Below are 57,166 nucleotides of genomic sequence, written 5' to 3' on the forward strand. Positions count from 1 at the left end.
TCAGGCTAAACAGAGTGACAAGAACGGCAAGCGTTCGAAAGACGTTTTTCATGTAGAGGTTGCCCGTAAGTTCAAATCTGTTTCTATCATCGCAGGAGAAGACACAAAAGCAAGAGTTTGCCGCTTTCCTGCAACGGGAATTATTTAGCGTTATACTGCCGCCATCACGAAAAACAGGAATAAAACCATGAACGACAGTGAATTTCATCGCCTTGCCGATACCCTGTGGATGACCATCGAAGAGCGTATCGACGAGTGGGACGGCGACAGCGATATCGATTGTGAAATCAACGGCGGGATCCTGACCTTAAGCTTCGAAAACGGCAGCAAGATTATTATTAACCGTCAGGAGCCGCTTCACCAGGTGTGGCTGGCGGCGAAACAGGGCGGTTATCACTTTGATCTAAAAGGTGACGAGTGGATCTGCGACCGCAGCGGTGAAACGTTCTGGGATCTGCTGGAGCAGGCGGCGACCGCGCAGGCGGGCGAGGCAGTGAGTTTCAGGTAGTTTTGTTGCCCGGTGGCGGCTACGCCTTACCGGGCCTACAACGGCTCGAACCATAGTCCGGGTAAGCGTGAGCGCCAACCGCAACAGCAGCTCGGACCGTAGGCCGGGTAAACGTTAGCGCCAACCGCAACAGCAGCTCGGACCGTAGGCCGGGTAAGCGTTAGCGCCACCCGGCAACAGCAGCTCGGACCGTAGGCCGGGTAAGCGTTAGCGCCACCCGGCAACAGCGGCTCAGACCGTAGGCCGGGTAAGCGTTAGCGCCACCCGGCGAAAAGGGTCAGGAGAAATACTGCTGCAACAGCGGCGCAGTTTCCTGGTTAGCGGGCACCGCAGGGGTAATCGCCTGCGTACGGAACGGGATCACCTGCGCTCGTCCATCCACATTCACAATCTGGTAGAACTGCGGCAGGTTGAAGTTGATAAAACTTGAGCCGTAGGTAAAGCGATCGTGCGAGGATGAATAGAACCGGCTGACGTCGCGCACCAGCTCCTCTTTGCTGCCTTCACAGTGGTGATACACCTCGGCACGGTTGGTTTCATCCAGAATGTAGATATTAAACCCGGCGTTATCGCCCGACTCCTCGAAGAAGAACTGAATAATCCCTTCACTCGCAAAGCCATCCACCACCTGCGGCAGCTTAACGTGGTTGGTTTCCACCTGAACCGACAGGCCATGCAGTTTGTTGTGTGAAATCGCGCCGTAGAATTCAATGGCGTTCTCCAGCTTCTGCACCGACACGTTCAGGCGCTCAAAGAACAGCCCCCAGGTCTGGCCGGAGACGCGCAGCGCTTTAAAGCGTCCGGTTTCATTCCGGGTGCTGGAAAGACGCAATTCGATGCACTCAGACACCAGCTGCTGCACGCGGGTACGAATCAGGCCGCGAAGGTGCTGGCTGTAGCAGAACACCTCCACGCTGTCCGGCGGCGCGGCGTCCTGGTGCATCTTGCCGAGGATCGTTTTCAGCGCCTCGATCATCGCCTGCTCGCCGTTAAAGTGCAGGGTACGCACTTCGTTCCACGAGTTGCGGTACAGCAGATCCACGCTGCCCACCAGGCAGTTTTGCTGCTCACCGAAGCTAAAGACGTCCAGCTTACGGAAGTCAAAGTGAACCACCTGATTGCGGAAGGCCGCCGTCGGGTCGTATTCCAGGTTGACGATGATCGCCAGATGGCGAATCTCACACGGGCTGTAGAGCGCTTTTGGCGTCGGCGCAGGCAGACGCAGTGGGAAGTGGTGCGAGACATCAGCCACCATCTCCTGCAACTTGGCTAAATCGACCACCTCGTTGCCCTTGATAAACAACCGGGTGCGTGAGGTGAGAAGGCCGTTAAACCAGGCCCAGGCCACCAGCTTGTTAAGGTAGCGGTTATACTCCAGCGGCTGATGGCTGATGATCGAATCCATGCTTGGCGCACGGTTGTACAGATACCACCCGGTGCGGTTTGCGCGGCCCGGCGGCACGTAGATAAAGGTCAGATTCGGTTCAGACAGGTCAGGCGAAATCTGTGGGTTCACCAGCGTTACCTTGCCCGGCAACGCTTCAAACGCGGCGTACAGTTTACGGGTCAGCACCCCGATATCCTGTGGGCTGGCAGAAACGCTAAGGTTGTTACGGCGGGCAAAGCGGATCAGGTTGCGGTAGCTCTGCATCATCGCATCAAGCAGCTCGTTGTGCGCCTCGCGCACCTGATCGATTTTCCAGTTGGCGCGGTTGTCAAGCATGGCGAGACGCGCTTCGTCCCATCCCCACTCTTTGACTAACTGGCTGACCACTTCACGGCGCCAGCCAACGCAGGCGCGCTCGCGGCTCAGTTTTTCACAGACTTTGAGATAGAAACATCGACGCACCAGGTCAAGACGCGTAGCGTCATCAATGGCCGTCAGGTATTCGGTGACGCGTTCCAGCATCATGCAGTAGGCATCAAGCCCGTAGGAGACGATCTCCCCGTCGTGCAGACGCTGCTTAATATCTTTCGCCAGCAGACGCGGGGTGGGGTATTCCCAGGAGTAGGCTTCCAGCAGCAGGGTTTTCAGCACCGCTTTGTACGGTGAATCAATGCTCTTATAGAGCTGCCAGAGGCTTGCACCAAAGTACTCTTCGGCGGACAGGGAGCTCAGACCGCCCAGATCCAGCCACTCGTTTGGCGTCAGTACGCCCTGCGAGTAAAGCGACATGACGTAGTCGTCATAATTCTCTTCTTCATCGCACGGCACCATATTCCACAGAATACGTTTTCCGGCCAGGCGAACCGCTGTACGGTAAAACTCATCCAGCAACAGAATATGCTGAGTCGAGCCGCAGTCTTCACCACCCAGACTGCCGCTTTCGTTATGGCGGAAACGGTTTTCATCAATCAGGAAGAAGCTCACTTCCACGCCGAGCGACGCCGCCCAGCTCTCCAGCAGACTGCATTTACGCTGCAACAGCTGGCGCTCTTCATTGTCGAGCCAGGACTGATGGCAGACCCAGATATCCAGGTCAGAAGAACAACTTTGCCCAACCGATGACGTGCTGCCCATGGAGTAAACCCCGGTAATCGGCAGCTCGCCTTTCGGCGAAACCTGCGGCGGCATACCACGGTAAAGTTCAAGTTCAGTCAGGTAATGCTGTTGGGTTTCATCAGGCGTGAAGAGGCAAATGCCCTGGGGAACGTTACCATCAAGGTAACCCGGCATTAGCGGATGGTGATAGTGCAACAATGTCGGCAGAAGACTGTATACCTGCTGGAAAGCAGGGCCCATGGCAGCAAGCGCGCGATCCACGCGCAATTGATTGATGGCATCCAGTCTCTGTTTCAGAGTCTCAATATAGAGGTACAAGACGTATCGCCTGATGTTTCCGGGTGTCGCATGCCAGTCAGAACAGAAAAAGCAGCGGACCCGCAGTATTTCAAAAAATAACCGTTACCCTTTTTTCGCCTTTTGCTTTTCTGGTGGTACAGCCGAAAAAATGGTCTAAAACGTGATCAATTTAACACCTTGCCGGTTGACCGTAAAGAAAGATGCGCTACATACAAGTGTAGCACCGTTCTGTACGTGTAAATTCCTGAATACGGCGGTGGCTGACGCGAACGCCGCCCTGTCCCTCTCACTCTTCATCAACCGTAAAACTGCCATCCGAGTGTCAACAATGTTAGGATGGTTAGCGATTGATAATGACGGTAACAAGCATGTTAGACAATGTTTTGAGAATTGCCACACGCCAAAGTCCTCTTGCGCTCTGGCAGGCACATTATGTTAAGCAGCGCCTGGAAGCCTGCCACACCGGATTACGCGTTGAGCTGGTGCCAATGGTCACGCGTGGCGATGTCATTCTTGATACGCCGCTGGCCAAAGTGGGCGGAAAGGGTCTGTTTGTCAAAGAGCTGGAGCTGGCATTGCTTGAGAACCGCGCCGATATCGCCGTGCATTCGATGAAGGATGTGCCCGTTGAGTTCCCGGAAGGGCTGGGGCTGGTGACCATCTGCGAGCGCGAGGATCCGCGCGATGCGTTTGTCTCTAATCGCTATGACTCGCTTGATGCGTTGCCGGCAGGCAGCGTGGTCGGCACGTCAAGTTTACGCCGCCAGTGTCAGCTGGCTGAACGTCGCCCGGATCTGGTGATTCGCTCGCTGCGTGGGAACGTCGGCACACGCCTTGGCAAGCTGGATAACGGCGACTACGATGCCATTATTCTTGCGGTTGCGGGCCTGAAACGCCTGGGGCTGGAAGAACGTATTCGCGTGGCGTTGCCGCCGGAGCTGTCGCTCCCCGCCGTCGGCCAGGGTGCCGTCGGCATTGAGTGTCGTCTGGATGATGCGCGTACTCAGGCACTGCTCGCGCCGCTGAATCATGACGATACCGCCGTTCGCGTAAAAGCCGAGCGCGCGATGAATACTCGCCTCGAAGGAGGCTGTCAGGTGCCAATTGGCAGCTATGCTGAATTAACTGACGGTGAGCTGTGGCTGCGTGCGCTGGTTGGCGCGCCGGACGGCTCGCAGATGGTTCGCGGTGAACGTCGCGGCAAGCCGCGGGATGCCGAGGCGCTTGGCGTATCGCTGGCGGAAGAGCTGCTGAGTAACGGCGCGCGTGAAATTCTGGCTGAGGTCTATAACGGAGAGCCCCCTGCATGAGCATACTTGTCACCCGCCCTTCTCCCGCAGGAGAGCAGTTAGTGAGCCGTCTGTGCGCACTGGGGCAGGTGGCCTGGAGTTTTCCGTTGATTGAATTCTCCCCCGGTCGCGAGCTGCCTACGCTCGCTGACCAGATGCGTGCCTTGCAGGAAGGTGATCTGCTCTTTGCGCTATCGCAGCATGCCGTGGAATTTGCCCATGCGCAGCTACAACAGCAGGGCGTTAACTGGCCCCACGCACCCCGCTATTTCGCCATCGGGCGCACCACGGCGCTGGCCTTACATACCGCGAGCGGAATCGATGTTCGTTACCCGTTAGATCGGGAAATCAGCGAAGTCTTGCTACAATTACCTGAATTACAAACTATTGCCGGAAAGCGTGCGCTCATTTTGCGCGGCAACGGTGGTCGCGAACTGCTGGGCGAAACGCTGCGCGAACGCGGCGCAGACGTGACGTTTGTGGAGTGCTATCAGCGCTGTGCGAAACACTATGATGGCGCGGAAGAAGCCATGCGCTGGCACGCGCGCGGCATTAATACGCTGGTGGTTACCAGCGGTGAAATGTTACAACAGCTTTGGTCGCTGATTCCGCTTTGGTATCGCGAAAACTGGTTACTCCGCTGTCGGCTTCTGGTCGTCAGCGAGCGTCTGGCGAACCACGCCCGGGAACTGGGCTGGCAGGATATTCGGATCGCTGATAACGCCGACAACGATGCGCTGCTGCGCGCATTACAATAACTCTCAAATGGGAAGCCATAATGACGGAACACGAAAAATCCTCCGCCGTGGTTGAAGAGACCAGGGAGACTGTGGACACCACGTCACAGCCAGAGACGACAGACAAAACCGTTGAGAAGAAAAACGGCAGCAACAAAACCAGCCTCACGCTGAGCGTGATTGCCATCGCGATTGCGCTGGCCGCAGGCGTGGGTCTCTACGGACTGGTGAAGAAACAAGGCACCAACCAGACGGCCACCAGCGACGCGCTGGTTAACCAAATCACCGCCCTACAGAAAGCGCAGGAGACGCAAAAAGCTGAGCTGGAAGGCGTGATCAAACAGCAGGCTGCCGCCCTCGCCGACGCGAACAGCAAACGTGAAGAGTTGACCAAACAGCTGAGCGAAGTGCAGGAGAAAGTCGCCACGATTTCGGGAACCGATGCCAAAACCTGGCTGCTCTCACAGGCCGATTTTCTGGTGAAGCTGGCCGGGCGCAAGCTCTGGAGCGATCAGGATGTCACCACCGCCGCCGCGCTGCTGAAAAGCGCCGACGCAAGCCTGGCCGATATGAACGATCCGAGCCTCATCAACGCACGCCGCGCTATTACGGAAGATATCGCCAGCCTGTCTGCGGTTTCTCAGGTCGACTACGACGGTATCATCCTTAAGGTAAATCAGCTCTCAAACCAGATTGATAACCTTCAGCTGGCCGATAACAACGATGATGACCCCCCGATGGATTCTGACGGCACCGAGCTGTCCAGCTCCCTGAGCGAATGGCGTATCAACCTGCAAAAGAGCTGGCAGAACTTTATGGACAGCTTTATTACCATTCGCCGCCGCGATGAAACCGCCGTGCCGCTGCTGGCACCGAACCAGGATGTCTATCTGCGCGAAAACATTCGCTCCCGCCTGCTGGTGGCTGCCCAGGCCGTACCACGTCACCAGGAAGAGACCTACAAACAGGCGCTGGATAACGTTTCAACGTGGGTACGTGCTTACTACGATACCAATGACGCAACCACGACCGCGTTCCTGGAGGATATCGACAAGCTGAGCCAGCAAAACATCACCATGAACGTGCCGGACAAGCTGGAAAGCCAGCCGATTCTGGAGAAGATCATGCAGACGCGCGTGCGTAACCTGCTGGCCCAGCCGGGCGTTCCGGCAGAGCGCCCGGCTGAAGCACCTGCCGCCGCGCCAGCGCCTGAAAGCGCGCCGCAAGGAGAGTGATGATGCTAAAAGTCTTCTTACTCTTCATCCTGCTGATCGCCGGGATTGTACTGGGACCGATGCTCGCGGGTCACCAGGGTTACGTATTGATCCAGACCGATAACTACAACGTCGAAACCAGCGTGACAGGGCTGGTGATCATCCTGATCCTGGGTGTGGTCGTCCTGCTGGCAGTGGAATGGATCCTGCGTCGGATTTTCCGTACCGGGGTTCACACGCGCGGCTGGTTCGTTGGCCGTAAGCGCCGTCGCGCCCGTAAGCAGACCGAGCAAGCGTTGCTGAAGCTGGCCGAAGGCGACTATCAGCAGGTTGAAAAGCTGATGTCGAAAAATGCCGACCATGCAGAACAGCCGGTTGTTAACTATCTGCTGGCCGCTGAGGCGGCGCAACAGCGAGGCGATGAGGCCCGCGCCAATCAGCATCTCGAACGCGCGTCTGAGCTCTCAACTAAGGATCCGATTCCGGTTGAGATCACCCGCGTTCGTCTGCAACTGGCGCGCAATGAAAACCATGCCGCACGTCACGGCGTTGACCGTCTGCTGGAAATCACCCCTCGTCATCCGGAAGTGCTGCGTCTTGCTGAGCAGGCATATATTCGGACCGGTGCATGGGGCTCGCTGCTGGACATTATCCCTTCCATGGCGAAAGCCGACGTGGGCGATGATGAACATCGTGATGAACTTCAGCGTCTGGCCTGGATTGGCCTGATGGATCAGGCGCGCGCCGATCTCGGCAGCGACGGCCTGAAAACCTGGTGGAAAAACCAGAGCCGCAAAACGCGCCAGCAGGTTCCCCTTCAGGTGGCGATGGCAGAACATCTGATTGAGTGTGACGACCATGACACCGCGCAGGAGATACTTCTCGACGGTCTCAAGCGACAGTATGATGACCGCCTGGTGATGGTCATCCCGCGTCTGAAAACCAACAATCCGGAACAAATAGAAAAAGCATTGCGCCAGCAGATCAAAACCGTGGGCGATCGCCCGCTGCTGTGGAGTACGCTGGGCCAGTCTTTGATGAAACACGGCGAGTGGCAGGAGGCGAGTCTCGCCTTCCGCGCAGCGCTGAAGCAACGCCCGGACGCATTTGATTACGCCTGGCTTGCTGATTCGCTGGACAAGCAGCACAAGCCGGAAGAGGCCGCAGCCATGCGGCGTGATGGGCTTCTGCTTACGCTACACAATAACGGAACGCAGCAGTAATTATCCAGGAGGCCAGATGGCCTCCTTTTTTGTACCCATAAAAAAACGCCTGCTATAAAAGCAGGCGTTAAAACAGGTCTGTAAGACAACATATTTGGTGCTTCACTCAACGTTATGTCCATGGTGTTTGATGAGGCCGAAGCGACATCTGTCAGTGGACGATAAGCACCGTAAACGGCTCTGCGTCATTCCTGAGTTTATGAGGCCTTAGGGCGAACATAAGAGATGGAATGAGCATCTACACGCATATTATTGCATGTAATGTGCCAGGTTTACACGCATAACTTTTACATCGCGCAACATTTTAAGATAAAAGGAAATTATGTTGTTAAGAGACGCCTTACGCCATACAAAATCGCGCTAAGGGCGGAAATCTGTCGTCACCAGGAGACAGGTTAAGAGAGAAAATAATAAATTCTTTATTATTAACAGCTTATATGTCGCTGAATCGCGACAAGGATATAGAGTGTTGTCGGGGAATGGCTACAGGATGAAAAAGCGCAGAAAACAAAAAACCCCGCCGAAGCGGGGTTCAAAATTGGTCGGCGAGAGAGGATTCGAACCTCCGACCCACTGGTCCCAAACCAGTTGCGCTACCAAGCTGCGCTACTCGCCGATGTACTGCTTTTTTGAATTTTTAGTTCAACTCATTAAAAGTCGTGGTGCGAGGGGGGGGACTTGAACCCCCACGTCCGTAAGAACACTAACACCTGAAGCTAGCGCGTCTACCAATTCCGCCACCTTCGCAATTCACAACTCTTTCAATAATGGGGTGGCTAATGGGATTCGAACCCACGACAACTGGAATCACAATCCAGGGCTCTACCAACTGAGCTATAGCCACCACTGTATTCTTTCACGCGGTTCTGACTACTTCTCAGACCACCGCAGCTCTAGCGCCGGGACTAAAATGGCGCGCCCGACAGGATTCGAACCTGAGACCTCTGCCTCCGGAGGGCAGCGCTCTATCCAGCTGAGCTACGGGCGCTTAGCGCCGTTGCGGGGCTGGATATTACGTACCTCCGACCCCGCTGTCTAGTGCTTTTTTGAAAAAAATGCGCGTTTGGTTATGGTTTGCACATTTTGCCGCTTATTCCTCCACTTTATGGGCGGAGCCACGGCGACCCAGGCCAAAAAGTTTATATGCAGCTGTGACGGCAGCCAGGAAGATCATCCCGACAAACAGCGACATGCGGGTATCTTCATTAAAGTACATTCCAATTAATACGCAAATCAGGAACGCCATCGTCAAATAGTTCGCATACGGGAACAGAATGGAACGGAATGGATGGCTGGCGATCGCTTCTTTGTGCGCCTGTCGGAAACGCAGCTGGCTAATCAAAATGACAAACCACGGTACCATCCCCGGCAGCACGCTGGCGCTATAAACATAAACAAACACGCGCTGCGGATTCGGGATGATGTAGTTCAGGCAAGAGCCAATCAGCAGAATCACAATCGACACCGCTACGCCCGCCACCGGTACACCCACGCAGGAGACTTTACCCATCACCGCCGGCAGCTGTTTGTTTTGCGAGAGCGCGTAAAGCATACGCCCACAGCTGTACATTCCGCTGTTACAGCCGGAGAGCGCCGCCGTCAGCACCACAAAGTTGATAATGGCGGCTGCCGCCGTGATGCCAATCTTAGCGAAGGTTAAGACAAACGGGCTGCCGGTGGTGCCGATCTCGTTCCATGGGAAAATGGTCACGATAACGAAGATCGCGCCCACATAGAAAATCAGGATACGCCACAGCACCTTGCCTACCGCGCTACGCAGCGTGACCTGTGGGTTTTTCGCCTCACCAGCGGTAATGCCGATCAGCTCAACGCCCTGATAGGAGGCGACAACGATACAGAGTGCCGTCAGAAAGCCCTTCCAGCCGCCCGCAAAGAAGCCGCCGTGCCCGGTCAGGTTACCAAAACCGATAGCGTGCCCGCCGTTACCGAAGCCAAAGAAGATGACCCCAAGGCCAACGACAATCATCACGATGATGGTGGTGACTTTGATCATCGCAAACCAGAACTCGATTTCGCCGTAAAGACGAACGGCGGCAAGGTTCGCCAGCGCCACCAGCCCTACGGCAATAAGCGCGGGTATCCACTGGGCCATCTCCGGGAACCAGAACTGCACGTAGACCCCGATGGCGGTGATCTCCGAAATCCCCACGGCCATCCACATAAACCAGTACGACCAGGCCGTGAGATAACCAAAGAACGGGCTCATATACCGGTGGGCGTAAACGGCGAAAGAGCCCGTCACCGGCTCCAGAAACAGCATTTCGCCCATTGAGCGCATGATGAAGAAGACGAACAGTCCGGCAATAATATACGCCAGCAGGACGGAAGGCCCCGCCCACTTCAGCGTGCTTGCCGAGCCCATAAACAGGCCAACGCCGATAGTCCCGCCCAGCGCGATCAGTTCAATATGTCGAGCTTCCAGCCCACGCTGAAGCTCCGGTTTTTTCTCTGCCATAATTCCTCGGTTGTGTTTGCTGTTTCCCGACTTGTTGCCGGGTATTGTTTTGAGGGGTACTGAAATACGGAGCGAATGGTTTCTTAAATTCTGGCAAATGGCAAACAATGCATTAAAAAAATGAATGCATTGCACATAAACTCAGCAGTTTTGCGGGGGGCGTTGCAGCGCGAACAGCAGATCGCGCTGCATATTGATTACATTTTCCCGGTGTAGTGCCAGGCGAGGTAGCGCAGAAGGCGAATCTGTCGTTTTATACGCGTCGGTTGGGAGAGCAGGCGGTAGAGCCACTCCAGCCCCAGATTTTGCCAGACTTTGGGCGCACGCTTAACGTGGCCGGTAAAGACGTCGTAGGTGCCGCCAACGCCCATATAAAGCGCATCCGGGCTGACCAGACGGCAATCGCGCATCAGTATTTCCTGGCGCGGCGACCCCATAGCGACAGTGACAATTTTCGCCCCGCTGTCGCGCACGCGCTCATATAACGCCTGGCGATCTTCCGGCCTGAAATAGCCATCCTGACTGCCCACTATGTTAACATTCCACTGGCTACGCAGCTTTTGTTCGGTCTGCGCCAGCACCTCTGGCTTGCCGCCGATCAAAAATACCGGCGTGCCTTCAGCGCCTGCGCGCTCCATAAGCCGCTCCCAAAGGTCAGCACCCGCCACGCGAGACACATTAGCGTCTGGAAACTTTTTACGAATTGAACGCACCACGCTAATACCGTCTGCGTATTTAAACTCCGCGGCTTCAATCAGGCTTTTCACTTCCGCATTATCTTCAACCGCCAGCATTTTTTCTGCGTTGATGGCCACCAGCGTGCCCGACTTCATCTGCCCGTCCGCGAACAGAAAATCCAGCGCGTGCTGCATGTCACGCCAGCCAATCAGCTGTAGCCCGCGCAGTGCATAACGCGGGGCTGAAGTTGTATCCGTCATGATAATCCCTACTCAGACTTGCGACAGCGTTGTGCTGCCCTGTGGCTCACGTCTGTGCACAAGCCCTGCACTGTCAAACAACCAGTACAGCAGTTTTGCCAGCAGCAGACAGAGTCCGAAAACGACCATAAAGAACACCACGCGTGAGACGAATGAATCCAGCCCCTCGCGCGCCAGAACGATCATATTGAAAATGGCACCGAAACAGAAACTGTGCAAAACAGCGGCTTTGTAGCGGTTGGTCTCTTCGTTACCCAGCGTATATAGCCAGTCGAACCATTTTATTATCAGCCCTACCGCGATCGCGCCAGGCAGGATAAACCACGTTCCGCCCATCACTACCAGCGAGCCAATCAGGGTTGGGGAAATCGCCAGACCCGAATGGTTGTTCAGCACTTCCCAGGTGAAGTAGTTCGCCGTGTTCAGGACAATGCCGGGACGATCGGGCCACAGCCACGTCGGTATAAAGACATAGAAATCGCGAACAATCGGCGCCAGCCCCTGGAATTCGATCTTGTCGTAGTTTTGCAGCAGTAATGCCAGGTTTTCCCACGGCGAGAAGGTGTCGCGCGTCAGATACAGGAAGGTGTAAAACGCTTCGTCGCCGGCCACGTTCAGCCCGTAGCGCTTCAGCGCCAGCCAGAACATCCCCACAATGCCAAAGACGCCTGCCGCCGCCAGCATCCACAGCGAGATCCAGCCGCGAATAATGCCGATAAACAGGAAAATCGCGAAGGCGATAATGATGTTGGCGCGGGTGCCGCCGACGATCATGTAGGTCAGAATGCCAAATGCGACGGTGCTGACCAGGAAGAACAGCCAGGCTTTGCTGTCCTGACGCAGGAAAAAGACCACCAGCATCGCCGGGATAAAGAAATAGAAGAAACGCTTGAGCGCGACGCCGGAGACTTCGGCGGAGAAAATCTGGCTATAGGACTGCAACTTAAACAGTAAAAAGCCGTTATGCATGAAGAAAATCGCCACGCTGACGAGGGCGATAGTCATCAGCATAACCCACGTCAGATGGGTTTCTACCCGGTTCATGGTAAACAGCGGACGACGAGGGGTGGTGTCTTTTGCCGCGCGCAGGCGCGTTTTATAAGTGACGTAGTACACCGCGTAGAAGCAGGTCGCAGAGAGCAGCGCCTGCAACAAGATTTCCGGCGGCGCGACGCCAACATCAAAGCGGAACACGAGGATGCTGGTCAGCGGGAAGCCAAAGAAAAAGGTCAGCAAAAACAGCAGCGAGAAGAATACGTTGAAGTTAAAACGTACCCGCCGGAATTCAAACCAGGTGAGCGTGGCGATAAACAGCGTGCTCAGCAGCCAGACCACCAGCAAGCCGCTAAACTGCAACTGGCTCATGCGTTGTCTCCTGAAGCAATACGCAGCGCGCGGTGCCACGGCGTGAGGTAGTTCGGGCTGAAAAAGTCGATGCTATTTTTATCCACCAGCGTGAGCTGACGCTGCGCTTCCCGTACCACCTCGACATTAAGCGTGTCAGAGGTAAACAGCACCGGAATATGCTGCTCGGCCATGTCCTGCCAGAACGGGTTTTCGCGGTTGAGCACGCAGGGTACGCCCGCCTGAATCAGCAGACACAGCGTGCCAATCCCCTGCTGACGGGCAAAGATGAAATAGCCCAGATCGCATTTTCGCAGCAGCGCGAGATAGTCATCAAATTCCAGCTTATCGCTGAGAATGTGCAGGTTTTCCGCGCTAAACAGCGCAAGCCCCTGCTGGCGAACTTCATCGATGTAGGCGTCGTTATTGGCGGGATAGCCCATCGGCACCACCACGTTCACCGTGTCGCCAAACTGCTGATGCACCGCCCTCAGCGCCGCGACATGCTCGTTACTGCGATCGCCGGAATTCCCCACCAGGATGGTCAGCTTGCCCTCTCGAACCGTGTCATTCGCCATGGTGTTCAGCGCCGGATCCATACGGGTCGGGAAATAGAGCAGCTCCCCGCGAACCTTCGGGTGCTGTTTAGCAAAATAGTTGAGATCGCCTCGGGTAGCAAAAACGCAGCCCACGCGCGCCTGCGCCAGACGACGCAGCGGATAGAAAAGTCGGAACTTCCAGCCACGGGAGACTTCGTAGAGATCCGCTCCCCAGATATGCCAGCTGAACTGAGAAGGTTTGATCCCGCCGCTTAACAGCGCCAGCCACAGTCCGGTATTGAACTGTCCATGGAAGAAGAAACGTTGGCTTCGATCCGCTTTGGCTTTAGCAACCACGGCCTTCGTCAGCGCCGCTTTGTCTGGCCAGAAGGTGATATGCAATGCCGGACACGCCGCGCTCAGGCCGTTATCGCATCCAACGACCATAAACTCACGCGCATCGGGCGTGCCGGATGCCAGTTCATCGTTGAAGAACCGCAGAACGGTCTGGTTATGATGCGGGATATCCGATCCCAGTATGTGTATCAGTGCAGTCATGCGCGTTTACGCCAAAGTAAAAATACGCCGCAACAGGCAGCGAAATAAACGATATAAGTTGCCATATAGGCCTGCGCCGCCCCCAGCGCACCGTGGGTGGGGATCAGCCAGTGAGAAAATGCCGTTAGCAGCGCAAACTGGCCGATCTCTGCCAGGATATACAACCGCAGCGAAGCCTTCGCAATCACCAGATAGCCGAAAACGTATGCCCCCACTTTCAGCACATCGCCGACCAGTTGCCAGGCAAACAGATCGCGCATGGCGGTAAACTTCGCTGAAAACAGCAGCCAGATGGCGAAATCACGCAGTAACCAGACGGTAAAGCTGGCGATCGCAACGGCCGGCAACACGAAACGCAGGGCGCGAAAAATCTCGCGGGTAATATCCTGCCTGGACGTCAGGCGCGATAAGGTTGGCAGCAAATAGACGCTAAAGGAAGCCGTAATAAATTGGAGGTAAGCATCTGAAATGCTGCTCACGCCCTGCCAGATCCCCACTTCATCCCAGCTGTAATGCGCTGCCAGCAGGTTTCGCATCATCACGTAAGCCACGGGAAGCGTTACCGAAGTGATGAGCGCCATCAGGGTAAACTTTCCTAGCTGCCCCGCCAGCATCTTGTCCCACTGCGGTTTCAGGTAACTCAGCGGGACATTGCCTCTGCGCATCAGCATAAACGCTGCCGGAACGACAACGAGCGCAGGCACCAGCGCCAGCCCCAGCAGCGCGCCTTCATAGCCGCCCAGCCGATAGCAGAAGTAGTAGGCGATAACGCCGATAATGCTGCCGAGGATCAGCGCCAGCGCATTCCCGGCGGCATCACGGAAGCCTTTCATCAGCGCCAGCAGCAGGTTCGCCCAGGCGATGCCCATCTGAACGAGCGCCACCAGGCGCACCAGTCCCTGATAGTGCGTGTGTCCGAACAGTCCCTGACTAACAGGTGCCGCCGCCAGCAAAAAGACGATGGCCAGCAACGTAGAGAAGCCCAGCACCATAGCAGAGGAGGTGCCCACCACCGTGCGAAGCTTTTCGGCATCGTCATGATGCTGCGCGACGTATTTGGTGACGCCATTGAATATCCCGGCACCTGCCAGCACGCCAAGCACCGTGACCAGTTGGCGGAAGTTCCCTGCCAGCCCAACGCCTGACGGACCAAATGAGACGGCCAGCAGCTTGACGACCAGTAACCCGGCGCCAATTTTTACTAGCGTGGACGCTGCCGTCCACACCGACGCTTTTGCCAGAGACATATCAGGCGAAATAACTCAGAAGCGAATTGATCACCGTACGCTGGTTCACCGGCGCGAGGTTGTAGAACAGGGGCAGGCGGAGCAGACGTTCGCTCTCTTTGGTGGTGTAGCGGTCTTCACCGGCAAACATCCCGAAGGCTTCGCCAGCCGGGCTGGAGTGCAGCGGAATATAGTGGAATACCGCCATAATTTCCGCCTCCTTCAGCCAGGCAATCAGCTTGCTGCGATCGTCGTTATCGCGCAGCTTGATATAGAACATGTGGGCGTTGTGGATGCAGTCTGCCGGAATGGTCGGCAGTTCAATACGTCCGGCTTTAGCCAGCGGCTCCAGCGCGTCGTAGTAGGTTTGCCACAGGGAGAGGCGTTGCAGATTGATTCGCTCTGCCGCTTCCAGCTGCGCCCAGAGATACGCGGCCTGCAAGTCCGCCATCAGGTAGCTTGAGCCGATATCGCGCCAGGTGTATTTATCCACCTGACCGCGGAAGAACTGGCTGCGGTTGGTCCCTTTTTCACGGATCACTTCCGCACGCTCCACAAGGGCACGATCGTTAATCAGCGTCGCGCCGCCTTCGCCGCCTGCGGTGTAGTTTTTGGTTTCGTGGAAGCTAAAGCAGCCGATATGACCGATGGTTCCCAGCGCGCGACCTTTGTAGGTGGACATCACGCCCTGCGCGGCGTCTTCCACCACGAACAGGTTGTGCTTTTTGGCGATGGCCATGATGGTGTCCATTTCACAGGCCACGCCCGCGTAATGCACCGGAACAATCGCCCGCGTTTTGTCGGTGATCGCCGCTTCAATCAGCGTTTCGTTGATGTTCATGGTATCCGGACGGATATCCACAAACACGATTTTCGCCCCGCGCAGGACAAACGCGTTCGCCGTGGAGACGAAGGTGTAGCTCGGCATGATCACTTCATCGCCGGGCTGAATATCCAGCAGCAGCGCGGCCATTTCGAGCGATGCGGTGCAGGACGGCGTCAGCAGCACCTTGGCACTGTGAAAACGTTGCTCCATCCACTGCTGGCAGCGACGGGTAAAACCACCGTCGCCACAGAGCTTGCCGCTGCCCATAGCCGACTGCATGTAATCAAGTTCAGTGCCCACAACGGGAGGCGCGTTAAATGGAATCATCTTGTCACCTGTATAACCAGTAGGCGGTGGCGTCAATGCTGGCACCACTCGCAATATAACGTTTAAGCGCAGCGGTGTTGCCCATCTGGGTTGCGACCCGCAGCGTCGATACCTGTTGTTGCTCCGCCCAGTGCAGCGCCGCCTGCATGAGTTTTTCGCCCATGCCGCGCCCGGCTAACAAACCGATGCGCGCCTCGTGCTCGTTGAGCCTGCGAAGCGAAACAAAACCCTGAATCTGCCCACCGGCAGTACGGAACACCAGACAGACGTGGTCAAACGTGCCTTTAACCGCATTCTCTATCCACCGGGCATAAAAGCGGCCGCTGTCATCGGGCGCATACCAGGGCGCCCGGAAACGGCTTTGAGCGAAAGCCAGCGCCGCCATCTTGCGCAGCGCGGGGATATCCTGCTCCGTTGCAATTTCCGCGCCCGGTGAGCCGTGGCGGGCCACGGTAACAGAGAGATCAACCTCGCCCTCGACCAGCCGGAATCCGTGCTGCTGGAGCGCGTCCAGCAGATCGGCGCGGTCCGCCGGGATCTTAGCCTGTACGCGCTGCCAGGCGCTGAAGTCTGCGTCCTGCAACGCAGGAGCGTTATCGCGCAGACGCACTATCGCTGAGGGGAGCGAAAAAAATACGCTTTCCCACTCAAGGGACTCCAGCACGCCGTTGAGAGTAATCAACGCCAAACGCCCTTAGTATCAACAATATACTGCTGACGCACGGCATCACCGGAGACCGCTTTAAACGCATTGTGATCCACCAGCAGCACCAGCACATCCGCCGTCGCCAGCGCGTCATCCAGTGCGGTAAGGGTGCAGTGACCGGCAAGTTTTGCCGGCAACGCATGAATATTCGGCTCAACCACCAGCGTTTCACCGCTGTGCCAGGCTGCGATCGTTTCGGCAATTTCCATTGCCGGGCTTTCGCGAAGATCGTCAATATTCGGTTTGAATGCCAGACCAAAGCAGGCAATTTTCAGCTCACTGGCACGTTTACCGCTGTCGGCGAGGCAATCCGCCACCGTGGCTTTCACCTGGTTGATAACCCAGTGCGGTTTGTGGTCGTTTACTTCGCGCGCGGTGCGAATCAGGCGTGCCTGTTCCGGATTCTGCGCCACGATAAACCACGGATCGACCGCGATACAGTGCCCACCCACACCCGGCCCCGGCTGAAGGATGTTCACGCGTGGGTGACGATTGGCAAGGCGAACAAGTTCCCAGACGTTAATCCCCTGATCGGCGCAAATCAACGACAGTTCATTCGCAAATGCAATGTTAACATCGCGGAAGCTGTTTTCGGTCAGTTTGCACATCTCGGCGGTGCGGGAGTTGGTCACCACGCATTCGCCTTCAAGGAAGATCTTATACAGCTCGCTGGCGCGCGCGGAGCAGACTGGAGTCATGCCGCCAATCACGCGGTCATTTTTAATCAGTTCCACCATCACCTGGCCTGGCAGTACGCGCTCAGGGCAGTAGGCGATGTTGATATCGGCCTGGTCGCCCGCCTGCTGGGGGAAGCTGAGATCGGGACGCGCCTCGGCCAGCCACTGTGCCATCTGCTCGGTTGCCCCAACAGGTGAAGTGGACTCAAGAATAACCAGTGCCCCTTTCTTCAGCACAGGCGCAATGGATTTTGCCGCCGCCTCGACGTAAACCATGTCAGGTTCATGATCGCCTTTAAAGGGCGTTGGAACCGCAATCAGGTACGCATCGGCTTCTACCGGCGTGGTGCTGGCGCGCAGGAAGCCACCGTCCACCGCCTTTTTCACCACACGATCGAGATCGGGCTCCACGATATGAATTTCGCCACGGTTGATGGTTTCTACCGCATGCGCGTTGATATCTACGCCAATAACCTGCTTTTGACGAGAGGCAAAGGCCGCCGCAGTAGGCAGCCCGATATAGCCGAGACCAACAACAGAGATGGTAGTAAAACTCATAGCGTTACCCGATTGTGTTTAAGTGCGTGCAAAATACGTCCACAAGCCTGCCCGTCCCCGTACGGGTTATGGGCACGGCTCATCGCCTGATACTCTTCTTCGTCATGCAGTAAGCGCGTGACCTCTTCGACAATACGACGCGGATCCGTTCCCACCAGACGCACGGTACCGGCAGTGACCGCTTCCGGACGTTCAGTGGTTTCGCGCATCACCAGTACCGGCTTACCGAGGGAAGGCGCCTCTTCCTGAATGCCGCCAGAATCGGTCAGGATCAGCCAGGCGTGGTTCATCAGCCAGACAAATGGCAGATAGTCCTGCGGCTCTATCAGGAGCACGTTTTCCACGTGGCCCAGGATACGGTTGACCGGTTCGCTGACGTTAGGGTTAAGGTGCACCGGATAGACAATCTGCACATCCTCATTCTGCGCGGCGATTTCAGCCAGCGCGTGGCAGATTTGCTCAAAGCCACGGCCAAAACTTTCGCGGCGGTGTCCCGTCACCAGAATCGTTTTCTTGCCGTTGTTCAGGAACGGATAGCGCGCAGCGAGTTCTGCCTGAAGCTCGCTGTTAGCCAGCACGCGGTCACGCACCCAAATCAGCGCATCAATGACCGTATTGCCGGTAACGAAGATTTTGCTGTCGCTGATGTTTTCGCGCAGCAGGTTCTGACGTGAGTTTTCGGTTGGCGCAAAATGGTACATCGCCAGGTGACCGGTGAGCGTACGGTTGGCCTCTTCCGGCCACGGGGAATAAAGATTGCCGGTACGCAGTCCCGCTTCGACATGGCCAACAGGGATTCGCTGATAGAACGCGGCCAGGCTGGTCGCCACGGTGGTGGTGGTGTCGCCGTGCACCAGCACTACATCCGGCTTGAACGACTCCAGAATAGGCTTTAATTCTTGCAGAATACGGCAGGTGATTTCCGTCAGTCCCTGTCCCGGTTTCATTATATTGAGATCGTAATCCGGGACGATAGAAAAGAGGGTTAAGACCTGATCGAGCATCTCACGGTGCTGGGCAGTCACGCACACTTTCGCTTCAATATCAGGATCTCTGGCCAGCGCATGAACCAGAGGCGCCATCTTGATGGCCTCCGGCCTGGTGCCAAATACGGTTAGTACTTTCACATCGATTCTCTTCGATTAGACGATGAAGGCCGCAGCCTTCATCGTAGACGGCGTTCTTAGTTTGTGCGGCGACGCAATAACGCTACGCCAGCGCCAGTCAGTGCGCCCACAATCCCCCACATGATCATCAGGAATGCGCGACGCGGACTATCGCGTTTTACAGGCTCTTCAGGCGTTCTTAAATAACGATAGGTCTGAAAACGCGGGTCCAGCGTTGGACCGACGTTGAGCGTATTGAGCATGGCGCGGTTTTGGTCGTAATCAAGGTCAAAGTCAGGGCCAACGGCCTGGATATTTTCCAGACGTGCCTGAAGCATTGGGCGACCAAGAAGGAACATTTCTGAATCAGGGAGTTCGTCAGCCGGAACATCCGTTTCGCTACGGGAAATATTGTGCTGTTCCGCAATCTTCAGCGCCTGCTCAATATTATGCACGCGACGGGCGAAGATGGCCTTAGCGACCTCTTCCTGACGTTTGACCTGCGCTTTCATCTGAATAGTACGCGCAGCCCAGGCGCCTTTCAGCTCGTCATTCAGATGACTGGCCGCACGCTGGCTGGCAAAAGCAACGTACTGACGCAACAGGTTATTGGCGTCCGGCGCCGTTTCCGCAATCAGCTTCACGCTGTCGCTAACGTTACGGAGCACATCGCCAGGCATAAACTGAATGTTGTTGATTAAATCATCCAGCAGCGCGGCATCCGCTTTGCTGTTACCGACCATGCGCTGCTTGTAGTAGTCTGTCTGGGACCAGAAATCGCGACGTGTATCCCACGACGCCAGCTGCATCACAAACTCTTTGTAGGACTCATCCATCACCGAGGCCTGATCCGGGGTCGCCAGATTGGCCTTGATATCAAGATTACGCAGGAATTGCTGCTGGGAGTAGTAGCCTCCAAGCATATTCACCGTTGGTCGGTCTGTGATCGCCGTGGCGCTCCACTCTTGTTTCGCAAAGAAGGTGTAGGCAAGCGCTAACAGCGCGAACCCCAGGCCAATCCCCACAATCCACAGTTTGCCCTGCCATAACACTCGAAACAAACCACGAATATCCAGCTCGTTCTCAGTGCCCACTGATTTCGCTCCCGCCAACGGTTGAGTCATCATAGTCCCGGTTTTACTTAGTTAATGTTGTGTTTTTGCCACTGTTCCGACGCATCCTGCGTTTTAAACGTTTAATAAAACGCGCGACTTTCCATGCACGCTTGATGCAGTAACCGTACATGAAAAATGCTAGCAAGAATAATACCAACATTACCCATTCAGGAATGAAATGAGCATATTCCGCGGCAACGCCAATCGCAGCCAGAATAGCAGCCGCTAGCGTAATCAGCACAAACGCCTGACGAGACGTGAAGCCGGCGCGCATAATCAGATGATGAATATGCTGCCGATCGGGAGAAAACGGGCTCATCCCTTTACGTAGACGACGGTACATAATAGCGACCATGTCCATCAGCGGGATGGCGATAATCCAGAGAGCCGTTACCGGGCTGATAGGGTGCGTTTTACCCTGCGTGGTCTCCAGCAGGACCCAGATCACCGTAAAGCCAATCAGGGTACTGCCCGCATCGCCCATAAAGACTTTATAGCGACGCCCTAACACACCCAGGTTCAGGCAGATGTAAGGCAGAATGGCGGCAATCATGGCAAAGCACCACATTGACAAGCTGTACTGGCCGTCAAACCATAAAATGATGCCGATTGCGCCAAACGAAACAGAGGACAGCCCACCGAGCAGACCGTCTATGCCATCAACCATGTTAAAGGCGTTGATAGCCGCCCACACGGCAAACAGCGTGAGGAAGAAGCCGAACGGCCCAAGCACCAGCTCCCAGGGACCAAACACGTAGCCCAGGCTTCTGAGATAGAGGCCGCCCACCACCATCATAATGATGCCAATGGCCGCCTGCACCGTCGCGCGGAACTTCACGCTGATATCAAAACGATCATCAAGGGCGCCGACCAGTACCAGCACACCGGCACATGCCAGGTAGAGTGCGGCATGGGGGATATAGTAATCCGCGATCCCGAATGTGAAACAGATGCCTGCGTATACCGAAATGCCGCCCACCAGCGGAATAAGCCCCTGATGACGTTTACGGAAATTCGGTTTGTCCACTAACCCAATTCTTTTTGCTACCTTGCGCGCAATGAACAAAAAACAGGTTGTGAATAAAAAAATACTGATCAGCTCAGTTACTGCAGTGAGTAGATTCACAATGGATTGCTCTCAACAAATGTTAGTCCCGGAAGTATAACCATGAAGCCTCTGCCTCAGAAGGATTAAAGAAGGCTTATCACAACTCCCTTTGTATGTTTTTCAATCAATTATTTCTTTGACTGTGCAAACCTTCTTATTGTCGCACCGACCGGTCAAAATTGGGAGTGTGTGGTAATAGCGTATAGTCCATAAATAAAAAACGCCACGTAAAAACGTGGCGTTTACTGGGATTATTTGCGTTACGAGCGTTTCATCATGTCGAAGAAATCGTCGTTCGTTTTAGTCATCGCCAGTTTGTTAATGAGGAATTCCATTGCGTCGATTTCGCCCATTGGATGGATGATTTTGCGCAGGATCCACATTTTCTGCAGCTCTTCCTGAGTGGTAAGCAGCTCTTCTTTACGGGTACCGGAACGGTTGTAGTCGATCGCCGGGAAGACGCGTTTTTCTGCGATTTTACGAGAAAGGTGCAGTTCCATGTTGCCTGTACCTTTAAACTCTTCGTAAATAACTTCGTCCATTTTGGAGCCGGTATCGATCAGCGCCGTCGCGATAATGGTCAGGCTACCGCCCTCTTCCACGTTACGCGCCGCACCGAAGAAACGCTTCGGACGATGCAGGGCGTTGGCATCCACACCACCGGTCAGTACTTTACCGGAAGCCGGCACCACGGTGTTGTAGGCACGCGCCAGACGGGTAATGGAATCGAGCAGGATGATCACGTCTTTCTTGTGCTCAACCAGGCGTTTCGCCTTCTCGATGACCATTTCCGCAACCTGAACGTGGCGGGAAGCAGGCTCGTCGAAGGTTGACGCAACCACTTCCCCTTTCACCAGACGCTGCATCTCGGTCACTTCTTCCGGACGTTCGTCAATCAGCAGCACCATCAGCACACAGTCTGGATGGTTGTAAGCAATGCTCTGCGCGATGTTTTGCAGCAGCATGGTTTTACCGGCTTTTGGCGGCGCCACAATCAGACCACGCTGGCCACGACCAATTGGCGATGCCAGATCCAGCACACGAGCGGTTAAGTCTTCAGTAGACCCGTTACCACGCTCCATACGCAAACGAGAGTTCGCGTGCAGCGGCGTTAAGTTCTCGAACAGGATCTTATTGCGGGAGTTTTCCGGTTTGTCGTAGTTGACTTCATTAACCTTCAACAGCGCAAAGTAGCGTTCACCCTCTTTTGGAGGACGAATCTTACCTGAAATGGTGTCACCAGTGCGGAGGTTGAAACGGCGGATTTGGCTAGGGGATACGTAGATGTCGTCAGGGCCGGCGAGGTAGGAGCTGTCTGCAGAGCGGAGGAAACCAAATCCGTCTTGCAGTATCTCCAGCACACCGTCGCCAAAGATATCTTCGCCACTCTTAGCGTGTTGCTTCAGGATGGCGAAAATGATGTCCTGCTTGCGCATACGAGCCTGGTTTTCCAGTCCCATATTTTCGCCGAGAGTGATCAGCTCAGAAACCGGCGTATTCTTTAATTCGGTAAGATTCATAATGGTGTGGGTTCTTAAACTCGGGGTGATTCTCGAACTTAATGTTGTGAATGGTATGGCAGGGTCATCCATGCCTGTTTAGCGGCCATCACCTCATGTCTGTTCGCTGTCTGGTCACAGGGAAAGAACGCAGAACTGAAACGACAAGACGGATTGAGTGACAAGCCCGGAATCTAGCAACTTCACGCACTGTTTAAGTTAACAACGGGAAGTATCGGGTAAAACAAGATTCAAACAACAAGATATGTTTAAAACGTAGTCATAGCTAACTTAGCACGACTAAAGCCGGGCGTCCAGAGCTCACCATTAATTAGGCGCTCTGGACGCTCAGCGGAGAAACCTTACGCCAGGTTAGCGTCCAGGAACTCTTTCAGTTGACCTTTGGACAGTGCGCCCACTTTGGTCGCCGCCACGTCACCGTTCTTGAACAGCAGCAGGGTCGGGATGCCACGGATACCGTATTTTGGCGCGGTGCCCGGGTTCTGGTCGATGTTCAGCTTGGCAACGGTCAGTTTGCCCTGATATTCGTCAGCGATTTCATCCAGAATCGGAGCGATCATTTTGCAAGGACCACACCATTCAGCCCAGAAATCAACGAGGATCAGCCCGTCAGCTTTAAGTACGTCCGTGTCAAAACTGTCGTCAGTCAGGTGAATAATTTTATCGCTCATATATAACTCCACAGGAATAAGCCTGGTACGTTGGTTTTGTCTCCACCAACGACGTGTTGATGTCGCATTAACCAACTAAAGGTTGACTTTATTTCACCGGATACGCTTTCGTAAAGCAATAGTAAGCTGATATTCTACCACACTATGAGCAAAACACATTTAACAGAACAGAAGTTTTCCGACTTCGCCCTGCACCCAAAGGTGATCGAAGCCCTTGAAACTAAAGGGTTTCATAACTGCACGCCCATTCAGGCTCTCGCCCTGCCGCTGACGCTGGCCGGTCGTGATGTTGCAGGGCAGGCGCAAACCGGTACTGGCAAAACGATGGCGTTTTTAACGTCAACGTTTCATTATTTACTTTCTCACCCAGCGATTGCAGACCGCAAAGTTAACCAGCCGCGCGCGCTAATTATGGCCCCGACGCGAGAACTGGCGGTACAGATCCACGCAGACGCTGAGCCCCTGGCGCAAGCCACCGGCCTGAAACTTGGCCTGGCCTATGGCGGCGACGGCTACGATAAACAGCTGAAAGTGCTGGAAAGCGGCGTAGATATCCTGATTGGGACCACCGGCCGTCTTATCGACTACGCTAAACAGAACCATATCAACCTCGGCGCAATCCAGGTCGTGGTGCTGGATGAAGCAGACCGCATGTACGATCTGGGCTTCATTAAAGACATCCGCTGGCTGTTCCGCCGTATGCCTGCGGCAAACCAGCGTCTGAACATGCTGTTCTCCGCAACCCTTTCATACCGCGTACGTGAACTCGCATTCGAGCAGATGAACAATGCGGAATATGTGGAAGTAGAACCGGAGCAGAAAACCGGGCACCGCATTAAAGAAGAGCTCTTCTATCCTTCTAATGAAGAGAAAATGCGCCTGCTGCAAACCCTGATCGAAGAAGAGTGGCCGGATCGCGCGATCATCTTTGCGAACACTAAACACCGCTGTGAAGATATCTGGGGCCACCTGGCGGCAGATGGTCACCGTGTGGGCCTGCTGACCGGCGACGTGGCGCAGAAAAAACGCCTGCGCATTCTCGACGAATTTACTCGTGGCGACCTTGATATTCTGGTCGCGACCGACGTGGCGGCCCGTGGCCTGCACATTCCAGCCGTGACGCACGTCTTTAACTATGACCTGCCAGATGACTGTGAAGACTATGTACACCGTATCGGTCGTACCGGTCGTGCCGGCGCAAGCGGTCACTCCATCAGCCTTGCATGTGAAGAGTATGCGCTGAACCTTCCGGCCATTGAGACCTATATCGGTCACTCTATTCCACAGAGTAAATACAATCCGGACGCGCTGATGAGCGAACTGCCGCCACCTAAGCGCCTTACCCGTCCACGTACCGGTAATGGCCCGCGTCGTTCCGGCGGTGCGCCGCGTAATCGTCGTCGTTCAGGTTAAAAAATGATGCTCAGTTCCACCTCGCTCTATGCGGCAATTGATCTCGGTTCGAATAGTTTTCATATGCTGGTTGTACGCGAGGTGGCGGGAAGCATACAGACGCTGACGCGCATCAAGCGCAAGGTCCGCCTGGCGGCGGGCCTGAGCAGCGATAATCACCTCTCTCCCGAAGCCATGGAACGTGGCTGGCAGTGTCTGCGCCTCTTTGCAGAGCGTCTGCAGGACATACCGCATGCCCAAATCCGCGTTGTCGCGACCGCGACGCTCCGTCTGGCGGTTAATGCCGTCGATTTTATTGCCAAAGCGCAGGAAATTCTCGGCTGCCCGGTGCAAGTCATCAGCGGTGAAGAAGAAGCGCGTCTGATATATCAGGGCGTGGCGCACACTACCGGGGGCGACGATCGCCGTCTGGTGGTGGATATTGGCGGAGCGAGTACTGAACTGGTGACCGGCACAGGTGCCCAGGCGACCTCGCTGTTCAGTCTGTCGATGGGCTGCGTAACCTGGCTTGAGCGCTACTTTACTGACCGCAATCTCGCGCAAGAAAACTTCGACGAGGCTGAAAATGCCGCGCGTGAAGTGCTGCGTCCGGTCATGGACGAACTGCGCTACCACGGCTGGAAAGTGTGTGTTGGGGCGTCAGGAACTGTACAGGCGTTGCAGGAAATCATGATGGCGCAGGGGATGGATGAGCGGATCACGCTTGCTAAACTCCAGCAGCTTAAACAGCGCGCCATTCAATGTGGTCGTCTGGAAGAGCTGGAAATTGAAGGGCTGACGCTCGAACGTGCGCTGGTCTTCCCCAGCGGGCTAGCCATTCTCATCGCCATTTTTACCGAGCTAAACATCCAGTGCATGACCCTGGCAGGCGGCGCACTGCGCGAAGGTCTGGTCTATGGGATGCTGCATCTTTCGGTGGATCAGGACATTCGAAGCCGTACGCTACGTAACGTCCAGCGCCGCTTTATTGTGGATACCGATCAGGCGCAGCGAGTGGGCCAACTGGCATCGCTCTTTGCGGATCAGGTTAAACCACGTTGGGATATCGAACCGTTAAGCCGCGATTTGCTGCTAAGTGCGTGTGCGTTGCATGAAATTGGGCTTAGCGTTGAGTACAAACAAGCGCCGCTACACGCAGCCTGGCTGGTGCGTAATCTCGATTTGCCGGGCTACACTCCCGCGCAGAAAAAATTGCTCGCGACCCTGCTGCTGAATCAAACCAACGCCGTTGACCTCTCTTCACTTCATCAGCAAAACGCTGTACCGCCGCGCGTGGCCGAACATCTCTGCCGCTTACTTCGTCTGGCGATTCTGTTTGCCAGCCGGCGTCGCGACGATCTCCTCCCGGCCATTACGCTGGTGGCAGACGATGAAAAACTGACGCTGACGCTGCCTGAAAATTGGCTAGAAGATCATCCGCTTGGAGCAGAGTTGATCGAGCAGGAGTGCCAGTGGCAGAGCTATGTGCACTGGGCGCTTGATGTGAAGTGACCCTTTGAAGCGTGCCGGGGGGCGGCTTCGCCTTACCCGGCCTACAAAATTGTTATCCTTTCTCTTTGGCTTTCGCCAGCATGGCGCGTATGTTCGCCACGTTGGCTTGACCCTTGTGCATCCGCTCTTCAGCGGTAATAGCTTTACGCTCCTGCTCCCAGATAAGATCGTCCTGAGGCAACTCCAGCAGGAAACGGCTCGGCTCCGGGCGCACCAGCTCACCATACTGACGGCGCTCTTTGCACAGCGTAAACGTCAGCTCTTTCTGCGCACGGGTGATCCCCACGTAGGCCAGACGGCGCTCTTCGTCGACGTTATCTTCATCAATGCTGCTCTGGTGCGGCAGCAGGCCCTCTTCCATCCCCACCAGATAGACATACGGGAACTCCAGCCCTTTCGAGGCATGCAACGTCATCAGCTGGACCTGATCGGCTTCTTCTTCACTCTCGCCGCGCTCCATCATATCGCGCAGCGTGAAGCGGGTGACCACCTGCGTCAGGGTCATCGGCTCGTCAATCTCAGATCCTTCAAGCATTTCGGTCATCCAGCTGAAGAGCTGATTAACGTTTTTCATGCGCATTTCTGCCGCTTTCGGGCTGGCGGAGGTTTCATACAACCAGGATTCGTAATCAATGCCGTGGATCAGATCGCGTACTGCCGCCACGGGCTCGCGCTCTGCCAGACGCTGCACCTCACCCAGCCAGTGGGTAAAGCGGGTTAAGGCGTCATAGCCGCGCCCGGTCAGGGTCTGGCTCAGCCCCATATCGAAGCTGGCGGTGAACAGACTTTTATTGCGGGTCATCGCCCATTCACCCAGCTTTTGCAGCGTCGCAGAGCCAATCTCGCGCTTCGGCGTATTTACAATGCGCAGGAAAGCGCTGTCGTCATCCGGGTTGGTCAGCACGCGCAGATAGGCCAGCAGATCCTTGATTTCCGGACGCGAAAAGAATGACGTACCGCCGGAGATTTTGTAGGGGATGCGGTTCTGCATCAGCATCTTTTCAAAGACGCGCGACTGGTGGTTTCCGCGATAGAGGATCGCGTAATCCTTGTATTCAGTTTTGTTGACGAAGTGATGGGCAATCAGCTCGCCGGTTACGCGCTCCGCTTCGTGCTCTTCGTTATTGGCGCTAAGGACTTTCAGCTCGGTCCCGTAACCCAGTTCAGAGAACAGGCGCTTCTCAAAGACGTGTGGGTTGTTGGCAATCAGGATGTTCGCCGCCTTCAGGATACGCCCGGAAGAACGGTAGTTCTGCTCCAGTTTAATCACCTGCAACGCCGGGAAGTCTTTGCTCAGCAGCACCAGGTTCTGCGGACGTGCGCCACGCCAGGAGTAAATCGACTGATCGTCATCGCCTACGACGGTAAAACGCGCGCGCTGTCCTACCAGCAGCTTCACCAGCTCGTACTGGCTGGTGTTGGTATCCTGGTATTCATCCACCAGCAGGTAACGAATTTTGTTCTGCCAGCGCTCGCGCACCTCTTCATTCCGCTGAAGCAGCAGCGTCGGCAGCAGGATCAGATCGTCGAAATCCAGTACGTTGCAGGCTTTCATATGCGCGTCGTACAGGCCATAGCAGTGGGCAAAGATGCGGTCACGCTCGCCTTTGGCACTTGCCGCAGCCTGGGCCGGCGTCATCAGATCGTTTTTCCAGTTCGAGATCGTCGAGATCAGCTGTTGCAACAGCACTTTGTCATCTTCGATCAGCCCTTCCGTCAGCTCTTTGAGCAGCGCCACCTGGTCGGTGTCATCAAAGAGCGAAAAGTTGGACTTCATTCCCAGCGCCGCGTATTCGCGCTTGATGATATCCAGACCCAGCGTGTGGAAGGTGGAGATCATCAGCCCGCGCGCCTCTTTACGGCCCAGCGTCTGGCCGACGCGCTCTTTCATCTCACGCGCCGCTTTGTTGGTAAAGGTGACCGCCGCGATATGGCGCGCCTGGTATCCACAACCCCGAATTAAGTGGGCGATTTTGTTGGTGATCACGCGTGTTTTACCGGATCCCGCTCCCGCCAGCACCAGGCAGGGTCCGGTGACGAATTCGACAGCTTGTTGTTGTCCGGGGTTTAAACGCATAAATGATCACTCAATGAAAGTCGGGAGAGGAGGAAAAACGCGTGGTAGTATACCGATCGTAAACTCGTTGACTCAAGGCACGATCATGGCAAAAACAGCAGCAGCACTGCATATCCTTGTTAAAGAAGAAAAACTGGCACAGGATCTGCTCGAACAGATTAAAAACGGCGCCGACTTCGGCAAACTGGCGAAGAAACACTCGATTTGCCCGTCAGGCAAACGCGGTGGTGACTTAGGCGAGTTCCGCCAGGGCCAGATGGTTCCGGCGTTTGATAAAGTGGTCTTCTCCTGCCCGGTGCTGGAGCCAACCGGCCCACTGCATACGCAGTTCGGCTATCACATTATCAAAGTGTTATACCGCAACTAATCAAAAGCCCGGTGCATTAACTCACCGGGCTTTTTTATTTGAGTGTTCCAGCGTTCAGATACCGTCGCCGTATTCGAAGGTGTGGTGAATACCGTTAAAGTGCTGATCCATATCCATCGACGGTTTATCGCTGTCTGGCTTACCGACGATGCGCGCCGGGACGCCAGCGGCGGTGGTGTGCGGCGGTACAGGCTGGAGCACAACCGATCCCGCGCCAATCTTTGCGCCGCGTCCGACTTCAATATTGCCAAGGATTTTAGCACCCGCGCCGATCATCACCCCTTCACGAATTTTCGGATGGCGATCGCCGCTGGTTTTACCTGTACCGCCCAGCGTAACGGATTGCAGAATCGACACGTCATCTTCGATCACCGCCGTTTCACCGACAACAATGCCGGTGGCGTGATCGAGCATGATCCCGCGGCCAATTTTCGCCGCCGGGTGAATATCGACCTGGAAGGTCACGGAAACCTGGTTTTGCAGGAAGATGGCCAGCGCGCGGCGTCCCTCATTCCATAACCAGTGGCCGATGCGGTACGCCTGTAAGGCGTGGAAGCCTTTGAGATACAGCAGCGGCGTGGAGTATTTATCCACCGCCGGGTCACGCGTGCGCACGGCCTGAATATCGCATGCGGCAGAAGCAATCATTTCCGGATCGGCAGCGTAGGCCTCTTCCACCACCTCGCGAATAGCGATAGCAGGCATGATAGGGGAAGCCAGTTTATTGGCGAGCATGTAGCTCAGGGCGCTGCCGAGATTTTCGTGCTTGAGTAGCGTCGCGTGATAAAAACTGGCCAGCATGGGCTCACAGTCGGCCAACGCTCGGGCTTCGGCTTTAATATTATTCCAGACGATATCCAGTTCTTCACACGGCATTGCTTGCTCCAGACGATAGTTAATGACCAGCCAGTTCTGCGCTGGCTGGGTCATTCAGGTGACGATACTTCCCGGCTAATTGCTGCTGCGCTCGTCCTTGCGCGCACGACCTAATAAGGTCAATGCTGCCTCGCGCGCATTTTTTCCGCAATACAATACCTGATAAATTTCCTCGGTTATTGGCATTTCGACACCGAAACGATGCGCCAATTCGCGAACTTCTTTGGTATTGCGATAGCCTTCAACCACCTGACCAATCTTCTCCTGCGCGCTTTTGACATCGCTACCCTGTCCGAGCATCATGCCAAAGCGGCGGTTACGCGACTGGTTGTCGGTGCAGGTCAGCACCAGATCGCCCAGCCCAGCCATTCCCATAAAGGTGGCCGGATCGGCGCCCAGCGCTTCTCCCAGGCGTGACATTTCGGTCAGGCCACGGGTGATCAGCGCCGTACGCGCATTCGCGCCGAAGCCGATGCCGTCAGACATCCCGGCCCCGATGGCAATGACGTTCTTCACCGCGCCGCCCAGCTGTACGCCGATAAAATCAGGGTTGCTGTACACGCGGAAGCTTTTGCCGCAGTGCAGCAGTTGCTGAAGATCGTCGGAAAATGCCTGGTCGGTGGACGCCAGCGAGATCGCCGTCGGCAAGCCCGCAGCCAGCTCTTTGGCGAATGTCGGCCCGGAGATCACCGCCAGCGGGATCGCTGTTCCCAGCGCTTCGCGGGCAACGTCCTGCAACAGACGTCCGGTTTCCGCTTCCAGCCCTTTCGTCGCCCACACAATACGCGCATCCGCACGCATCAGCGGCTTAATCTGACGCAGGACTTCGCCAAACACATGGCTTGGCACCACAATCAAAATATTGCGGCTGGCCGCCAGCGCGGTCGCGAGGTCGCTTTCCAGATACAGTGAGTCAGGGAACGGAACGTCCGGGAGAAACGCCACGTTGCAGCGGTCGTGTTGCAACGTCGCGATATGTTTTGGATCGTGGCCCCACAGGACCACGTCGTGACCATTTCTTGCCAGTGTGATGGCAAGAGCGGTGCCGTAAGAGCCGGCACCGATCACAGTCATTGACGCATTAACAGTGCTCATCAGGCATCCTGATGTTGTTCGGCACCTTCGCCAGCCTGCTGCTGTAGATAGTTCATAAACAGCGCATCAAAGTTGACTGGCGCAAGGTTCAGTTGCGGGAATGTACCGCGAGAAACCAGGCTGGTGATGCATTCACGCGCATACGGGAACAGGATGTTCGGGCAGTATGCACCCAGGCAATGCGCCATCTGGTTACCTTCGATGCCGCCGATAGAGAAGATACCGCCCTGCTGGACTTCGCACAGGAATGCAGTTTCTTCGCCCAAGGAGGCGGTCACGGTGACACGCAGTACGACTTCATACACGTCATCCGCCAGTTGGGTGGATGCGGTATCCAGATCAAGTTTAACCTCTGGCTGCCAGTCTTTCTGGAAAACGTGCGGCGCATTTGGCGCTTCGAAAGAGACATCCTTGGTGTAGATGCGCTGGATCTGGAAAGTCATCTCGGTGTTGTTTTGTTCTGACATGGAAAAACCCTTTTTAATTGTCCTAAAGTCTCTAGCTCAGCAGCGGATCGAGTCCACCGCGGGCGTCGAGCGCATACAAGTCATCACAGCCGCCAATGTGCTGCGCATCAATAAAAATCTGTGGAACCGTTGTGCGACCACTGCGTTGGATCATCTCTTCGCGTTTAATCGCGTCACCATCAATCGGCAGTTCCTTAAACGTTACGCCTTTGCTGGACAGCAGCGCTTTCGCTCGGTGGCAGAACGGGCACGTTGCTTTGGTGTAGATCTCAATATTGGCCATCACTTAACTCCTTATTTACCGCGCACTAAAGGAAGATTCTCCCCGCTCCAGCCGGAGATGCCTTCTTTCAGCACCGTTACGTTTTCAAAGCCTGCTTTATGCAGTGCGTTGGCAGATTCCTGCGCCTGCATGCCAGTGCCGTCAACAACAATAATCGGCTGGGCTTTATGCTTCTCCAGCTCACCAATGTTGTTCGCTTTAATTTCCGCTGGCAGCAGGTTGATAGCACCTGCAATATGGCCCTTGCGGAAATCGTCGCGCTGACGCAGATCGACAACCACGGCGTCCTCTTTGTTGATCAGACGTGTCGCTTCACCGCGGGTGATCACCTTAATTTTAGACGTCAGTCCCTTAAATGTGGTGAACAGTACAGCGACCAGCAGGCCAATCCACGCGATGCTCAGAACCGGGTGGCGGCTAACGAATTGCATAATTTCTTGCATGGGGGGTAACAACTCCCGACTAAGTGATTAAAAAAACCAGGACAGGAGTATACCTGTGCGCTGTGGCAAATACAGCCAGCGACATAAAGCTAATCTATTTTCTGCGGCATGCCACGAAAAAAAAGCCTCAAAATGGCCCGAGAACGGCCTTGCCTCCACGCTTTCTTTGATCTTCTGCGGCTATTTTATCGATTCAGCTGTAGTAAAATTACGCAAATTTTTTGTCTCTTGAGCATGAGGTTGTCGCAATGTCGGTTTCTAAAAAACCTATGGTACTGGTGATTCTGGATGGCTATGGCTACCGTGAAGATCAACAGGATAACGCCATTTTCAACGCCAAAACCCCGGTTATGGATGCGCTATGGGCAAAACGTCCCCACACCCTGATTGATGCGTCTGGTCTGGAAGTCGGCCTGCCGGATCGTCAGATGGGCAACTCTGAAGTGGGTCACGTTAACCTGGGCGCAGGCCGTATCGTTTATCAGGACCTGACGCGCCTGGACGTTGAAATCAAAGAACGTACATTCTTTGCCAACCCAACGCTCACCGGAGCAGTTGATAAAGCCGTTGCCGCAGGCAAGGCCGTGCACATTATGGGCCTGCTCTCTGCGGGCGGCGTTCACAGCCACGAAGATCACATCATGGCGATGGTAGAGCTGGCCGCTGAGCGCGGTGCGGAAAAAATCTATCTGCACGCCTTCCTGGATGGTCGCGATACGCCGCCACGCAGCGCAAAAGGTTCTCTGAAAGCCTTTGAAGATAAATTTGCCGCACTGGGCAAAGGCCGCGTGGCATCCATCGTTGGCCGTTACTATGCCATGGACCGCGACAACCGCTGGGACCGCGTTGAGCAAGCCTATGATCTACTGACCCTGGCAAAAGGCGAGTTCCAGTTCCCGACCGCCGTTGAAGGCCTGGAAGCGGCTTACGCGCGTGATGAAAACGACGAATTTGTGAAGGCAACCGTGATCCGCGCTGAAGGCCAGGCCGATGCCGCTATGGAAGATGGCGATGCGCTGATCTTCATGAACTTCCGTGCTGACCGCGCGCGCGAAATCACCCGCGCCTTCGTCAACAGCGATTTCGACGGTTTCGCCCGTAAGAAAGTGGCGAAGATCGATTTCATCCAGTTGACCGAGTATGCAGCGGATATCAAAGCCCCATGCGCGTATCCACCCGCTTCCCTGGAAAATACCTTCGGCGAGTGGATGGCGAAAAACGATAAAACGCAGCTGCGCATCTCCGAAACTGAGAAGTATGCGCACGTGACCTTCTTCTTTAACGGGGGCGTAGAAGAGCCGTTTAAAGGCGAAGACCGCATCCTGATTAACTCACCGAAAGTCGCCACATACGATCTCCAGCCAGAAATGAGCTCTGCGGAGCTGACCGAAAAACTGGTGGACGCGATCGAAAGCGGTAAATACGACACCATCATCTGTAACTATCCGAATGGCGACATGGTGGGCCACACCGGCGTGATGGAAGCTGCCGTTAAAGCGGTTGAAGCGCTGGACCACTGCGTTGAGCAGGTCGCGAAAGCGGTTGAATCCGTGGGCGGCCAGCTGCTGATCACCGCTGACCACGGTAACGCAGAACAGATGCGTGACCCGGCAACCGGTCAGGCGCATACTGCCCATACCAACCTGCCTGTTCCACTGATTTATGTAGGTGATAAGTCAGTGAAAGCAGTGGAAGGCGGCAAGCTTTCCGACATCGCGCCAACCATGTTGTCGCTGATGGGTATGGAAATCCCTGAAGAGATGACTGGCAAGCCGCTGTTCATCGTGGAATAATCGCTCCCCATGAGGGGAAAGGCGATTTTTTCAATCACATGGGTCGTGAAGCCGTTTCGGTTATCAGTCAGACCTCTGCTTTGCGCCAGCGCACTCAGCGCTGGCGTATTGCTGTGCGCCGCATCTGCCCACGCGGATGACCGCGACCAGCTCAAATCCATTCAGGCCGATATCGCCGCCAAAGAGCGTGTGGTACGCCAGCAGCAGCAGCAGCGCTCTGCCCTGCTTGCCCAGCTTAAAAAGCAGGAAGAGGCTATTTCCGCCGCCGCGCGTAAGCTGCGTGAAACACAAAACACCCTTGCCCAGCTTAATAAGCAAATCGATGAAATGAACGCATCGATTGCGAAACTGGAGCGTCAGCGCGATGCCCAGGAGCGGAACCTTGCTGCACAGCTTGATGCCGCTTTCCGCCAGGGTGAGCACACAGGCCTTCAGTTGATCCTCAGCGGTGAAGAGAGCCAGCGCGGTCAGCGTTTACAGGCCTATTTCGGCTATCTCAACCAGGCTCGTCAGGAGACCATTGCGCAGCTGAAACAGACGCGCGAAGAAGTCACCACGCAAAAAGCCGAGCTGGAAGAGAAGCAGAGCCAGCAGCAAACGCTGCTCTACGATCAACAGGCGCAGCAGGAGAAGCTTGAGCAGGCGCGCAATGAGCGTAAGAAGACGCTCGCCGGGCTGGAGTCCTCTATCCAGGCAGGACAAAGCCAGCTGAGCGAAATGCGCGCCAACGAATCCAGACTGCGTAACAGCATTGCCCGGGCAGAAGCCGCGGCCAAAGCGCGCGCCGAAAAAGAAGCGCGCGAAGCGCAGGCGGTGCGTAATAAGCAGCAGGAAGCCTCCCGGAAAGGCACCACCTACAAACCGACTGAAAATGAACGTTCCCTGATGTCGCGTACCGGCGGCCTCGGCTCCCCGCGTGGTCAGGCTTACTGGCCCGTTCGCGGTACGATCTTGCATCGCTATGGCGAACAGTTGCAGGGTGAGCTACGTTGGAAGGGGATCGTTATCGGTGCGTCTGAAGGTAGCGAAGTGAAAGCCATCGCCGATGGCCGCGTGATCCTGGCCGACTGGCTACAGGGTTACGGGCTCGTGGTGGTGGTCGAGCACGGTAAAGGCGACATGAGTCTTTACGGCTACAATCAGAGCGCGCTGGTCAGCGTTGGCACTCAGGTGCGCGCGGGTCAACCCATTGCCCTTGTGGGCAGCAGTGGCGGTCAGGGCCGCCCGTCACTCTATTTCGAAATTCGTCGTCAGGGTCAGGCGGTCAATCCACAGCCGTGGTTGGGAAGATAAGTTTTGCTTCAATTTCGTCGAATTGTTTTTTCCGTCGTCAGCGCACTGGCGCTGGCTGCACCGGTTTATGCAGGCAAACTCGCGATTGTGATTGATGACTTCGGTTATCGACCACACTATGAAAATCAGGTGCTGGCGATGCCGTCAGCCATCTCTGTCGCCGTCCTGCCTAATGCGCCTCACGCGCATGAAATGGCGACCAAAGCGCACAATGGCGGCCATCAGGTCCTCATCCATCTGCCGATGGCCCCTCTCAGCAAGCAGCCGCTGGAAAAAGATACCCTGCGTCCGGACATGAGCAGCGACGAGATCGATCGCATCATCCGCGATGCGTACAATAAAGTGCCGTATGCCGTGGGTCTGAATAACCATATGGGCAGCGCGATGACCTCCAGCCTGTACGGTATGCTGAAAGTGATGCAGGCGCTGGAGCGTTACAATCTCTACTTCCTCGACAGCATGACCATCGGCAATAGCCAGGCGATGCGTGCCGCTCAGGGGACGGGTGTAAAAGTCATCAAGCGCAAAGTCTTCCTGGACGACTCCCAGAACGAAGCGGATATCCGCGTGCAGTTCAACCGCGCGGTACAGCTGGCGCGCCGTAACGGTTCGGCGATTGCCATTGGGCATCCGCATCCGTCTACCGTTCGCGTTTTGCAGCAAATGTTGCCGGGCTTACCCGCCGATATCACGCTGGTGCGTCCGAGCGATCTGCTCAATGAACCTCAGGTGGATACTTCCCGTCCGGGTAGCGCGCAACCACCCGCAACGCAGCCGCGTAATCCATTCCGCGGCGTGAAGAACTGCACGCTGAAACAGCCGCCTGAACCGGTCTATGCAACCCGCTTCTTCACGGTGATTGGCGAAAGCATCAGCAGCAGTACGCTGGTTAAATACGTCCAGCAACAGTGGCAGGGTTGGGGGAAAAAAGCCTGATCGGCTAACGCCTATTCTGCTAGATAAGAGTCCGACTGCTCTTTTGCAACGGACTCTTTCTTTTCCCGATCCTGATACCAGGCCTTGAAATACTTCAAAAAACTGTACGCCGTGGCATAAAACCCTGTCACCACACCCACTTTGCCCTGACGCCACGCACCGCTAAACAGATACCATTTGAAAAATGCGCCGATAGCGCTGATCGCGCCGCGACCAAGAGAGGGACGTATCGTCTGATATTGAACCAGGCGAGTGGTATATCCGTTTAATTTATTGAAAAGTTCATGCAGTGAATAAAACGTATCATGTCTGACATAGCCAGGAATACGTTCAGAACGGAGAAAACCTTCAACCTGATCGTCTACTGGCCGGTTATTAAATCGTGACTGCGTACGGTTAAAAAGACGCACCGGATAATCCGGAGATGAGACTGGATAAATCGTTCGGACATTTTCTCCCAGAACAAACCAGTGACGACATATCCGCCACGCCATATCCGGTTCGGGTTCATCGCCCATTTTTAATTTTAAAATAGCACCAACGGTTTCTTGATCGAGTATTTCGTCACTGTCCATGCACAGCACCCAGTCGTTGTGCGCATGGGATATGGCATGGTTCATCTGCTCGCCGTGCCAGCTATATTTTTTGAATATGGGCGACAATCCATAACTCTGGCAAATATATATCGTTGCGTCTGTACTGCCGGAATCAACTACAACGAATTCATCTGCTATTTTTAAAAGAGGAGGAATAACATCGTGCAACGTTCTTTCGGAGTTAAACGTTAATAAGCAAACCGTTATTTTAAACATATTCTCACTCTCTCAAAAACAACATAAAATTTTTGCGCTAATACTATCGAATTGAGAAGAGGCGATTAAAGTCTTAAATCGCACTTTTAAAATAAGCGCGTTTAAAACCTTTCCTTATAAAAAGACAAAGAAATACAAAAAATCTATTTTATTTCAGTAAATTCTTTATAATGCGGTCAGATGAAGGGTAGCATACGGATTCAGACATGCCGCAAAAACGTAAAATCCTCCTCCTGGACACAGGCAAAGAATGGGGGGGAGGTACCAACAGTATGCTTGAGCTTCTGAAGCGAATCAACCGCGACAAATTCGACATTACCTGTTGTTTTTACAGTGATTATAGTCGTGCTGAAGGTCAAACGATAGGCCAGGTGCTCAACAGCATTGGGATCCCATTACTCGTTATCCCTCAACGTAAGCAACCGGCATGGGCAAAACTCCTGAAAGAAGCGGGACGTGGTCTGCTGTTTTTCTCGCGTTCGGCGCGCAAAGCATTTACGCGGCATATTGATACCCTGTGGCGTATCCGGCCCAACGTCAGCAAGATCGAGACCATTTTCAGGGAAGGTGGATTCGATACGCTGTATATGAACAACCAGCCAGGCTCTAATGAAGAAGGGTATCTGGCGGGCGCAAACCTGCGTGCACGGATAATCCAGCACTGCCGGATTGAACCGGTGCTGACCCCGCCGCTGGTGAAGCTGGTGAATGCCCATGCCACAAAAATCATTGCCGTCTCGCACGGCGTTGAACGCGTGCTACTTCAGCATGGCGTCCGGCCAGAGCTGTGTACCACGGTCAACAATGCCATCGACATCCATCAGCCTTTGCCGGACCGATGCGCGATGCGCCAGCGACTGAATATTGAAGACGATACGTTTGTATTCGGCAGCATTGGCTCGTTAATCCCTCGTAAGGCCAACCACCACACGCTGGAGGCGCTGGCACAGTTCAGCCAGAGACACCCGCAGGCAAAATGGAAAATGGTGCTGGTCGGTGAAGGGGCTGAACGCGGCGCGCTGGCTGCACAAGCTGATGCATCAGGTATTGCTGAGCACGTCATTTTTACCGGTTTCCAGAACACGCCTTTTGACTATCTCGCCACTTTTGACGCGTTCATTCTGGCCTCGCAGAGCGAAGGCTTGCCCCGCGTCGTGCTGGAAGCAATGCTGCTCAACATCCCCGTGATTGGTTCAAAAGTGACCGGCACGGCAGAATTGATCGACCATGAGTCGACCGGGCTGCTGTTCCCCTGGAGCGACGTGTCGCAACTTGCTCAACATCTGGATAATATCTGGCAGGATCCTGCTCTGCGCGCCCGGCTCGCCGCAGCCGCGCACCAGAATGTCTGCAACATGTATGCCATTGAAAGCTATGTTAACGGTGTCGAGGCCGTTCTTGGCGCGCAATAACCAAACGAGAAGAACATGTTTAAATTCCTGAATGCTCGCTACCGCCACATTACCGGGCGTCATAACATTCCTTACGCTTCCCTTCCGGTCACGCGCGATCTCGTTGCGGTTGATTCCATTGTGATCCCGTGTACGGGCGCGGATTTCGTCGAAGAGGCGTTATTGTCAGCGACCTTTGCAGAGCGTTATGCCTCTGACGTCAGCGAGATTGTTATCGTCAGCGATCAGCCTGAATCCGCTTTCGGCGAACTGCCGCCAAAAACCCGCGTTGTTACCCTCACGCTTCCAAAACGTGAAGAAGGTTACCGCTATAAGCAGATCTACCTCAGTCGTCTGGTGAAGCTTAACGCTCCGTTGCAGGCGCGCGGTGAAGGTGTGCTGATGATCGACTCCGATCTCAACCTGCTTAAAATGCCAGAGATCAACATGGCGGATATGCACATCTACTCCAGCTTCCGTCAGGGCAAAATGATTGCCAAGCTGGACGGTGCGCCAGCGGAGAAAGTGCCGGCGTATTACAAAGAAACGGTGCGCCCGTATCTGGTCGATCACGTTAACGGCGCGTTTCTTGCCGCCACCAAAAAGACCTGGCGCCGTATCTGCCCGCTGTGGCTGACGCTGTTCCAGGATACCTGGGAGCTGATGGACGATACGCAGCCGCCGACCGATCAGCTGCCGCTCGCTGCGCTGCTGGACATGCTGGATGTCAAAACGGTTAACCTGGGCGACTGGATGAACTGGCCGGTCTCCAAGAAGATCGGCGGACAGGAAGCCGTTGTGCCGAAAGAGGTGATTGGCGCGCACGGCGGTTTCCCGCTTTCCGAATGGCAGAAGTATCTGGAATCACCGGATAATAAGCTGCTGTTCAAAGGTCAGGATTACACCCGCAAGGTGCGTTACCTGACGGACGAAGAGAAAAAGAATCAGTAAAAAAGGGGCCTCAGGCCCCTTTTTGATTACTTATCCCAGCTCAGGATCACTTTCCCTGACTGGCCGGAACGCATTGCGTCGAAGCCCTGCTGGAACTCATCGATGGAGAAACGGTGAGTGATAATCGGGGACAGATCCAGACCGGACTGGATCAGCGCAGCCATCTTGTACCAGGTTTCAAACATCTCGCGGCCATAAATGCCCTTAATGAACAGCCCTTTGAAGATGACTTTGTTCCAGTCGATGGACATATCTGACGGCGGAATACCCAGCATCGCGATACGGCCTCCGTGGTTCATGGTGTCGAGCATGGTGCGGAACGCCGGTGGCGCGCCGGACATCTCCAGACCCACGTCAAAACCTTCGGTCATGCCCAGCTCTTCCATCACGTCTGTCAGGCTCTCTTTCGAGACATCCACCGCGCGGGTGACGCCCATTTTGCGCGCCAGCGACAGGCGGTATTCGTTCACGTCGGTGATCACCACGTTGCGCGCACCCACATGCTTCGCCACGGCTGCCGCCATAATGCCGATTGGGCCCGCGCCGGAGACCAGCACGTCTTCACCCACCAGGTCGAAGGAGAGCGCCGTGTGTACCGCGTTGCCGAACGGGTCGAAGATGGAGGCCAGGTCGTCAGAGATATTGTCCGGGATTTTGAACGCGTTAAACGCCGGGATCACCAGGTATTCCGCGAAGCATCCCGGACGGTTCACGCCCACGCCGACGGTGTTGCGGCACAGGTGCGTACGTCCGCCGCGACAGTTGCGGCAGTGTCCGCAGGTAATGTGGCCTTCACCGGAGACGCGGTCGCCAATGTTGAAGCCTTTCACTTCCTGGCCAATGCCGACCACTTCGCCGACATATTCGTGGCCGACAACCATTGGCACGGGAATGGTTTTTTGCGACCACTGGTCCCAGTTGTAGATGTGAACGTCAGTACCGCAGATGGCGGTTTTACGAATTTTGATCAGCAGATCGTTATGACCGACTTCCGGCTCCGGCACGTCGGTCATCCAAATCCCTTCTTCCGCTTTCAGTTTGGATAACGCTTTCATCACACGTCCTCAGGCAATTACGCCCAGCTGTTTGCCGATGCGGGTAAAGGCTTCAACCGCACGTTCAATTTGTTCAGGCGAGTGCGCCGCAGACATCTGGGTGCGGATACGCGCCTGACCTTTTGGTACCACCGGGAAGAAGAACCCGGTCACGTAAATCCCTTCTTTCTGAAGCTCACGAGCAAATTTCTGCGCGACAACCGCGTCACCCAGCATCACCGGAATGATCGCATGGTCAGCGCCGGCCAGGGTGAATCCTGCGGCGCTCATTTTTTCACGGAACAGGCGGGCGTTAGCCCACAGGCGGTCGCGCAGCTCAGCCCCGGATTCCACCATCTCCAGCACTTTAATAGAGGCGGCCACAATCGCCGGCGCCAGGGAGTTGGAGAACAGGTACGGGCGGGAGCGCTGACGCAGCCACTCAACCACCTCTTTGCGCGCAGCAGTGTAGCCGCCAGACGCGCCACCAAGCGCTTTGCCCAGCGTACCGGTGATGATATCTACGCGGCCCATTACGTCGCAGTATTCGTGGGAGCCGCGGCCATTTTCGCCGACAAAGCCAACCGCGTGAGAGTCATCCACCATCACCAGCGCGTCGTATTTATCCGCCAGATCGCACACGCCTTTCAGGTTGGCGATCACGCCGTCCATGGAGAACACGCCGTCGGTGGCGATCAGCACGTGGCGGGCACCGGCTTCACGGGCCTCTTTCAGGCGGGCTTCCAGCTCAACCATGTCGTTGTTGGCGTAGCGGAAACGCTTTGCTTTGCACAGGCGTACACCGTCGATGATGGAGGCGTGGTTCAGGGCGTCGGAGATAATCGCGTCTTCTGCACCGAGCAGGGTCTCAAACAGACCGCCGTTGGCGTCGAAGCAGGAGGAGTACAGAATCGCGTCTTCCATTCCGAGGAAGTTCGCCAGCTTTTGCTCAAGCTGCTTGTGGCTGTCCTGGGTACCGCAGATAAAGCGAACGGAGGCCATGCCGAAGCCGTGGGTATCCATGCCGTTTTTCGCCGCGGCAATCAGCTCAGGGTGATTCGCAAGACCTAAATAGTTGTTCGCGCAAAAGTTGATCACATGGCTGCCGTCGGCAACGGTGATGTCCGCCTGCTGGGCAGACGTGATAATACGCTCTTCTTTGAACAACCCTTCCGCACGTGCGGTGTCGAGGTCGCTGTTTAACTGTTTGTAAAAATCACCACGCATTGCAATTCTCCAGACTCGGCAAATTTTGGCACATATTACCCAAACCAATAGTTCATGACGAGATGACGCCGTATCTCTTCTCGTTTTTGCAGCATAAATCACGTGTACCCCTGCTGCATATCGGTGAATGGCTGAAGACCGGGCATTGTGATGATATGATAAAGAGATTAGCGTTCGGGATGTTCCCCGGACTCCACACTTCAAAGGTTACAGTTATGATCATCGTTACCGGCGGCGCGGGCTTTATCGGCAGCAATATTGTTAAGGCCCTCAATGACAAAGGCATCACCGACATCCTGGTGGTGGACAACCTGAAAGACGGCACCAAGTTCGTAAACCTGGTGGATCTGAACATCGCTGACTACATGGATAAAGAAGACTTTCTTATCCAGATTATGGCGGGTGAAGAGTTCGGCGAGATCGAAGCCATCTTCCACGAAGGGGCCTGTTCCTCCACCACCGAGTGGGACGGCAAGTACATGATGGACAACAACTATCAGTACTCCAAAGAGATCCTGCACTACTGCCTGGAGCGTGAAATTCCGTTCCTGTACGCCTCTTCCGCGGCAACCTACGGTGGACGCACTTCAGATTTCATCGAATCCCGCGAGTATGAGCAGCCGCTGAACGTTTACGGTTACTCCAAATTCCTGTTTGATGAGTACGTGCGTCAGATCCTCCCAGAAGCCAACTCTCAGATTGTCGGCTTCCGCTACTTCAACGTCTACGGACCGCGCGAAGGCCACAAAGGCAGCATGGCGAGCGTGGCGTTCCACCTGAACACCCAGTTAAATAACGGCGAAAGTCCGAAACTGTTCGAAGGCAGCGACGGCTTTAAGCGTGACTTCGTCTACGTAGGCGACGTGGCGGCAGTGAACCTGTGGTTCCTGGAAAACGGCGTGTCCGGCATTTTCAACCTGGGCACAGGCCGCGCGGAATCCTTCCAGGCGGTGGCAGACGCGACGCTGGCTTACCATAAGAAAGGCAGCATCGAGTACATTCCGTTCCCGGATAAGCTGAAAGGCCGCTACCAGGCATTCACCCAGGCGGACCTGACTAACCTGCGCGCCGCAGGCTACGACAAGCCGTTCAAGACCGTTGCCGAAGGCGTAACGGAATATATGGCCTGGCTGAACCGTGACCGCGATATAAATTCACAAAATCATTCGAGCGGTATCAAGGCGGCAACGAAGTGAATCTCCGGGAGCTTACAAAAGTAAGTGACTGGAGTGAACGCAGGCAGCCAACGCAGAGACAGCTTGAAGGATGAAGTGAATGAAAATACTGGTGATCGGCCCGTCCTGGGTGGGCGACATGATGATGTCGCAAAGTCTCTATCGCACGCTCAAGGCGCGTTATCCCCAGGCGATAATCGACGTGATGGCACCCGCATGGTGCCGTCCGCTGTTATCGCGTATGCCGGAAGTGAACGAGGCAATCCCGATGCCGCTCGGCCACGGGGCGCTGGAAATCGGTGAACGCCGCAAACTCGGCCATAGCCTGCGCGAGAAACGCTATGATCGCGCATATGTCCTGCCAAACTCCTTCAAATCCGCTCTTGTGCCCTTCTTTGCGGGCATCCCGCACCGTACCGGGTGGCGCGGTGAAATGCGCTACGGCCTGCTGAACGATGCCCGTGTGCTGGATAAAGAGGCCTGGCCGCTGATGGTAGAACGCTACGTGGCGCTGGCCTACGACAAAGGCGTGATGCGCAGCGCGAAAGATCTGCCGCAGCCGCTACTGTGGCCGCAGCTCCAGGTAAGCGACGGGGAGAAATCCCACACCTGCAACGCGTTTGGCATTTCGTCCGAACGCCCGATGATTGGCTTCTGCCCCGGCGCGGAGTTTGGTCCGGCAAAACGCTGGCCGCACTATCACTACGCAGAGCTGGCGAAACAGCTGATCGACGAAGGCTATCAAATTGTGCTGTTTGGCTCGGCGAAAGATCACGAGGCGGGCAATGAAATTCTCGCCACGCTCAGCACCGAGCAACAGGCCTGGTGCCGAAACCTGGCCGGGGAAACGCAGCTCGAGCAGGCGGTTATTTTGATTGCCGCCTGTAAAGCCGTTGTCAGCAACGACTCTGGCCTGATGCACGTCGCCGCCGCGCTGGATCGTCCGCTGGTGGCGCTGTATGGCCCGAGCAGCCCGGACTTCACGCCGCCGCTGTCGCACAAAGCGCGCGTGATCCGTTTGATCACCGGCTACCACAAGGTACGTAAAGGTGATGCCGCAGAAGGCTACCATCAGAGCCTGATCGACATTACGCCGCAGCGCGTTCTCGAAGAGCTCAACGAACTACTGTTGAGCGAAGAAGGATAACGAATGCGGGTATTGATCGTTAAAACCTCTTCGATGGGCGATGTGCTGCATACGCTGCCGTCACTGACGGACGCGATGCGGGCCATTCCCGGCATTCGTTTTGACTGGGTGGTGGAAGAAGGCTTCGCGCAGATCCCCACCTGGCACGAAGCGGTTGACCGCGTGATCCCGGTGGCCATTCGCCGCTGGCGCAAAGCATGGTTCTCCGCACCGATTAAAGCCGAACGTAAAGCCTTCCGCGAAGCGGTGCAGGCCCGGCGTTACGACGCGATCGTTGACGCTCAGGGCCTGGTGAAAAGCGCCGCGCTGGTCACGCGTCTGGCGCACGGCGTAAAGCACGGCATGGACTGGCAAACCGCCCGCGAACCGCTGGCGAGCCTGTTCTATAATCGTCGCCACCATATTGCGAAGCAGCAGCACGCCGTGGAACGTACCCGCGAGCTGTTCGCGAAAAGCCTGGGCTATGCAAAACCTGAAGCCCAGGGTGACTACGCTATTGCACAGCATTTTTTGCGCGAGACGGAGGAGCATGCTGAACCGTATCTGGTGTTCCTGCATGCCACAACGCGCGACGATAAGCACTGGCCGGAAACGCACTGGAGAAGGCTGATTGAACTAATGCAACCTTGCGGTATCCATATTAAACTCCCGTGGGGTGCAGAACATGAGCGGCAGCGTGCGGAGCGTCTGGCAGCAGGCTTTTCCCACGTTGAGGTGTTACCCAAACTCACGCTGGCGCAAGTTGCCGCACAGCTGGCGGGCGCTAACGCCGTCGTTTCTGTGGATACAGGGTTAAGCCATTTAACCGCCGCACTGGATCGTCCTAATATCACGATTTTCGGCCCGACCGATCCGGGGTTGATCGGGGGTTACGGTAAAAACCAGCATCAGATGGTCAGCCCTACGCAACAAACGAAGGATATTAGCGCAGATGCTATTTTTTCATTTTTACAGGGCAGCCATCGGCTTTCCAACAGGGATATTTAACCCATGAGTTATGTATTTCTGCTGATTTTACTCTTTCCGGTGAAACTCCTCCGGAAGCTGTTTCGAAAAGACACGGGCAAAAACCTTGTCATTCAGACAGCCAAAATCGGTGACTTTATTAATGCGACACCTCTACTGGCATATCTGCAAAAAAGCGATGTGTTGGTCAGTCGCAGCGTTGGTGCGCTGGCGAAGCATGATGAGACTATCGAGCAGATCTATTTTATTGAGCAGCATAAGCGCAACCTGTGGCGTAAACTGTGCTTCGCGTGCAGGATCATGAACCGCTACGACAACGTCTACCTGCTACAACCCAACAGCGTGAACCTCTTTTTTGCCGCCGTCTGCAATGCTAAAAACAAACAATTTTTAACCATTTACACGCGCAGGTGGTATCACGGGATTTTCTATCTTGCGGCTGACGGTACCGTTGAGCATGGCAAAAAAACGCTTTCGGTGTCGAACTACCTGAAACTGGCCGACCGCGCACTCACATGGCAAGACTCTCCCAAGCACGCCACAAAGCCGCTCTTTAAACCGACGACCTGGCCGGCCATTCTTGATAAACCTGACGTTATCCGCATCGGCATCAGTATTGCGGCGGGCAATAAAGCCAAAACCGTTCCTCCGGTTATCTGGAAACGGATTGTTGATCAACTCGCTGATTTACCCTGCGAGTTTTATGTCTTCGGCGCGCCAAATGAACAGTCGTGGATGGACGATATCACCCGCCTTTACGGTGAAATCCCTAATTTTATCAATCTTATTGGCAAAATTTCGCTGGAAGAGCTTCCCTGGGCCATTTCTAAGATGGACTGTTATATCGCGTCTGACTCGGGGAATGTGTATATCGCAGACGCCGTTGGCGTTCCGGTAGTCCTGCTGTTTGGTCCGTGTTGTCACTATGAACAACGTCCGCTTGGCAATGTGTTGCTGATCGGGAATGACGACAACATTTGTTCTTATGTGTTTGAAACGCGCTATTACTTCCCGCAAGAACGGGAAGCACTATTCTCTGTCACTGACTCCGCGTTACACGATCTTCAGCAGTTTATCCGTACATTACCCAAAGCCCGCTCACTGGCTAGCGCTACCGACGCTCAAGGAAACTAATTTTTATGGCTTTTTTAAGCGTCATTATTGCTGCGCATAACGCTGAAGCTACGCTGCATGCCACGCTTTCAAGCCTGCTGGCAGCCACCGTTCAAGACACTGAAATTATTATTTTTAATGACAGTTCTGAGGATACCACGCAGGCAATAATTGAAGAGTGGTCACCTAAATTTCCTCAGATCATAACGCGCACCGTGAACTTTCGTAACGTCGGCCGGGTACGAAACAGTGCTGTCGCACTGGCATCCGGTGAATATATTACGATGCTCGACAGTGACGATTGCTTAAAGCCGGGCAGCCTCAGGGACGCAATTACCTTTCTGAAAGCGCAACGTCCGGATATGTTACTGACACGTTTGCTTGAGATTCGCGATCCCCGGAAAATGACTTCAGACTGGCAGGGATTCAATCCTGTGCCATTGTCACAACATGAAGCAGTCGCTCGTTTCTTACGCCATAAAGACTTTCAGGCGCATCTCATTGGCCAGTTTATTCATCGTAGCCTGTACGAAAGCAACCCTATTCCTCCAATGTTATGTTATGAGGATTTCGCTGTCTTCCCCGGGATGTTGATGCAGTCGAGCAAAATAGTCTATCAACGCCAGGGGCATTATTATTACGTCAAGCGTCGCGACAGTTTGTCGAGCAGTCTGGACGCCAGCAAAATTTCAACGCTTGTCGAATGCACGTTACAGATGGAAAGAACATTTCCTTCAAGCTACAGGCATCTTGTCAATTGCCACTGGTTTGATATTTACAGCAACCATCGGTCCTGTCTTACAGACCAACAATTGCAACTCGTGAAACAACGCGTAAAGGCCATGTACACATTGTCTTTTTTCCTGTCCACCGATGTTCGTTTTAGCTACAAAAAAAGGGTTATTGAGGCGTTATGGAAAAAATAAAACCACGGCTATATCAACTGACGATTGCTTTGAGCCTCATCTCTTTGATGCTGGCATTAGTCAGTTCAGGGAAGCAAAGAGAGTTTTTCTATATTGCTATTTACGTCAGTATTATTGGCCTGGCTTTCGAATATAAAAAAATCACTCTTCGACCTTTTACTATAGCGCTGCCCATTTTGCTGATTGGGTTACTTAACCTCGGCTGGTACTTAATCTATGAGTATCATAACGAGGGACTCAATCTTTACAGCGACTATCTAGGCGCCAGCAAAAAGTTAATTTTAGCGAGTATCCTGATTTTCTATATTGACCGCTTTAAGTTTTACATTGATAAAGACAACTTCAGGAAATTTTTCTTCTACGCAGCGGCCTTAGGGTTTGTGCTCGCCACAGGATATGGCTTGTGGCAGGCCTCGCAAGGTATGACTCGCGTTGAGATGGCAATTAACCGTGCCACCGTTTCAGCCTATGTTTATTCTGTCCTGTCACTGGCTTTCGTATACAGTCTTTACCTTCAGCAGAACGTAAAGCTGTATGTTGTCGCGGGTTTCACTATATTAATCTCTTACTTCGTCATACTGTTGACGGGTACCCGTGCTGCGATGGGTTTATATCTGCTTCTGGCGATAGTGCTCACGCTATATCATTTCAGAAAAATTCATCTCAAATCCACTCTCATCTTTTTATGCATTGTGGCCGGCATTGTCGTCGTAAGCTACAAGCCGTTGATTGCACCGAAAATAACGCAAACCCAAATTGAAGTTGAGAAATATCAGCAAGGCTATGACCGCACGTCACTGGGCGCACGTTTTTCGATGTGGACTGTCGGGATCGAGAATGGTCTTGCACATCCGTTGGGGCAATCACTTGAAGAGCGTGAAACGTGGACACGGCAGTATATAAAAGACGGTCATCCACATCTTGCTACCGCGCTCGTGTACATCAAAGTCCACCTGCATAATGAATTTATAGAGAAATATTCATTGCAGGGGATCCCCGGCGTGGCGGTAATGCTCTTTTTCTTCGTTTCGATGATTGTGTATGCCCTACGAAACAGAAACGCACTGCTGCTAACCTCGATGCTACTTTTGCTTTTGTATGGACTGACGGATGTCATACTGCTCAGTTCAGAAGCCTTAATCTTCTTTATGGTTTTGTTTGCATTAAGTACACCTTTCACCCAAACAAAGCAGCAATAGCAAATATGCCCGCCTGGCGGGCATAACTATTTTTTGTACTGGTAAAACTCCGCCAGCGTCATCCCCACGGTCTTATCTGATAACCAGGTAAAGAGCTGCTCCAGATCCTGATAAAGCCCCTCAATCGCGGCCTCGTCTTTAAAAGTAGGGCTCCCGCCAGGCATAAATTCCGACGAATGCAGCATGAACTCTACGTAGTCATTTCCCTGAGACAGGCACTGCTGCGCAACCTTAATCATCTCCTGCGCGTTACCGCCGGACGGGCGTAACCAGTTAACTGACGGAGAACGGTATTTACCGCGCAGACGATCGTAACCCTGCTTCAGGGAATTCAGCCATGCCGGGTGTTTATACTGGATGCTCATTGGCACTTCGAGGAGAAGGCTGTTTCCCGGCCGGGAAATGTCGTCTACGTCCAAAAAGTAGGCGCGATCGGGAAAATGCTGGTAATTCGTTCCGCCATTACCCTGCGGAGCACCTTTCGCGTTGCGCCAGTTCACGCGCGGCGTAACGGAACAATCTACCTGATACCCCAGCTCAATCAGCAACCGGGCGTAACGGCTGTCGAATGCCCAGCGCCCGGCGCGATGGCTGAGCATTTTTGTCTGGAAGGTCTCTTCCAGTAGGCGGGTCATGAACAGCACTTTCTCACGCATGACCTCGTCTGAAAACTCAATCAGATAAGGCTGCCAGCGCCAGTCATCACCGGTCAGATCGTGCTCCGGAGGGCTGTTCCAGGCATGGAGATGCATTCCTACCTCGCCCTGCCCCCGGGCTATGACCTCTTTCGCGAACTCAATGAACACCGGTTCGACGGCCATCTCGTAGTTGGTGAGCCAGACAGGCTTAAAGCCGAAACGCTCGCAAAGCGTCTGAAACCGCGCCAGGTAGCGCGCGTTTTCCGTTTTGATGACCCGGTGGTTCTGCCAGAGATTATCCCCTTCGGTATCGATCGTGATGATAAACGCTGGTTTTTTCATAATGAGTCCGCAAGACAAAATAGTTAGCGCTATGTTACGCACGCCCGAAAGCAGGAGTAAACCCTTCCAGGGAAATTCCTGACATTATGGAGAAAGAGTGCAAGTCGTTACCAGGTCTATTAGAATTGCCAACAGTACAACGCCGATAAGATGATGATGAATAACTTACCTGACACGCCTGATTTGCGCATTTTACTGATTAAACTTCGCCATCATGGTGACATGTTACTCACCACCCCCGTCATCAATTCATTGCGCCAGAAATGGCCTGAAGCCCAAATCGACGTCCTTCTCTATGAAGAGACGCGAGACATGCTCGCCGCGCATCCGGCAATCGGTACGATCTATGGTATCGATCGTAAATGGAAGCAGTTGGGGACGCTGAAGCACCTGCAAAAAGAGTGGCAGTTGCTTCGTGCTTTACGCGCTCAGCATTATCATCTGGTGATCAATCTTGCCGATCAGTGGCGCAGCGCGCTGGTTACCCGTTTCACCGGCGCACCGGTTCGGCTCGGGTTCGCTTTTAACAAGCGCAATAATGCCTTCTGGCGTTTTTGTCACAGTGAACTGGTCTCGGTCGCCAGCCATCAGAACCTGCACACCGTTGAACAAAACCTGTCCATACTGAAACCATTACCCGTTGCCGCCAGACCCGCCGTCACCATGGCTTACAGCGCGGATGACTGGCACCATGCTCATCACAAGCTGACACAAAAGGGCGTGGGGGAACGCTATATCGTTATTCAACCCACTTCACGCTGGTTCTTTAAGTGCTGGGACGAAGGCAAAATGGCGCAAACTATCGCCGCGTTGCAGCAGGACGGCCACACTATCGTCCTTACGGCGGGACCGGATAAGAAAGAGCTGGCGATGATTGACCGCATTCTTGCCGCCTCCCCGCAGACGGGTGTTGTATCGCTGGCAGGGCAGTTAACCCTGCGCCAGCTGGCCTCGCTTATCGATCACGCAGCCCTGTTCATTGGCGTTGACTCCGTCCCCATGCACATGGCCGCCGCCCTTCAGACGCCCTGCGTGGCGCTGTTTGGCCCGTCAAAATTGACGTTCTGGTCGCCATGGCAGGTTAACGGCGAGGTCATCTGGGCTGGTAACTACGGCCCGCTTCCCAACCCTGACGCCATTGATACAAAAACGACGGAACGTTATCTCGACGCCATCCCCGTTGATGCTGTCGTCTCCGCCGCAAGGAGATACCTGCAATGAAGCTTCATCGTCTGGCCATTGTGCGCCAAAAATATCGGCCGGATGGGGGAGCAGAACGTTTTGTCTCCAGGGCACTCACCGCGCTGAGCAATCAAAATCTTGAGCTCAACGTCATCACCCGCGAGTGGCAGGGCGAAAAGCAGGACGACTGGCATATTCATATCTGCGATCCACGAAAGTGGGGCCGCATCAGCCGTGAACGCGGCTTTGCACACGCCGCGCGCGCGCTGTGGCAGCAACAGCAGTTTGATATTGTACAGAGCCACGAACGTATTCCGGGCTGCGATATTTACCGCGCCGGAGATGGTGTACATCGACGCTGGCTGCTACAGCGTACGCGTGTTCTTCCCGCCTGGCGCGCGAAGCTGCTCATGCACGATCGCTATCACCGCTACGTGATGAACGCCGAACGTGAAATGTACCAGGCTCCCGAGTTGAAAGCCGTTATCTGTAATGCGGAGATGATCAAGCGCGAAATCGTCGAAGACTTTGATATTGACGCAAAAAAGATACATGTGATTTATAATTCAATAGATTCCCGCCGCTTCGTTCCGGCAGAAGAGAGGCAGCGCGCTGTACTGCGTAAGCAATTTGGCTTACCCGCTGATGCCGTCATTTTCTGCTTCGTGGGTTCAGGGTTTGAACGCAAGGGGCTGGCAAGCGCTATTCAGGCTATAGCAGGAACATCGGCGTGGCTGGTTGTGGTCGGTCAGGATAAAGCGGAAAGCCGCTATCGCGACCTCGCCCGTTCATTAGGCTGTGAGGGGCAAATCCGTTTCCTGGGGATGCAAAAAGAGACGCTGCCATTTTATCAGCTTTCTGATGGTTTACTGCTGCCGACGCTGTATGATCCTTTCCCTAACGTCATACTTGAAGCAATGGCCTGTGGATTGCCCGTCATTACGTCAGAGAGTTGCGGTGGTTCAGAATTTATTGAGCAAGGCCAGAACGGGTTTTACTGTGATGCACTTGATATCCACACATTGAAGGAGGCCGTCATGTCCATCCCTTCACTGGAAAAAAATAACAATATGGGGCTTGCGGCGCGTGAACGCGTTAGAGAAGCAACCCCTGAAAAACTATCAAGTCAGCTTATTTCGCTTTATCAAAAATTACTGGATTAATAATGCGCATCCTAATGATTATTGATGGTTTACCCGGTGGAGGAGCCGAAAAAACGGTTCTCACCCTCTCCAGCGGACTGACAGAACTGGGGCATCAGGTCACCCTTTTCTCCTTACGGAAGGTGTGCGACTACGCCATTCCGGAAGGCATCGATTTTCAGGTCGTGCAGGATACCTGTAAAAAACCCTGGCGGAAGCTGACCGAGATCCCGCGTCGCGCCCGTTTGCTGGATCGCGCCATTGAGCAGGCAGAACGCAGCGGTAAATTTGACGTCGTCTTCTCGCATCTGCATAAAACCGACCGTATCGTGGCGCACAGCCGCGTGCTGGATCGCGATAAGGTCTGGTTTTGCGTACACGGGATGTTCTCCTTCTCCTATTTGCGCCATCGCAGCGGGCTTTCTCGCTGGTTTAAGCATTATAAAATTCGTCATACCTATGAAAACCGCAACGTGGTGGCGGTATCCGGCGCCGTGCTGCACGATCTGTCTGAAGTACTCGCGATCCCCCTGCGGCGCAAAGCGGTTATCCATAACCCGTTTGATATCCCTGAAATTCAGCGTCTGGCGGAAGCGCCCTTTGAGATGCAGGGGCAGAATTACATTATCCACGTTGGCCGTTTTCATGAGCACAAACGTCACGACCGGCTGCTGCGGGCGTTTGCGATGAGCAAGATTGACGCATCGCTGGTGTTGATGGGCAAAGGCTCTGACGTGAAAATAAACCAGCTCAAACAGCTTGCCGCTAAGCTGGGAATTGAAAACAAGATCGTCTTCCGCCCGTTTGAAACCAATCCTTATCCGTGGATCAAAGGTGCACGCCTTTTAGTGTTAAGTTCCGACTGCGAAGGTTTTGGTAATGTACTGGTAGAGTCCATTATCTGTCAGACCCCACCGGTGAGTACAAACTGCCCTGGCGGCCCTGCTGAGATCCTTACTGGCCCCCTGGCGCGCGGTCTGACAGCGTTAACCGACGAATCACTGGCGAATACCCTGGCAGAACTGTATGCCTCTCCGCCGGTTGTTGATCGCGAAACGATCGCATCGTTCGGTATCAACGCCATTTGCCAGCAATACATTGCTTTGGTCGACAACCAAAAATAATCAGGTTTCATATGCAAAATTCAGCGCCTTTATTAAGCGTGGTGGTTGCCGTTTATAACGGTGAAGCTTTTCTCGATCAGTTCTTTACCTGCCTTGTAAATCAACACATCGACAGTATGGAAGTCATCATCGTGAATGACGGCTCCACTGACCGCTCGATGCAGATTGTCGAAAAATGGCGCGAACAGCTGCCACAGATGCAGGTTATTGAACAACCTAATCAGGGCGTGTCCATCGCGCGTAATACCGGCCTGGCCGTTGCGACCGGCCAATATCTCTCTTTTCCGGATATTGATGATGTCTTCAAACCCGGCATGTACCAGCGTCTGCTGGATATGGCCGTCACGCAGAACCTGGATGTCGCCACCTGCAATGGCAACTACGTCTGGGAAAATAACAAAAAACCGTCTCGCCCTATCTTCCCTGAAGATAAGCTCGCCTCAACGGGCGTCATGAATGGCGCGGCATGGTTAAAAACGGCGCTGGATTCACGTAAGTTCCTGCATGTGACCTGGCTGAATATCTATCGTCACGATTTTATTCGTCAGCACGGCTTCCGTTTCGAGCCTGGCCTGCGCCATCAGGATATCCCGTGGACGACTGAGGTGCTGCTTGCTGCGGAACGCGTTCAGTACACCAGCGAACGCTTTTACGACTACTACATTCACTCCGCCTCGGTATCGCACACCCCGGATAATGACGACACGCTGATTCGCTCAGCGCGCCATTACATGAAGATCCTGAAGATGCTTGATGCCATTAACCAGCGCTACCCGGATAAAGTGAAAAATATCCCGGCCTGTCACTGGCAAATCGCCAAAGAGGGTCTGGGAATTATTCATACCTTCGACAACATGAAGGATGAAGCGAAGAAATCAATGATAATCAAAGAGTTCTTCGACACCGGGATCTGGAAGCTCATCTGGAAAAGTGCCAAAAGCCCGCGTTTGCGCTGGCGCCTGGGCCGACGCTACTTCCGTTTAAAACGGTATCTGGCATAAGAGATAGCTTTAGCACGCTTAAATGCTTAGAATTTCCCGGCCGAAACTAAAAAAACGGATAATCGCTTGGAATTGTTGTATACCGCCCTGCTCTACATCATTCAGCCACTGGTGTGGCTGCGACTGTTGCTTCGTAGCCGTAAAGCGCCTGCGTACCGTAAACGCTGGGCCGAACGCTATGGCTACTGCCGCAATAAAGTGGCGCCGGACGGTATTCTGCTGCATTCCGTGTCAGTCGGGGAAACGCTGGCCGCCATTCCACTGGTGCGTGCCTTACGCCATCGTTATCCGTCACTGCCCATCACCGTCACCACGATGACGCCAACCGGCTCAGAGCGCGTGATGTCTGCCTTCGGTAAAGACGTGCATCACGTCTACCTGCCGTACGATCTCCCCTGCGCCATGAACCGTTTCCTGAATACCGTTCGCCCTAAACTGGTGATCGTCATGGAAACTGAACTGTGGCCGAATATGATTTCCGCCCTGCATGCCCGTAAAATTCCTTTGGTTATCGCCAACGCGCGTCTGTCGGAACGCTCGGCGAAAGGGTACGGCAAGCTGGGTAAATTTATGCGTCGCCTGCTCAGCAAAATTACGCTGATCGCCGCGCAGAACGAAGAAGATGCCGCGCGCTTTATCGCCCTCGGCCTGAAGCGCAACCAGCTTGCGGTCACGGGTAGCCTGAAGTTCGATATTTCCGTCACCCCTGAACTCGCCGCCCGTGCGGTAACGCTGCGTCGTCAGTGGGCGCCGCGTCGCCAGGTCTGGATTGCCACCAGCACCCATGACGGCGAAGAGGCCATTATTCTTCAGGCTCACCGCCAGCTGCTGGAAAAATTCCCTGATTTACTGCTGATTCTGGTGCCTCGCCATCCTGAGCGTTTTAAAGATGCCCGGGAGATGGTGCAAAAAGGCGGTTTCAGCTTCACCCTGCGCAGCAGCGGCGAAATCCCCTCTGGCAGCACGCAGGTGGTGATTGGCGATACGATGGGCGAACTGATGCTGCTGTACGGGATTGCCGATCTTGCTTTCGTTGGCGGAAGCCTGGTGGAGCGCGGTGGTCATAACCCGCTGGAGCCGGCAGCCCACGCCATTCCCGTGCTGATGGGTCCACACACGTTTAACTTCAAAGATATCTGCGCGAAATTGCAGCAAGCCGATGGCTTAATCACCGTGACCGATGCGGACTCGGTGGTCAAAGAGGTCTCAACCCTTCTGACTGACGAAGATTACCGCCTGTGGTACGGTCGTCACGCCGTTGAAGTCCTGCATCAGAACCAGGGCGCACTGACCCGTCTGCTGCAACTTTTGCAACCTTACCTGCCGCAGCGGAGCCACTAATGTCAACGCGTCTGTCGGTCGTGATGATCGCCAAAAACGCCGCCGACCTGCTTCCGGATTGCCTGGCCTCTGTTGCCTGGGCTGACGAAATCGTCATTCTCGATTCCGGAAGTACGGACAATACGGCGGACGTTGCCCGTGCAGCCGGGGCAAAAGTCTTTACCGACACCGACTGGCAGGGCTACGGTATTCAGCGTCAGCGTGCGCAGGGTTACGCCACAGGCGATTACGTGTTGATGATCGATACCGATGAGCGCGTCACCCCGGAACTCCGACAGGCCATTCAAACGGTGCTTGCTGCGCCACAGCCCGGCGCGGTCTACAGTATCGCGCGTCGTAACTATTTCCTGGGCCGCTTTATGCGCCACAGCGGCTGGTACCCCGACCGCGTGATGCGCCTCTATGCCCGCGAGCGTTATCAGTACAACGACAACCTGGTCCATGAGTCTCTGGCCTGCGATAACGCTCAGGTCATCCCCCTGACGGGCGATCTGCTTCATCTGACCTGCCGCGATTTCGCCAGCTTCCAGCGGAAACAGCTGAACTATGCCACCGCCTGGGCACAGGAGCGGCATGCGCGCGGCAAGAAGGCCACGCTGACCGGCATCTTCACCCACACGCTGGGCGCGTTTCTGAAAACGCTGCTGCTACGTGGCGGCGTGCTGGACGGCAAACAGGGCTGGTTACTGGCGGTAGTGAATGCCCAGTATACTTTCAACAAATACACCGAGCTGTGGGCGCTGAACCGCGGCTACTCAGAGAAAACGTGAGCCATGAGCACAAAAGCGATTTATCCGGGTACCTTCGATCCGATCACTAACGGTCATCTTGATATCATCACCCGTGCGGCGTGTATGTTCGACAAGGTGATTCTGGCCATTGCCGCCAGCCCGAGCAAAAAGCCGATGTTTGACCTGAACGAACGCGTGCAGCTTGCCACCGATGCGATTTCGCATTTGTCGAATGTTGAGGTCGTCGGATTCAGCGATTTGATGGCAAACTTTGCCCGTGCCCAGCAGGCCAATATCCTGATCCGCGGTCTTCGCGCGGTAGCAGACTTCGAATATGAGATGCAGCTGGCGCACATGAACCGCCATCTGATGCCGGAGCTGGAGAGCGTATTCCTGATGCCCTCCAAAGAGTGGTCCTTCATCTCTTCTTCGCTGGTGAAAGAGGTGGCGCGCCATCGCGGGGACGTTACCCACTTTCTGCCGGTTAACGTCCACCAGGCGTTGATGGAAAAGTTAAAGTAACCCTACTTCTGGCACTGACGGCAGTAAAACGTGGCGCGCTGAGCGTGCTTCGTGGCAATAATCGGCGTCCCGCATGCTCTGCACGGTTCCCCCTTACGACCATAAACCTGCAACTCCTGCGCAAAATAGCCCGGCTTCCCGTCGCTTTGCAGAAAATCCTTCAGCGTCGTCCCGCCCTGCTCAATTGAGCGCAGTAGTACCGCTTTAATCACTCTGACCAGCAGCTCGCACTCCTGCGCAGACAGCGAAGAGGCCAGCCGATCGGGATGGATCCCGGCGGCAAACAACGATTCGCTGGCATAGATATTCCCCACGCCCACGACCAGCTTGTTATCCATCAGCCAGGGTTTAATCGGGGTTTTCTTTTTCGCGCACTTCTCTTTGAGATAATCTGCGTTAAACGCCTCTGAGAGCGGCTCAGGTCCAAGATGCGCCAGCACGTTGTGCCCTTCCAGCTCTTTGGTCCACAGCCATGCGCCAAAGCGACGCGGGTCGGTGTAACGCAGCACCTTGCCGTTACTCATCACCAGATCAACGTGGTCGTGCTTTTCCGCAGGCAACTCTTCGGTGAGGATGCGCAGGCTTCCCGACATGCCCAGATGGATAATGATCCAGCCGTCAGGCAGCTCCAGCAGCAGGTATTTCGCGCGGCGCTGTACGCTCAGGACGGGTTTATCGCTTAACGCGTGGATCTCATCGGACACCGGCCAGCGCAGACGCCCGTTGCGAACGACAGCATGAAGAATAGTCGCGCCAACCAGATGGGGCTCAATGCCGCGGCGGCTGGTCTCTACCTCAGGTAATTCAGGCATGGTTCCTCCGTTGAGATGCAGAATGCAAAAAACCCCGCAGTTGCGGGGTTTTTCAATACAAGGAGACTAAAATTATTTGATTTTAGCTTCTTTGTACAGTACGTGCTGGCGTACAACTGGATCGAATTTTTTCAGTTCCAGTTTTTCCGGCTTAGTACGTTTGTTCTTCGTGGTGGTGTAGAAGTGACCTGTACCAGCAGAAGAAACCAGCTTGATTTTCTCGCGAATACCTTTAGCCATGATTTATTTCCTCTTTAAGTACTTAGTACTTTTCGCCACGGGCACGCAGTTCGGACAGAACTGTATCGATGCCTTTCTTATCGATTACACGCATACCTTTAGCAGATACGCGCAGGGTGACAAAACGCTTCTCGCTCTCAACCCAGA

At 54.7% G+C, this 57,166-nt stretch carries 54 protein-coding genes and 4 tRNA genes (2 of these 58 only partly in view); 26 read left to right on the plus strand and 32 right to left on the minus strand.

Annotated features, from left to right (window positions below):
- Positions 1-52: the 5' end (the start) of an LPS translocon maturation chaperone LptM gene (lptM, locus tag ACNQ0T_RS15400; protein WP_006812373.1), read on the minus strand. The gene continues 152 nt to the left of window position 1, outside the view; 52 of the gene's 204 nt are visible here — the first part of the coding sequence; the start codon lies at positions 50-52; its stop codon lies off the left edge, out of view.
- A 135-nt stretch (positions 53-187) separates the two neighbouring features.
- Between lptM and cyaY the strand changes: the two genes are divergently transcribed.
- Positions 188-508: an iron donor protein CyaY gene (gene cyaY, locus ACNQ0T_RS15405; RefSeq protein WP_063148962.1), complete on the plus strand. Its 321-nt coding sequence runs from the start codon at positions 188-190 to the stop codon at positions 506-508.
- 277 nt (positions 509-785) lie between these two features.
- Here cyaY and cyaA read toward each other — a convergent pair whose 3' ends face one another.
- Positions 786-3,329, minus strand: coding sequence for a class I adenylate cyclase (gene cyaA / locus ACNQ0T_RS15410; RefSeq protein ID WP_022646660.1), 2,544 nt, complete (start codon positions 3,327-3,329; stop codon positions 786-788).
- Between the two features lie 350 nt (positions 3,330-3,679).
- Between cyaA and hemC the strand changes: the two genes are divergently transcribed.
- The 4 genes from hemC to hemY are packed head-to-tail and all read left to right on the plus strand — an operon-like array spanning position 3,680 to position 7,774.
- A complete protein-coding gene (hemC, locus tag ACNQ0T_RS15415; protein WP_058646809.1) occupies positions 3,680-4,621 on the plus strand; it encodes a hydroxymethylbilane synthase in 942 nt (313 codons plus the stop codon).
- Positions 4,618-5,358 carry a uroporphyrinogen-III synthase gene (gene hemD, locus ACNQ0T_RS15420; protein ID WP_417930215.1) on the plus strand — a complete coding sequence of 247 codons (741 nt, stop codon included), beginning with the start codon at positions 4,618-4,620 and terminating at the stop codon, positions 5,356-5,358. Before hemC ends, hemD begins: the two co-directional genes overlap by 4 nt.
- A gap of 20 nt (positions 5,359-5,378) precedes the next feature.
- Positions 5,379-6,572 carry a uroporphyrinogen-III C-methyltransferase gene (gene hemX, locus ACNQ0T_RS15425; RefSeq protein WP_417930216.1) on the plus strand — a complete coding sequence of 398 codons (1,194 nt, stop codon included), beginning with the start codon at positions 5,379-5,381 and terminating at the stop codon, positions 6,570-6,572.
- Positions 6,573-6,574: 2 nt separating this feature from the next.
- Positions 6,575-7,774: a protoheme IX biogenesis protein HemY gene (hemY, locus tag ACNQ0T_RS15430; RefSeq protein ID WP_032622057.1), complete on the plus strand. Its 1,200-nt coding sequence runs from the start codon at positions 6,575-6,577 to the stop codon at positions 7,772-7,774.
- Positions 7,775-8,313: 539 nt separating this feature from the next.
- On the opposite strand, the gene ACNQ0T_RS15435 is transcribed toward hemY, so the two are convergent.
- From ACNQ0T_RS15435 to trxA, 17 genes are all read right to left on the minus strand, one after another.
- Positions 8,314-8,390, minus strand: a tRNA-Pro gene (locus tag ACNQ0T_RS15435).
- A 44-nt stretch (positions 8,391-8,434) separates the two neighbouring features.
- Positions 8,435-8,521: transfer RNA gene (locus ACNQ0T_RS15440), tRNA-Leu, on the minus strand.
- 21 nt (positions 8,522-8,542) lie between these two features.
- Positions 8,543-8,618, minus strand: a tRNA-His gene (locus ACNQ0T_RS15445).
- Between the two features lie 67 nt (positions 8,619-8,685).
- Positions 8,686-8,762 (minus strand) — tRNA-Arg (locus tag ACNQ0T_RS15450).
- A gap of 102 nt (positions 8,763-8,864) precedes the next feature.
- On the minus strand, positions 8,865-10,250 hold the full coding sequence (gene thrP / locus ACNQ0T_RS15455) for a bifunctional threonine/serine APC transporter ThrP (RefSeq protein WP_417930217.1): 1,386 nt from the start codon (positions 10,248-10,250) through the stop codon (positions 8,865-8,867).
- 197 nt (positions 10,251-10,447) lie between these two features.
- Positions 10,448-11,188, minus strand: coding sequence for a lipopolysaccharide N-acetylmannosaminouronosyltransferase (wecG, locus tag ACNQ0T_RS15460; RefSeq protein ID WP_015570015.1), 741 nt, complete (start codon positions 11,186-11,188; stop codon positions 10,448-10,450).
- A 12-nt stretch (positions 11,189-11,200) separates the two neighbouring features.
- Complete coding sequence (wzyE, locus tag ACNQ0T_RS15465) at positions 11,201-12,553, minus strand: ECA oligosaccharide polymerase (protein WP_017693948.1); 1,353 nt, start codon at positions 12,551-12,553, stop codon at positions 11,201-11,203.
- The gene (locus ACNQ0T_RS15470) at positions 12,550-13,629 is read right to left on the minus strand and encodes a TDP-N-acetylfucosamine:lipid II N-acetylfucosaminyltransferase (RefSeq protein ID WP_023305223.1); all 1,080 of its coding nucleotides are present in this window, start codon (positions 13,627-13,629) and stop codon (positions 12,550-12,552) included. Before ACNQ0T_RS15470 ends, wzyE begins: the two co-directional genes overlap by 4 nt.
- The gene (gene wzxE, locus ACNQ0T_RS15475; protein ID WP_032626552.1) at positions 13,626-14,876 is read right to left on the minus strand and encodes a lipid III flippase WzxE; all 1,251 of its coding nucleotides are present in this window, start codon (positions 14,874-14,876) and stop codon (positions 13,626-13,628) included. Before wzxE ends, ACNQ0T_RS15470 begins: the two co-directional genes overlap by 4 nt.
- Before the next feature lies 1 nt (position 14,877).
- Positions 14,878-16,008, minus strand: coding sequence for a dTDP-4-amino-4,6-dideoxygalactose transaminase (rffA, locus tag ACNQ0T_RS15480; RefSeq protein WP_022646650.1), 1,131 nt, complete (start codon positions 16,006-16,008; stop codon positions 14,878-14,880).
- 4 nt (positions 16,009-16,012) lie between these two features.
- The gene (gene rffC / locus ACNQ0T_RS15485) at positions 16,013-16,690 is read right to left on the minus strand and encodes a dTDP-4-amino-4,6-dideoxy-D-galactose acyltransferase (protein ID WP_046621722.1); all 678 of its coding nucleotides are present in this window, start codon (positions 16,688-16,690) and stop codon (positions 16,013-16,015) included.
- Positions 16,687-17,949, minus strand: a complete 1,263-nt coding sequence (wecC, locus tag ACNQ0T_RS15490) for a UDP-N-acetyl-D-mannosamine dehydrogenase (RefSeq protein ID WP_032626557.1) — start codon at positions 17,947-17,949, stop codon at positions 16,687-16,689. The genes rffC and wecC overlap by 4 nt, the downstream gene beginning before the upstream one ends.
- Positions 17,946-19,076: a non-hydrolyzing UDP-N-acetylglucosamine 2-epimerase gene (wecB, locus tag ACNQ0T_RS15495; RefSeq protein ID WP_032622055.1), complete on the minus strand. Its 1,131-nt coding sequence runs from the start codon at positions 19,074-19,076 to the stop codon at positions 17,946-17,948. The genes wecC and wecB overlap by 4 nt, the downstream gene beginning before the upstream one ends.
- Positions 19,077-19,132: 56 nt before the next feature.
- Entirely contained in the window at positions 19,133-20,179 is a 1,047-nt protein-coding gene (gene wzzE / locus ACNQ0T_RS15500) for an ECA polysaccharide chain length modulation protein (protein WP_022646646.1), read from the minus strand.
- A 13-nt stretch (positions 20,180-20,192) separates the two neighbouring features.
- Complete coding sequence (wecA, locus tag ACNQ0T_RS15505) at positions 20,193-21,296, minus strand: UDP-N-acetylglucosamine--undecaprenyl-phosphate N-acetylglucosaminephosphotransferase (RefSeq protein WP_001050933.1); 1,104 nt, start codon at positions 21,294-21,296, stop codon at positions 20,193-20,195.
- Positions 21,297-21,538: 242 nt separating this feature from the next.
- Positions 21,539-22,798: a transcription termination factor Rho gene (rho, locus tag ACNQ0T_RS15510; RefSeq protein ID WP_001054528.1), complete on the minus strand. Its 1,260-nt coding sequence runs from the start codon at positions 22,796-22,798 to the stop codon at positions 21,539-21,541.
- A 341-nt stretch (positions 22,799-23,139) separates the two neighbouring features.
- Complete coding sequence (gene trxA, locus ACNQ0T_RS15515; RefSeq protein ID WP_006812392.1) at positions 23,140-23,469, minus strand: thioredoxin TrxA; 330 nt, start codon at positions 23,467-23,469, stop codon at positions 23,140-23,142.
- A 144-nt stretch (positions 23,470-23,613) separates the two neighbouring features.
- On the opposite strand from trxA, the gene rhlB reads away from it, so the two are divergent.
- Together rhlB and gppA are read left to right on the plus strand one after the other, a co-directional pair.
- Positions 23,614-24,882, plus strand: a complete 1,269-nt coding sequence (gene rhlB, locus ACNQ0T_RS15520) for an ATP-dependent RNA helicase RhlB (RefSeq protein ID WP_022646644.1) — start codon at positions 23,614-23,616, stop codon at positions 24,880-24,882.
- 6 nt (positions 24,883-24,888) lie between these two features.
- Positions 24,889-26,373 (plus strand): guanosine-5'-triphosphate,3'-diphosphate diphosphatase, encoded by a 1,485-nt coding sequence (gene gppA / locus ACNQ0T_RS15525; RefSeq protein WP_038416966.1) that lies wholly within the window; start codon positions 24,889-24,891, stop codon positions 26,371-26,373.
- 52 nt (positions 26,374-26,425) lie between these two features.
- Here gppA and rep read toward each other — a convergent pair whose 3' ends face one another.
- Positions 26,426-28,450 carry a DNA helicase Rep gene (gene rep / locus ACNQ0T_RS15530; RefSeq protein ID WP_022646642.1) on the minus strand — a complete coding sequence of 675 codons (2,025 nt, stop codon included), beginning with the start codon at positions 28,448-28,450 and terminating at the stop codon, positions 26,426-26,428.
- An 85-nt stretch (positions 28,451-28,535) separates the two neighbouring features.
- Here rep and ppiC point away from each other — a divergent pair, with 85 nt between their 5' ends.
- A complete protein-coding gene (gene ppiC / locus ACNQ0T_RS15535; protein WP_006812396.1) occupies positions 28,536-28,817 on the plus strand; it encodes a peptidylprolyl isomerase PpiC in 282 nt (93 codons plus the stop codon).
- A gap of 54 nt (positions 28,818-28,871) precedes the next feature.
- Here ppiC and cysE read toward each other — a convergent pair whose 3' ends face one another.
- The 5 genes from cysE to ACNQ0T_RS15560 form a co-directional block, all read right to left on the minus strand.
- Positions 28,872-29,693: a serine O-acetyltransferase gene (gene cysE, locus ACNQ0T_RS15540; protein WP_022646641.1), complete on the minus strand. Its 822-nt coding sequence runs from the start codon at positions 29,691-29,693 to the stop codon at positions 28,872-28,874.
- A gap of 75 nt (positions 29,694-29,768) precedes the next feature.
- Positions 29,769-30,788, minus strand: a complete 1,020-nt coding sequence (gpsA, locus tag ACNQ0T_RS15545; RefSeq protein ID WP_006812398.1) for an NAD(P)H-dependent glycerol-3-phosphate dehydrogenase — start codon at positions 30,786-30,788, stop codon at positions 29,769-29,771.
- Complete coding sequence (secB, locus tag ACNQ0T_RS15550; protein WP_003860835.1) at positions 30,788-31,255, minus strand: protein-export chaperone SecB; 468 nt, start codon at positions 31,253-31,255, stop codon at positions 30,788-30,790. Before secB ends, gpsA begins: the two co-directional genes overlap by 1 nt.
- Before the next feature lie 31 nt (positions 31,256-31,286).
- Complete coding sequence (gene grxC, locus ACNQ0T_RS15555) at positions 31,287-31,538, minus strand: glutaredoxin 3 (protein WP_003860837.1); 252 nt, start codon at positions 31,536-31,538, stop codon at positions 31,287-31,289.
- A gap of 11 nt (positions 31,539-31,549) precedes the next feature.
- Positions 31,550-31,981, minus strand: a complete 432-nt coding sequence (locus tag ACNQ0T_RS15560) for a rhodanese-like domain-containing protein (RefSeq protein ID WP_003860840.1) — start codon at positions 31,979-31,981, stop codon at positions 31,550-31,552.
- A gap of 248 nt (positions 31,982-32,229) precedes the next feature.
- Here ACNQ0T_RS15560 and gpmM point away from each other — a divergent pair, with 248 nt between their 5' ends.
- The 3 genes from gpmM to ACNQ0T_RS15575 are packed head-to-tail and all read left to right on the plus strand — an operon-like array spanning position 32,230 to position 36,003.
- Entirely contained in the window at positions 32,230-33,774 is a 1,545-nt protein-coding gene (gene gpmM / locus ACNQ0T_RS15565; protein ID WP_417930218.1) for a 2,3-bisphosphoglycerate-independent phosphoglycerate mutase, read from the plus strand.
- 33 nt (positions 33,775-33,807) lie between these two features.
- On the plus strand, positions 33,808-35,067 hold the full coding sequence (envC, locus tag ACNQ0T_RS15570) for a murein hydrolase activator EnvC (protein ID WP_230259580.1): 1,260 nt from the start codon (positions 33,808-33,810) through the stop codon (positions 35,065-35,067).
- A gap of 3 nt (positions 35,068-35,070) precedes the next feature.
- The gene (locus ACNQ0T_RS15575) at positions 35,071-36,003 is read left to right on the plus strand and encodes a divergent polysaccharide deacetylase family protein (protein WP_032622054.1); all 933 of its coding nucleotides are present in this window, start codon (positions 35,071-35,073) and stop codon (positions 36,001-36,003) included.
- An 11-nt stretch (positions 36,004-36,014) separates the two neighbouring features.
- On the opposite strand, the gene ACNQ0T_RS15580 is transcribed toward ACNQ0T_RS15575, so the two are convergent.
- On the minus strand, positions 36,015-36,815 hold the full coding sequence (locus ACNQ0T_RS15580) for a glycosyltransferase family 2 protein (protein ID WP_271075113.1): 801 nt from the start codon (positions 36,813-36,815) through the stop codon (positions 36,015-36,017).
- 206 nt (positions 36,816-37,021) lie between these two features.
- Between ACNQ0T_RS15580 and ACNQ0T_RS15585 the strand changes: the two genes are divergently transcribed.
- Together ACNQ0T_RS15585 and ACNQ0T_RS15590 are read left to right on the plus strand one after the other, a co-directional pair.
- Positions 37,022-38,227 carry a glycosyltransferase gene (locus ACNQ0T_RS15585; protein ID WP_022646636.1) on the plus strand — a complete coding sequence of 402 codons (1,206 nt, stop codon included), beginning with the start codon at positions 37,022-37,024 and terminating at the stop codon, positions 38,225-38,227.
- Between the two features lie 15 nt (positions 38,228-38,242).
- Positions 38,243-39,157 carry a hypothetical protein gene (locus tag ACNQ0T_RS15590; protein ID WP_023305215.1) on the plus strand — a complete coding sequence of 305 codons (915 nt, stop codon included), beginning with the start codon at positions 38,243-38,245 and terminating at the stop codon, positions 39,155-39,157.
- A 26-nt stretch (positions 39,158-39,183) separates the two neighbouring features.
- On the opposite strand, the gene tdh is transcribed toward ACNQ0T_RS15590, so the two are convergent.
- Positions 39,184-40,212, minus strand: coding sequence for an L-threonine 3-dehydrogenase (gene tdh, locus ACNQ0T_RS15595; protein ID WP_017383610.1), 1,029 nt, complete (start codon positions 40,210-40,212; stop codon positions 39,184-39,186).
- A 9-nt stretch (positions 40,213-40,221) separates the two neighbouring features.
- Entirely contained in the window at positions 40,222-41,418 is a 1,197-nt protein-coding gene (kbl, locus tag ACNQ0T_RS15600) for a glycine C-acetyltransferase (protein ID WP_015570030.1), read from the minus strand.
- A gap of 215 nt (positions 41,419-41,633) precedes the next feature.
- Between kbl and rfaD the strand changes: the two genes are divergently transcribed.
- The 6 genes from rfaD (at position 41,634) to ACNQ0T_RS15630 (ending at position 47,944) form a co-directional block, all read left to right on the plus strand.
- Positions 41,634-42,614 (plus strand): ADP-glyceromanno-heptose 6-epimerase, encoded by a 981-nt coding sequence (gene rfaD, locus ACNQ0T_RS15605; protein WP_022646634.1) that lies wholly within the window; start codon positions 41,634-41,636, stop codon positions 42,612-42,614.
- Positions 42,615-42,693: 79 nt separating this feature from the next.
- Positions 42,694-43,740 (plus strand): ADP-heptose--LPS heptosyltransferase RfaF, encoded by a 1,047-nt coding sequence (gene rfaF / locus ACNQ0T_RS15610; RefSeq protein WP_023305214.1) that lies wholly within the window; start codon positions 42,694-42,696, stop codon positions 43,738-43,740.
- A 3-nt stretch (positions 43,741-43,743) separates the two neighbouring features.
- Positions 43,744-44,727, plus strand: coding sequence for a lipopolysaccharide heptosyltransferase RfaC (gene rfaC, locus ACNQ0T_RS15615; RefSeq protein ID WP_022646632.1), 984 nt, complete (start codon positions 43,744-43,746; stop codon positions 44,725-44,727).
- A gap of 3 nt (positions 44,728-44,730) precedes the next feature.
- On the plus strand, positions 44,731-45,840 hold the full coding sequence (locus tag ACNQ0T_RS15620; RefSeq protein ID WP_022646631.1) for a glycosyltransferase family 9 protein: 1,110 nt from the start codon (positions 44,731-44,733) through the stop codon (positions 45,838-45,840).
- A 5-nt stretch (positions 45,841-45,845) separates the two neighbouring features.
- The gene (locus tag ACNQ0T_RS15625) at positions 45,846-46,745 is read left to right on the plus strand and encodes a glycosyltransferase family 2 protein (RefSeq protein WP_023305212.1); all 900 of its coding nucleotides are present in this window, start codon (positions 45,846-45,848) and stop codon (positions 46,743-46,745) included.
- A complete protein-coding gene (locus ACNQ0T_RS15630; protein WP_022646629.1) occupies positions 46,733-47,944 on the plus strand; it encodes an O-antigen ligase family protein in 1,212 nt (403 codons plus the stop codon). Before ACNQ0T_RS15625 ends, ACNQ0T_RS15630 begins: the two co-directional genes overlap by 13 nt.
- A 26-nt stretch (positions 47,945-47,970) precedes the next feature.
- Here the strand turns inward: ACNQ0T_RS15630 and ACNQ0T_RS15635 are convergent, their stop codons facing one another.
- Entirely contained in the window at positions 47,971-48,924 is a 954-nt protein-coding gene (locus tag ACNQ0T_RS15635) for a polysaccharide deacetylase family protein (protein ID WP_022646628.1), read from the minus strand.
- Positions 48,925-49,074: 150 nt separating this feature from the next.
- Here ACNQ0T_RS15635 and rfaQ point away from each other — a divergent pair, with 150 nt between their 5' ends.
- The 7 genes from rfaQ to coaD all read left to right on the plus strand — a co-directional run bounded on the left by rfaQ (position 49,075) and on the right by coaD (position 55,967).
- Positions 49,075-50,145: a putative lipopolysaccharide heptosyltransferase III gene (gene rfaQ / locus ACNQ0T_RS15640; protein WP_038415028.1), complete on the plus strand. Its 1,071-nt coding sequence runs from the start codon at positions 49,075-49,077 to the stop codon at positions 50,143-50,145.
- A complete protein-coding gene (locus tag ACNQ0T_RS15645) occupies positions 50,142-51,269 on the plus strand; it encodes a glycosyltransferase family 4 protein (protein WP_320684085.1) in 1,128 nt (375 codons plus the stop codon). The genes rfaQ and ACNQ0T_RS15645 overlap by 4 nt, the downstream gene beginning before the upstream one ends.
- A 2-nt stretch (positions 51,270-51,271) precedes the next feature.
- A complete protein-coding gene (locus ACNQ0T_RS15650) occupies positions 51,272-52,372 on the plus strand; it encodes a glycosyltransferase (protein WP_023299022.1) in 1,101 nt (366 codons plus the stop codon).
- A gap of 11 nt (positions 52,373-52,383) precedes the next feature.
- Entirely contained in the window at positions 52,384-53,373 is a 990-nt protein-coding gene (locus tag ACNQ0T_RS15655) for a glycosyltransferase (RefSeq protein WP_058646800.1), read from the plus strand.
- Positions 53,374-53,439: 66 nt separating this feature from the next.
- Positions 53,440-54,714, plus strand: coding sequence for a lipid IV(A) 3-deoxy-D-manno-octulosonic acid transferase (gene waaA / locus ACNQ0T_RS15660; protein WP_003860874.1), 1,275 nt, complete (start codon positions 53,440-53,442; stop codon positions 54,712-54,714).
- Positions 54,714-55,484 (plus strand): glycosyltransferase family 2 protein, encoded by a 771-nt coding sequence (locus ACNQ0T_RS15665; protein WP_003860875.1) that lies wholly within the window; start codon positions 54,714-54,716, stop codon positions 55,482-55,484. Before waaA ends, ACNQ0T_RS15665 begins: the two co-directional genes overlap by 1 nt.
- Before the next feature lie 3 nt (positions 55,485-55,487).
- Positions 55,488-55,967, plus strand: coding sequence for a pantetheine-phosphate adenylyltransferase (gene coaD, locus ACNQ0T_RS15670; protein WP_022646622.1), 480 nt, complete (start codon positions 55,488-55,490; stop codon positions 55,965-55,967).
- A 2-nt stretch (positions 55,968-55,969) separates the two neighbouring features.
- Here coaD and mutM read toward each other — a convergent pair whose 3' ends face one another.
- From mutM to rpmB, 3 genes are all read right to left on the minus strand, one after another.
- The gene (gene mutM / locus ACNQ0T_RS15675; RefSeq protein ID WP_003860879.1) at positions 55,970-56,779 is read right to left on the minus strand and encodes a bifunctional DNA-formamidopyrimidine glycosylase/DNA-(apurinic or apyrimidinic site) lyase; all 810 of its coding nucleotides are present in this window, start codon (positions 56,777-56,779) and stop codon (positions 55,970-55,972) included.
- Positions 56,780-56,851: 72 nt separating this feature from the next.
- Positions 56,852-57,019: a 50S ribosomal protein L33 gene (gene rpmG / locus ACNQ0T_RS15680; RefSeq protein ID WP_003024094.1), complete on the minus strand. Its 168-nt coding sequence runs from the start codon at positions 57,017-57,019 to the stop codon at positions 56,852-56,854.
- Positions 57,020-57,041: 22 nt separating this feature from the next.
- Positions 57,042-57,166: the 3' portion of a 50S ribosomal protein L28 gene (gene rpmB, locus ACNQ0T_RS15685; RefSeq protein WP_002436699.1), read on the minus strand. The gene runs 112 nt beyond the window's last position; 125 of the gene's 237 nt are visible here — the last part of the coding sequence; the start codon falls outside the window, past its right edge — the gene reads right to left on this strand; the stop codon is at positions 57,042-57,044.

This window comes from Enterobacter cloacae complex sp.6700776, assembly GCF_048284255.1.
Lineage (GTDB): Bacteria > Pseudomonadota > Gammaproteobacteria > Enterobacterales > Enterobacteriaceae > Enterobacter > Enterobacter intestinihominis.

Bases quoted from the DNA above. Each gene is read 5' to 3' on its own strand.
- cyaY (WP_063148962.1), top strand. From the start codon at position 188: ATGAACGACAGTGAATTTCATCGCCTTGCCGATACCCTGTGGATGACC.
- hemC (WP_058646809.1), top strand. From the start codon at position 3,680: ATGTTAGACAATGTTTTGAGAATTGCCACACGCCAAAGTCCTCTTGCG.
- hemD (WP_417930215.1), top strand. From the start codon at position 4,618: ATGAGCATACTTGTCACCCGCCCTTCTCCCGCAGGAGAGCAGTTAGTG.
- hemX (WP_417930216.1), top strand. From the start codon at position 5,379: ATGACGGAACACGAAAAATCCTCCGCCGTGGTTGAAGAGACCAGGGAG.
- hemY (WP_032622057.1), top strand. From the start codon at position 6,575: ATGCTAAAAGTCTTCTTACTCTTCATCCTGCTGATCGCCGGGATTGTA.
- thrP (WP_417930217.1), bottom strand. From the start codon at position 10,250: ATGGCAGAGAAAAAACCGGAGCTTCAGCGTGGGCTGGAAGCTCGACAT.
- wecG (WP_015570015.1), bottom strand. From the start codon at position 11,188: ATGACGGATACAACTTCAGCCCCGCGTTATGCACTGCGCGGGCTACAG.
- wzyE (WP_017693948.1), bottom strand. From the start codon at position 12,553: ATGAGCCAGTTGCAGTTTAGCGGCTTGCTGGTGGTCTGGCTGCTGAGC.
- ACNQ0T_RS15470 (WP_023305223.1), bottom strand. From the start codon at position 13,629: ATGACTGCACTGATACACATACTGGGATCGGATATCCCGCATCATAAC.
- wzxE (WP_032626552.1), bottom strand. From the start codon at position 14,876: ATGTCTCTGGCAAAAGCGTCGGTGTGGACGGCAGCGTCCACGCTAGTA.
- rffA (WP_022646650.1), bottom strand. From the start codon at position 16,008: ATGATTCCATTTAACGCGCCTCCCGTTGTGGGCACTGAACTTGATTAC.
- wecC (WP_032626557.1), bottom strand. From the start codon at position 17,949: ATGAGTTTTACTACCATCTCTGTTGTTGGTCTCGGCTATATCGGGCTG.
- wzzE (WP_022646646.1), bottom strand. From the start codon at position 20,179: ATGACTCAACCGTTGGCGGGAGCGAAATCAGTGGGCACTGAGAACGAG.
- rho (WP_001054528.1), bottom strand. From the start codon at position 22,798: ATGAATCTTACCGAATTAAAGAATACGCCGGTTTCTGAGCTGATCACT.
- trxA (WP_006812392.1), bottom strand. From the start codon at position 23,469: ATGAGCGATAAAATTATTCACCTGACTGACGACAGTTTTGACACGGAC.
- rhlB (WP_022646644.1), top strand. From the start codon at position 23,614: ATGAGCAAAACACATTTAACAGAACAGAAGTTTTCCGACTTCGCCCTG.
- gppA (WP_038416966.1), top strand. From the start codon at position 24,889: ATGCTCAGTTCCACCTCGCTCTATGCGGCAATTGATCTCGGTTCGAAT.
- rep (WP_022646642.1), bottom strand. From the start codon at position 28,450: ATGCGTTTAAACCCCGGACAACAACAAGCTGTCGAATTCGTCACCGGA.
- ppiC (WP_006812396.1), top strand. From the start codon at position 28,536: ATGGCAAAAACAGCAGCAGCACTGCATATCCTTGTTAAAGAAGAAAAA.
- cysE (WP_022646641.1), bottom strand. From the start codon at position 29,693: ATGCCGTGTGAAGAACTGGATATCGTCTGGAATAATATTAAAGCCGAA.
- gpsA (WP_006812398.1), bottom strand. From the start codon at position 30,788: ATGAGCACTGTTAATGCGTCAATGACTGTGATCGGTGCCGGCTCTTAC.
- secB (WP_003860835.1), bottom strand. From the start codon at position 31,255: ATGTCAGAACAAAACAACACCGAGATGACTTTCCAGATCCAGCGCATC.
- grxC (WP_003860837.1), bottom strand. From the start codon at position 31,538: ATGGCCAATATTGAGATCTACACCAAAGCAACGTGCCCGTTCTGCCAC.
- ACNQ0T_RS15560 (WP_003860840.1), bottom strand. From the start codon at position 31,981: ATGCAAGAAATTATGCAATTCGTTAGCCGCCACCCGGTTCTGAGCATC.
- gpmM (WP_417930218.1), top strand. From the start codon at position 32,230: ATGTCGGTTTCTAAAAAACCTATGGTACTGGTGATTCTGGATGGCTAT.
- ACNQ0T_RS15580 (WP_271075113.1), bottom strand. From the start codon at position 36,815: ATGTTTAAAATAACGGTTTGCTTATTAACGTTTAACTCCGAAAGAACG.
- ACNQ0T_RS15585 (WP_022646636.1), top strand. From the start codon at position 37,022: ATGCCGCAAAAACGTAAAATCCTCCTCCTGGACACAGGCAAAGAATGG.
- ACNQ0T_RS15590 (WP_023305215.1), top strand. From the start codon at position 38,243: ATGTTTAAATTCCTGAATGCTCGCTACCGCCACATTACCGGGCGTCAT.
- tdh (WP_017383610.1), bottom strand. From the start codon at position 40,212: ATGAAAGCGTTATCCAAACTGAAAGCGGAAGAAGGGATTTGGATGACC.
- kbl (WP_015570030.1), bottom strand. From the start codon at position 41,418: ATGCGTGGTGATTTTTACAAACAGTTAAACAGCGACCTCGACACCGCA.
- rfaD (WP_022646634.1), top strand. From the start codon at position 41,634: ATGATCATCGTTACCGGCGGCGCGGGCTTTATCGGCAGCAATATTGTT.
- rfaF (WP_023305214.1), top strand. From the start codon at position 42,694: ATGAAAATACTGGTGATCGGCCCGTCCTGGGTGGGCGACATGATGATG.
- rfaC (WP_022646632.1), top strand. From the start codon at position 43,744: ATGCGGGTATTGATCGTTAAAACCTCTTCGATGGGCGATGTGCTGCAT.
- ACNQ0T_RS15620 (WP_022646631.1), top strand. From the start codon at position 44,731: ATGAGTTATGTATTTCTGCTGATTTTACTCTTTCCGGTGAAACTCCTC.
- ACNQ0T_RS15625 (WP_023305212.1), top strand. From the start codon at position 45,846: ATGGCTTTTTTAAGCGTCATTATTGCTGCGCATAACGCTGAAGCTACG.
- ACNQ0T_RS15630 (WP_022646629.1), top strand. From the start codon at position 46,733: ATGGAAAAAATAAAACCACGGCTATATCAACTGACGATTGCTTTGAGC.
- ACNQ0T_RS15635 (WP_022646628.1), bottom strand. From the start codon at position 48,924: ATGAAAAAACCAGCGTTTATCATCACGATCGATACCGAAGGGGATAAT.
- rfaQ (WP_038415028.1), top strand. From the start codon at position 49,075: ATGATGATGAATAACTTACCTGACACGCCTGATTTGCGCATTTTACTG.
- ACNQ0T_RS15645 (WP_320684085.1), top strand. From the start codon at position 50,142: ATGAAGCTTCATCGTCTGGCCATTGTGCGCCAAAAATATCGGCCGGAT.
- ACNQ0T_RS15650 (WP_023299022.1), top strand. From the start codon at position 51,272: ATGCGCATCCTAATGATTATTGATGGTTTACCCGGTGGAGGAGCCGAA.
- ACNQ0T_RS15655 (WP_058646800.1), top strand. From the start codon at position 52,384: ATGCAAAATTCAGCGCCTTTATTAAGCGTGGTGGTTGCCGTTTATAAC.
- ACNQ0T_RS15665 (WP_003860875.1), top strand. From the start codon at position 54,714: ATGTCAACGCGTCTGTCGGTCGTGATGATCGCCAAAAACGCCGCCGAC.
- coaD (WP_022646622.1), top strand. From the start codon at position 55,488: ATGAGCACAAAAGCGATTTATCCGGGTACCTTCGATCCGATCACTAAC.
- mutM (WP_003860879.1), bottom strand. From the start codon at position 56,779: ATGCCTGAATTACCTGAGGTAGAGACCAGCCGCCGCGGCATTGAGCCC.
- rpmG (WP_003024094.1), bottom strand. From the start codon at position 57,019: ATGGCTAAAGGTATTCGCGAGAAAATCAAGCTGGTTTCTTCTGCTGGT.